General features: G+C 57.4%; 55 protein-coding genes and 3 pseudogenes (1 of these 58 cut by a window edge). 38 read left to right on the forward strand and 20 right to left on the reverse strand.

Going from position 1 to position 56,924, the window contains the following annotated elements; genetic code table 11:
* The 3 genes from QP888_RS04210 to ppk2 form a co-directional block, all read left to right on the forward strand.
* The coding region (locus QP888_RS04210; protein ID WP_284812264.1) for a hypothetical protein at nucleotides 1-345 on the forward strand (345 nt) is incomplete at its 5' end.
* Nucleotides 346-542: 197 nt separating this feature from the next.
* Nucleotides 543-1,373, forward strand: a complete 831-nt coding sequence (locus QP888_RS04215) for a GDSL-type esterase/lipase family protein (RefSeq protein WP_284812265.1) — start codon at nucleotides 543-545, stop codon at nucleotides 1,371-1,373.
* Nucleotides 1,374-1,509: 136 nt separating this feature from the next.
* Nucleotides 1,510-2,409 (forward strand): polyphosphate kinase 2, encoded by a 900-nt coding sequence (gene ppk2, locus QP888_RS04220; protein ID WP_284812266.1) that lies wholly within the window; start codon nucleotides 1,510-1,512, stop codon nucleotides 2,407-2,409.
* Between the two features lie 9 nt (nucleotides 2,410-2,418).
* Here ppk2 and QP888_RS04225 read toward each other — a convergent pair whose 3' ends face one another.
* The 3 genes from QP888_RS04225 to QP888_RS04235 form a co-directional block, all read right to left on the reverse strand.
* Complete coding sequence (locus QP888_RS04225) at nucleotides 2,419-2,745, reverse strand: rhodanese-like domain-containing protein (protein ID WP_284812268.1); 327 nt, start codon at nucleotides 2,743-2,745, stop codon at nucleotides 2,419-2,421.
* Nucleotides 2,746-2,911: 166 nt separating this feature from the next.
* Nucleotides 2,912-3,724 (reverse strand): endonuclease domain-containing protein, encoded by an 813-nt coding sequence (locus QP888_RS04230; protein WP_284812269.1) that lies wholly within the window; start codon nucleotides 3,722-3,724, stop codon nucleotides 2,912-2,914.
* A gap of 180 nt (nucleotides 3,725-3,904) precedes the next feature.
* The gene (locus QP888_RS04235) at nucleotides 3,905-4,381 is read right to left on the reverse strand and encodes an inorganic diphosphatase (RefSeq protein WP_284812270.1); all 477 of its coding nucleotides are present in this window, start codon (nucleotides 4,379-4,381) and stop codon (nucleotides 3,905-3,907) included.
* Nucleotides 4,382-4,621: 240 nt separating this feature from the next.
* On the opposite strand from QP888_RS04235, the gene QP888_RS04240 reads away from it, so the two are divergent.
* The 11 genes from QP888_RS04240 (at nucleotide 4,622) to QP888_RS04290 (ending at nucleotide 15,342) form a co-directional block, all read left to right on the forward strand.
* Nucleotides 4,622-5,962, forward strand: a complete 1,341-nt coding sequence (locus QP888_RS04240) for a D-alanyl-D-alanine carboxypeptidase/D-alanyl-D-alanine-endopeptidase (RefSeq protein WP_284812272.1) — start codon at nucleotides 4,622-4,624, stop codon at nucleotides 5,960-5,962.
* Nucleotides 5,963-7,075 carry a tRNA lysidine(34) synthetase TilS gene (gene tilS / locus QP888_RS04245; RefSeq protein ID WP_284812274.1) on the forward strand — a complete coding sequence of 371 codons (1,113 nt, stop codon included), beginning with the start codon at nucleotides 5,963-5,965 and terminating at the stop codon, nucleotides 7,073-7,075. It begins immediately after the preceding gene.
* Nucleotides 7,076-7,230: 155 nt separating this feature from the next.
* Nucleotides 7,231-7,842, forward strand: a complete 612-nt coding sequence (hpt, locus tag QP888_RS04250; protein WP_284812275.1) for a hypoxanthine phosphoribosyltransferase — start codon at nucleotides 7,231-7,233, stop codon at nucleotides 7,840-7,842.
* 112 nt (nucleotides 7,843-7,954) lie between these two features.
* The gene (gene ftsH / locus QP888_RS04255; protein ID WP_284812277.1) at nucleotides 7,955-10,237 is read left to right on the forward strand and encodes an ATP-dependent zinc metalloprotease FtsH; all 2,283 of its coding nucleotides are present in this window, start codon (nucleotides 7,955-7,957) and stop codon (nucleotides 10,235-10,237) included.
* A complete protein-coding gene (gene folE, locus QP888_RS04260) occupies nucleotides 10,230-10,826 on the forward strand; it encodes a GTP cyclohydrolase I FolE (protein ID WP_018120789.1) in 597 nt (198 codons plus the stop codon). The genes ftsH and folE overlap by 8 nt, the downstream gene beginning before the upstream one ends.
* A gap of 9 nt (nucleotides 10,827-10,835) precedes the next feature.
* Complete coding sequence (gene folP, locus QP888_RS04265; RefSeq protein WP_284812278.1) at nucleotides 10,836-11,750, forward strand: dihydropteroate synthase; 915 nt, start codon at nucleotides 10,836-10,838, stop codon at nucleotides 11,748-11,750.
* A gap of 64 nt (nucleotides 11,751-11,814) precedes the next feature.
* A complete protein-coding gene (folB, locus tag QP888_RS04270; RefSeq protein ID WP_284812279.1) occupies nucleotides 11,815-12,165 on the forward strand; it encodes a dihydroneopterin aldolase in 351 nt (116 codons plus the stop codon).
* A gap of 2 nt (nucleotides 12,166-12,167) precedes the next feature.
* Nucleotides 12,168-12,686 carry a 2-amino-4-hydroxy-6-hydroxymethyldihydropteridine diphosphokinase gene (folK, locus tag QP888_RS04275; protein WP_284812420.1) on the forward strand — a complete coding sequence of 173 codons (519 nt, stop codon included), beginning with the start codon at nucleotides 12,168-12,170 and terminating at the stop codon, nucleotides 12,684-12,686.
* 7 nt (nucleotides 12,687-12,693) lie between these two features.
* Nucleotides 12,694-13,155 carry a DUF3180 domain-containing protein gene (locus QP888_RS04280; RefSeq protein ID WP_284812280.1) on the forward strand — a complete coding sequence of 154 codons (462 nt, stop codon included), beginning with the start codon at nucleotides 12,694-12,696 and terminating at the stop codon, nucleotides 13,153-13,155.
* A gap of 14 nt (nucleotides 13,156-13,169) precedes the next feature.
* On the forward strand, nucleotides 13,170-14,423 hold the full coding sequence (locus QP888_RS04285) for a DUF6779 domain-containing protein (RefSeq protein ID WP_284812281.1): 1,254 nt from the start codon (nucleotides 13,170-13,172) through the stop codon (nucleotides 14,421-14,423).
* Between the two features lie 85 nt (nucleotides 14,424-14,508).
* A complete protein-coding gene (locus tag QP888_RS04290) occupies nucleotides 14,509-15,342 on the forward strand; it encodes a pantoate--beta-alanine ligase (RefSeq protein WP_284812282.1) in 834 nt (277 codons plus the stop codon).
* Nucleotides 15,343-15,346: 4 nt separating this feature from the next.
* Here QP888_RS04290 and QP888_RS04295 read toward each other — a convergent pair whose 3' ends face one another.
* From QP888_RS04295 to QP888_RS04305, 3 genes are read right to left on the reverse strand one after another with little or no spacing between them, the layout of a single operon-like run.
* The gene (locus tag QP888_RS04295; RefSeq protein ID WP_284812284.1) at nucleotides 15,347-16,399 is read right to left on the reverse strand and encodes an ArsA family ATPase; all 1,053 of its coding nucleotides are present in this window, start codon (nucleotides 16,397-16,399) and stop codon (nucleotides 15,347-15,349) included.
* A complete protein-coding gene (locus QP888_RS04300) occupies nucleotides 16,390-16,653 on the reverse strand; it encodes a cory-CC-star protein (RefSeq protein ID WP_284812421.1) in 264 nt (87 codons plus the stop codon). The genes QP888_RS04295 and QP888_RS04300 overlap by 10 nt, the downstream gene beginning before the upstream one ends.
* A 21-nt stretch (nucleotides 16,654-16,674) precedes the next feature.
* Nucleotides 16,675-18,396, reverse strand: a complete 1,722-nt coding sequence (locus tag QP888_RS04305; RefSeq protein ID WP_284812285.1) for a carbon starvation CstA family protein — start codon at nucleotides 18,394-18,396, stop codon at nucleotides 16,675-16,677.
* Nucleotides 18,397-18,610: 214 nt separating this feature from the next.
* On the opposite strand from QP888_RS04305, the gene lysS reads away from it, so the two are divergent.
* The 5 genes from lysS (at nucleotide 18,611) to QP888_RS04330 (ending at nucleotide 29,083) form a co-directional block, all read left to right on the forward strand.
* On the forward strand, nucleotides 18,611-20,233 hold the full coding sequence (lysS, locus tag QP888_RS04310; protein WP_284812286.1) for a lysine--tRNA ligase: 1,623 nt from the start codon (nucleotides 18,611-18,613) through the stop codon (nucleotides 20,231-20,233).
* Nucleotides 20,234-20,277: 44 nt separating this feature from the next.
* Nucleotides 20,278-21,720, forward strand: a complete 1,443-nt coding sequence (locus QP888_RS04315) for an MDR family MFS transporter (RefSeq protein WP_284812287.1) — start codon at nucleotides 20,278-20,280, stop codon at nucleotides 21,718-21,720.
* Between the two features lie 37 nt (nucleotides 21,721-21,757).
* Nucleotides 21,758-23,239, forward strand: a complete 1,482-nt coding sequence (locus QP888_RS04320; protein WP_284812288.1) for an NAD-dependent succinate-semialdehyde dehydrogenase — start codon at nucleotides 21,758-21,760, stop codon at nucleotides 23,237-23,239.
* Between the two features lie 355 nt (nucleotides 23,240-23,594).
* Nucleotides 23,595-25,856: a YhgE/Pip domain-containing protein gene (locus QP888_RS04325; RefSeq protein WP_284812290.1), complete on the forward strand. Its 2,262-nt coding sequence runs from the start codon at nucleotides 23,595-23,597 to the stop codon at nucleotides 25,854-25,856.
* 332 nt (nucleotides 25,857-26,188) lie between these two features.
* Nucleotides 26,189-29,083, forward strand: a complete 2,895-nt coding sequence (locus tag QP888_RS04330) for an ATP-dependent Clp protease ATP-binding subunit (protein WP_284812291.1) — start codon at nucleotides 26,189-26,191, stop codon at nucleotides 29,081-29,083.
* A gap of 202 nt (nucleotides 29,084-29,285) precedes the next feature.
* Here QP888_RS04330 and QP888_RS04335 read toward each other — a convergent pair whose 3' ends face one another.
* Together QP888_RS04335 and QP888_RS04340 are read right to left on the reverse strand one after the other, a co-directional pair.
* Nucleotides 29,286-30,692: a lipase family protein gene (locus QP888_RS04335; RefSeq protein ID WP_284812292.1), complete on the reverse strand. Its 1,407-nt coding sequence runs from the start codon at nucleotides 30,690-30,692 to the stop codon at nucleotides 29,286-29,288.
* Between the two features lie 523 nt (nucleotides 30,693-31,215).
* On the reverse strand, nucleotides 31,216-32,166 hold the full coding sequence (locus QP888_RS04340) for an iron-sulfur binding domain-containing protein (RefSeq protein WP_284812293.1): 951 nt from the start codon (nucleotides 32,164-32,166) through the stop codon (nucleotides 31,216-31,218).
* 35 nt (nucleotides 32,167-32,201) lie between these two features.
* On the opposite strand from QP888_RS04340, the gene QP888_RS04345 reads away from it, so the two are divergent.
* Together QP888_RS04345 and QP888_RS04350 are read left to right on the forward strand one after the other, a co-directional pair.
* On the forward strand, nucleotides 32,202-32,819 hold the full coding sequence (locus QP888_RS04345) for a carbonic anhydrase (RefSeq protein ID WP_284812422.1): 618 nt from the start codon (nucleotides 32,202-32,204) through the stop codon (nucleotides 32,817-32,819).
* A 138-nt stretch (nucleotides 32,820-32,957) separates the two neighbouring features.
* Nucleotides 32,958-33,773: a hypothetical protein gene (locus QP888_RS04350; RefSeq protein WP_284812295.1), complete on the forward strand. Its 816-nt coding sequence runs from the start codon at nucleotides 32,958-32,960 to the stop codon at nucleotides 33,771-33,773.
* A gap of 480 nt (nucleotides 33,774-34,253) precedes the next feature.
* Here the strand turns inward: QP888_RS04350 and QP888_RS04355 are convergent, their stop codons facing one another.
* Both QP888_RS04355 and QP888_RS04360 read right to left on the reverse strand, forming a co-directional pair.
* Nucleotides 34,254-34,685 (reverse strand): hypothetical protein, encoded by a 432-nt coding sequence (locus tag QP888_RS04355; RefSeq protein WP_284812296.1) that lies wholly within the window; start codon nucleotides 34,683-34,685, stop codon nucleotides 34,254-34,256.
* Between the two features lies 1 nt (nucleotide 34,686).
* The gene (locus tag QP888_RS04360) at nucleotides 34,687-35,259 is read right to left on the reverse strand and encodes a hypothetical protein (protein WP_284812297.1); all 573 of its coding nucleotides are present in this window, start codon (nucleotides 35,257-35,259) and stop codon (nucleotides 34,687-34,689) included.
* Between the two features lie 326 nt (nucleotides 35,260-35,585).
* Between QP888_RS04360 and QP888_RS04365 the strand changes: the two genes are divergently transcribed.
* From QP888_RS04365 to QP888_RS04380, 5 genes and pseudogenes are all read left to right on the forward strand, one after another.
* Nucleotides 35,586-35,885 (forward strand): transposase, encoded by a 300-nt coding sequence (locus QP888_RS04365; protein ID WP_284812298.1) that lies wholly within the window; start codon nucleotides 35,586-35,588, stop codon nucleotides 35,883-35,885.
* 371 nt (nucleotides 35,886-36,256) lie between these two features.
* Nucleotides 36,257-36,739 carry an integrase core domain-containing protein gene (locus QP888_RS04370; protein ID WP_284812299.1) on the forward strand — a complete coding sequence of 161 codons (483 nt, stop codon included), beginning with the start codon at nucleotides 36,257-36,259 and terminating at the stop codon, nucleotides 36,737-36,739.
* A 301-nt stretch (nucleotides 36,740-37,040) separates the two neighbouring features.
* On the forward strand, nucleotides 37,041-37,361 hold the full coding sequence (locus QP888_RS04375) for a hypothetical protein (protein ID WP_284812301.1): 321 nt from the start codon (nucleotides 37,041-37,043) through the stop codon (nucleotides 37,359-37,361).
* A gap of 164 nt (nucleotides 37,362-37,525) precedes the next feature.
* Nucleotides 37,526-37,663: pseudogene (locus QP888_RS11250) on the forward strand (IS3 family transposase); the annotation flags it as partial.
* Nucleotides 37,664-37,948: 285 nt separating this feature from the next.
* Nucleotides 37,949-38,188 carry a hypothetical protein gene (locus QP888_RS04380; RefSeq protein WP_284812302.1) on the forward strand — a complete coding sequence of 80 codons (240 nt, stop codon included), beginning with the start codon at nucleotides 37,949-37,951 and terminating at the stop codon, nucleotides 38,186-38,188.
* A 130-nt stretch (nucleotides 38,189-38,318) separates the two neighbouring features.
* Here the strand turns inward: QP888_RS04380 and QP888_RS04385 are convergent, their stop codons facing one another.
* The 3 genes from QP888_RS04385 to QP888_RS04395 are packed head-to-tail and all read right to left on the reverse strand — an operon-like array spanning nucleotide 38,319 to nucleotide 39,287.
* Nucleotides 38,319-38,651, reverse strand: a complete 333-nt coding sequence (locus tag QP888_RS04385) for a DUF2283 domain-containing protein (RefSeq protein ID WP_284812303.1) — start codon at nucleotides 38,649-38,651, stop codon at nucleotides 38,319-38,321.
* Between the two features lie 11 nt (nucleotides 38,652-38,662).
* Nucleotides 38,663-38,890 (reverse strand): DUF4258 domain-containing protein, encoded by a 228-nt coding sequence (locus QP888_RS04390; protein ID WP_284812304.1) that lies wholly within the window; start codon nucleotides 38,888-38,890, stop codon nucleotides 38,663-38,665.
* A complete protein-coding gene (locus tag QP888_RS04395; RefSeq protein WP_284812306.1) occupies nucleotides 38,880-39,287 on the reverse strand; it encodes a DUF6941 family protein in 408 nt (135 codons plus the stop codon). Before QP888_RS04395 ends, QP888_RS04390 begins: the two co-directional genes overlap by 11 nt.
* Nucleotides 39,288-39,609: 322 nt before the next feature.
* Between QP888_RS04395 and QP888_RS04410 the strand changes: the two are divergent.
* Nucleotides 39,610-40,825: pseudogene (locus QP888_RS04410) on the forward strand (IS3 family transposase).
* A gap of 162 nt (nucleotides 40,826-40,987) precedes the next feature.
* Here the strand turns inward: QP888_RS04410 and QP888_RS04415 are convergent.
* The 4 genes from QP888_RS04415 to QP888_RS04430 form a co-directional block, all read right to left on the reverse strand.
* Complete coding sequence (locus tag QP888_RS04415) at nucleotides 40,988-41,299, reverse strand: hypothetical protein (RefSeq protein ID WP_284812311.1); 312 nt, start codon at nucleotides 41,297-41,299, stop codon at nucleotides 40,988-40,990.
* 369 nt (nucleotides 41,300-41,668) lie between these two features.
* Nucleotides 41,669-41,905: a hypothetical protein gene (locus tag QP888_RS04420; RefSeq protein WP_284812313.1), complete on the reverse strand. Its 237-nt coding sequence runs from the start codon at nucleotides 41,903-41,905 to the stop codon at nucleotides 41,669-41,671.
* Complete coding sequence (locus tag QP888_RS04425) at nucleotides 41,889-43,469, reverse strand: DNA repair protein RadA (protein WP_284812314.1); 1,581 nt, start codon at nucleotides 43,467-43,469, stop codon at nucleotides 41,889-41,891. Before QP888_RS04425 ends, QP888_RS04420 begins: the two co-directional genes overlap by 17 nt.
* Nucleotides 43,470-43,672: 203 nt before the next feature.
* Entirely contained in the window at nucleotides 43,673-44,380 is a 708-nt protein-coding gene (locus tag QP888_RS04430; protein WP_284812315.1) for a hypothetical protein, read from the reverse strand.
* Between the two features lie 235 nt (nucleotides 44,381-44,615).
* Here QP888_RS04430 and QP888_RS04435 point away from each other — a divergent pair, with 235 nt between their 5' ends.
* The 7 genes and pseudogenes from QP888_RS04435 (at nucleotide 44,616) to QP888_RS11095 (ending at nucleotide 51,549) form a co-directional block, all read left to right on the forward strand.
* Nucleotides 44,616-45,200 (forward strand): CarD family transcriptional regulator, encoded by a 585-nt coding sequence (locus QP888_RS04435; protein WP_284812316.1) that lies wholly within the window; start codon nucleotides 44,616-44,618, stop codon nucleotides 45,198-45,200.
* A 21-nt stretch (nucleotides 45,201-45,221) separates the two neighbouring features.
* Nucleotides 45,222-46,034 (forward strand): annotated as a pseudogene (locus tag QP888_RS04440) (IspD/TarI family cytidylyltransferase); the annotation flags it as partial.
* A gap of 141 nt (nucleotides 46,035-46,175) precedes the next feature.
* Nucleotides 46,176-46,652, forward strand: coding sequence for a 2-C-methyl-D-erythritol 2,4-cyclodiphosphate synthase (gene ispF, locus QP888_RS04445; RefSeq protein ID WP_284812423.1), 477 nt, complete (start codon nucleotides 46,176-46,178; stop codon nucleotides 46,650-46,652).
* A 30-nt stretch (nucleotides 46,653-46,682) separates the two neighbouring features.
* Nucleotides 46,683-48,245, forward strand: a complete 1,563-nt coding sequence (cysS, locus tag QP888_RS04450) for a cysteine--tRNA ligase (protein ID WP_284812317.1) — start codon at nucleotides 46,683-46,685, stop codon at nucleotides 48,243-48,245.
* 163 nt (nucleotides 48,246-48,408) lie between these two features.
* Nucleotides 48,409-49,350 (forward strand): 23S rRNA (guanosine(2251)-2'-O)-methyltransferase RlmB, encoded by a 942-nt coding sequence (gene rlmB, locus QP888_RS04455; RefSeq protein ID WP_249618249.1) that lies wholly within the window; start codon nucleotides 48,409-48,411, stop codon nucleotides 49,348-49,350.
* Nucleotides 49,351-49,464: 114 nt separating this feature from the next.
* On the forward strand, nucleotides 49,465-50,691 hold the full coding sequence (locus tag QP888_RS04460) for an RtcB family protein (RefSeq protein WP_284812318.1): 1,227 nt from the start codon (nucleotides 49,465-49,467) through the stop codon (nucleotides 50,689-50,691).
* Nucleotides 50,692-50,769: 78 nt separating this feature from the next.
* Nucleotides 50,770-51,549, forward strand: a complete 780-nt coding sequence (locus QP888_RS11095) for a DoxX family protein (protein WP_350338225.1) — start codon at nucleotides 50,770-50,772, stop codon at nucleotides 51,547-51,549.
* Between the two features lie 120 nt (nucleotides 51,550-51,669).
* On the opposite strand, the gene QP888_RS04470 is transcribed toward QP888_RS11095, so the two are convergent.
* Genes QP888_RS04470 through QP888_RS04480 form a run of 3 tightly spaced genes read right to left on the reverse strand, consistent with a single transcriptional unit; the run spans nucleotide 51,670 to nucleotide 54,293 of the window.
* Nucleotides 51,670-52,602, reverse strand: a complete 933-nt coding sequence (locus QP888_RS04470; protein ID WP_284812319.1) for a metal ABC transporter permease — start codon at nucleotides 52,600-52,602, stop codon at nucleotides 51,670-51,672.
* Entirely contained in the window at nucleotides 52,602-53,291 is a 690-nt protein-coding gene (locus QP888_RS04475) for a metal ABC transporter ATP-binding protein (protein ID WP_284812320.1), read from the reverse strand. Before QP888_RS04475 ends, QP888_RS04470 begins: the two co-directional genes overlap by 1 nt.
* Before the next feature lie 6 nt (nucleotides 53,292-53,297).
* Nucleotides 53,298-54,293 carry a metal ABC transporter solute-binding protein, Zn/Mn family gene (locus tag QP888_RS04480; RefSeq protein ID WP_284812321.1) on the reverse strand — a complete coding sequence of 332 codons (996 nt, stop codon included), beginning with the start codon at nucleotides 54,291-54,293 and terminating at the stop codon, nucleotides 53,298-53,300.
* A gap of 97 nt (nucleotides 54,294-54,390) precedes the next feature.
* On the opposite strand from QP888_RS04480, the gene QP888_RS04485 reads away from it, so the two are divergent.
* From QP888_RS04485 to QP888_RS04500, 4 genes are all read left to right on the forward strand, one after another.
* Nucleotides 54,391-55,497: a LacI family DNA-binding transcriptional regulator gene (locus tag QP888_RS04485; RefSeq protein WP_284812322.1), complete on the forward strand. Its 1,107-nt coding sequence runs from the start codon at nucleotides 54,391-54,393 to the stop codon at nucleotides 55,495-55,497.
* An 84-nt stretch (nucleotides 55,498-55,581) separates the two neighbouring features.
* Nucleotides 55,582-55,770, forward strand: coding sequence for a hypothetical protein (locus tag QP888_RS04490; protein ID WP_027018181.1), 189 nt, complete (start codon nucleotides 55,582-55,584; stop codon nucleotides 55,768-55,770).
* Nucleotides 55,763-56,374 (forward strand): hypothetical protein, encoded by a 612-nt coding sequence (locus tag QP888_RS04495; protein WP_284812323.1) that lies wholly within the window; start codon nucleotides 55,763-55,765, stop codon nucleotides 56,372-56,374. The genes QP888_RS04490 and QP888_RS04495 overlap by 8 nt, the downstream gene beginning before the upstream one ends.
* Before the next feature lie 102 nt (nucleotides 56,375-56,476).
* Nucleotides 56,477-56,924, forward strand: partial view of a zinc-binding dehydrogenase gene (locus tag QP888_RS04500; RefSeq protein WP_284812324.1) — the 5' portion only. Its footprint extends 575 nt past the window's final position; the window shows 448 of its 1,023 coding nt (coding positions 1-448); it begins with the start codon at nucleotides 56,477-56,479; its stop codon lies off the right edge, out of view.

Genomic DNA, 56,924 nt, shown 5'->3' on the forward strand with positions numbered 1-56,924 from the left:
ACTGAGGTTGATAAGTCTGGTAAGGATACTCCGAATGCTGAGCAGCCGAATAAGATTGCTGAGCACAAGGATATTAATGACGATAATCAGACTGTGATCTCGAAGAAGGCTGACGATGCACCGAAGCATGACAGCCCAAAGAAGTCTAAGGAGTCGCAACCTAAGCAGCCTTCCGGCCCGAAGGACGCTGGTTCGAAGCCTCAACCAGAACGTGCGACAAGCCCAGGTGTAACGCCGAAGGATGCGGGTAAACCACTCCCATCCAACGCCAAGCGAATTGACATCAAGTCGATTCCGTCAGGTCCAACGACCCTGGCACCTGGTATGCCAACCTTTGTTGGATAACCAATAAGGCCACTGCCTAACACAAGCCCCGCTGAAGCTTGAAACCTTCAGCGGGGCTTTTGCCATGCCCATCCTTAGAATTCGCGTACTTTTGCATGGTTGGTTTTTAAAACTGTGGCGTGATATGTTTAGCGTCGTCTACGTCCCGCTTTAGGTCAACGGGCCTACATCGATCTCGACTCCGTGAAGGTATTTTTATGAGAAAACCCAAAATAAAACTAGTATCCATCGTTGCAGCTTTGGTAGCACTGATATCAGCACCTTCTGTCGCTCACGCGAGCCACGACCGTGGTGGGCAAGAGATGGTTACTTTTGGAGATTCCTTTACGGCCAACGGTGGTGCTACGGGTGATCGGGCTGCTGTTAGTCCATACCTAGCGCCAATCCCGCGCTGTGCCAACGACAAACACAACTGGGCGCACCAAACTGCCCATAGGCTTGGACACAGCCTCGCAGATTATTCCTGCAACGGCACCAGCTACAACCTAGCCCCATTCGTAACTCACGCGGTACTATCCGGAAATATCGGCCCGAACACCAAAGAAGTGGCCTTCATGTATGGGGGTCTGCAACCAGGAGCCGGGATTGATACCTTAGCTGGTATGGCCCTCCCCGATGGTCCACGGGCTTCGACCTACCGTGGACTGCTCGCCGCCCAGTTCGAAAAGATTCGTGCCGTAGCACCGAATGCCCGCATCACCATGGTGAACTACACCCCTATGACGGTCGATGACACCCTGTGTGTTGTCAACGAAGATTTCCTGAAACTCCCAGTCACCATTCCGGGTGTGACTGCTGCGGAAGAAGCATTCAACGCAGAGATTCTTCGGGCAGCTAACGCCTTGGGCGTCAATTCCATTGATCTGCATATGCAGGCAAAAACGCATGACACTTGCCAGCCAAACCCCGCCGAACGTTGGGCTGCGGCTGTCAATACACCGTCCGCACCGGCCGCTTTGCCAATGCATCCCACTGATGCCGGCCACACCGGCATGGCGCAGATTATCACGCGGGGGCTCCAGAGCTAGTCTGAGCTGCTTACAGGCCCCTGTAGCTCTTCGCCTCCGGCGTTGTCCAGCTGCACTACCAAACTGAGGACCACCAACGGTGGCCCTCAGTTTTTCATTTACGCGGCCGCGTATTATTCATGGCTAGACTCGAGGTATGGCATCCGACACTGAGACAGATCTACCAATCATCGACCTTGCAGAAACCGAAGGCTATATCGTCGACGACACCGACGAAGACGACCCAACGCTTATCACCCCCAGCGGAAAAGCCGTCGAAACCTGGCGGGAAAATTATCCCTACGACGAGCGCATGAGCCGCGAAGAATACGAGCACACCAAGCGTGCGCTACAAATTGAGTTACTGAAATTCCAAAACTGGACCAAAGAAACCGGACAACGCCACATCATCCTCTTTGAAGGCCGCGATGCAGCCGGTAAAGGCGGCACAATTAAGCGTTTCAACGAACACCTCAACCCCCGAGGTGCGCGCACAGTCGCACTAGAAAAGCCCTCGCCACGCGAATCCACATCCTGGTATTTCCAGCGCTATATCCAACACTTCCCAGCCGGTGGGGAGATGGTCTTCTTCGACCGCTCCTGGTACAACCGCTCCGGAGTGGAGCGCGTCATGGGCTTTTGTACTGAATCCCAACACGCTGAATTCCTGCGGGAAGTCCCAATGCTAGAAAATATGATCCTGGGCTCCGGAATTTCCCTCACGAAGTTCTGGTTTTCAGTGACGAAGAAAGAACAACGCACCCGGTTCGCCATCCGCCAGATCGACCCCGTGCGCCAGTGGAAACTTTCCCCGATGGACCTGGCGTCGCTGAACAAATGGGATGATTACACCAACGCCAAGGAAGAGCAGTTCCGTTACACGGACACCGAAGAATCACCGTGGATTACCATCAAATCCAACGACAAAAAACGCGGCCGTATCAACGCCATGCGGTATCTGCTCTCCAAATTCGAATACACGAACAAGGACCACGAAGTAGTCGGAGAACCAGACCCACTGATCGTCAAACGCGGCCGCGACCAGATCGGGGACTAGCGCTAAAAGTTAGCGCTCCATCGGAAGTTCGGCTTCTTCCCAGGCGAGCGTACCGCCAGCAACACTATAGGCAGTGGCACCGGTTGCCTGCGTGAGGTATTCGCAGGCCTTGGCAGAACGGCCACCGGCCTTACAAATGATGTAGACATCCTGGTCAGTGTTGATCTGGCTGGCATATTCTGCGAACTCGCTCAAAGGAAAGTTCACCGTGCCGATGGCATGTCCCGCGGCGTACTCGTCGCGTTCACGCACATCGATAAACTGTGCGTCGGCAGGAACCTCGCGCACAGAAACTTCGTTGACAGTTACTTCGTGCTTGGTACCTTCGTTGCTCATGACACCAGCCTAGTGCGAAAGACTTGCTCTCGCGGTGTAACTGTGCGGTTACCGTCGGCCGCATGTAGCGGGCGCAGGTACCGGGTGTGGTTTGGTGGTGCGTGTGGCTGGTGGTGCGCCTGGTTGGCACTGCGGGTGGTCTGGTGGCGTTCGAGCCCGCGTCGGTTCAGTCCCACAACCGATGCCACAACCATGGTGGGCGCGCAAACGGTCGCTTACGCTTGGCAATGGCCCGCACGTGTTCCGCCACGAACTTCGGGTAATGGCTAATCGTCGTCGCAGTGTAATGCAGCGGTGTCCATCCGCGATGGACGGCATCGTTGAGTTTGTGGCGGTCCAACTCAAACTGGCGACGATTTTCCGCATGGTGATAGGCAAAGCCGTCGACTTCGATGGCGATTTTGTAGTCCTTGAGTACCAGATCCCAGCGGTAAGGGCCGATCTTTACATTATTTCGGACTGTGAAATGCTGCTCTAGGGCGCGAGTGAGTTGACGCTCCGGCACGCTATCGGTGCCGATAATTGCGTGCTCGAGAGCGCGTTTTACTTGCTGCGGGAAACGACGGAATTCCTGCTTGTTCACGTGCAATCTCCGCTGCCCGTCTTTGCCGGAGTAAAAGGCCTCCAGGAAGGCGACGGCGTCGTCATGCGGCAATGTTTCCACGGCTTGTAAAGGGTTGCAAACGCGCACTCCGTCCCAGTTCAGGGTCCCTTTCGGGCGGGCGCGTCGAGACGTGAAATACTCGCTTGGTGGTAGGGAAGACTCGCGCAGGACCTCCAACGGAAACTGCAGCGGCTCGTCTAAATGCTTGCACGCTGCGGACTTGCCGTCGAGTGCGCAGTCCGGCCACTGCTCGCTGATGACGCGCGCGAGTTGTTGCGGCGTCGGTTCTTCTGACAGGTAAAAACCGGTCGCGATCCGGACTGCGCCATGCTGTGTTGCTTTCCGTGCGGCGCGCTTCCCCCGATAAACGTGCACTCGTGTTCCCCCGAAAGCTTGTGAATTTGCGTTTGTGGCGCCCTTTTACAAATAGTGGGTCTAAAACCCGGGTTTTTCGGTGCCTATTTGTAAAAGAGCACCCTTTTGCCCGCCCACCGGCTCCGGACCGCCCCCGTCGGCCCGCGCCTACCGGCTCCGGCCAGCGAACCCCCGCCAGCTCTAACCCTTGTAGCGTTCGAGCGCCTCAGCGTGGATCTTTTCCGCCTCAGCCTTGTCGCCCCAACCGGAACCGGCGACTTCTTTGTTCGGCTCCAGGTCCTTGTAGCGGGTGAAGAAGTGCTCGATTTCGTCCTTGGTGTGCTGGTCCACGTCGTCGATGTCCTGGATGTGCGCCCAGCGTGGGTCGTCGACCACAGCCAACAGTTTGTCGTCGCCGCCTGCTTCGTCGGTCATCTTGAATACGCCGACGATGCGCGATTCCACCACCACGCCCGGGAACACTGGCTCCGGCAGGATGACCAGCGCATCCAATGGGTCGCCGTCTTCGCCGAGGGTGTGGTCGATGAAGCCGTAGTCCGCCGGGTAGGCCATTGGGGTGAACAGGTAGCGGTCCAGGTAGACCTTGCCGGACTCGTGGTCGATTTCGTATTTGTTGCGGGAACCGCGTGGGATTTCAATGGTTACTTCAACGCTCATTGCATCCACCTTTCTGTAGTTGAGGTTCGTGTAGTCGGTACTTGTCAGCATCCTCAATCACTCTGGCAGCCGATCTTCTTCAGGCTTTCCGTCCGCCGGGCGCCCACCGAGCGATTGCAGTCGGTTTCCACTTTACCCGCCCAAGCCAATCACCCCGCCGCAGACGTGCCGCATGCTTGCACCCGGGATCGCGCGGTGATTCGCACTGATTCACACTGATCCGCGCTAGAATCAACCGCCATGAAGGTTTTCTGGTGGGTTTCGGTAGTCATCGCCGTCGTTGCTGTTGCTACTACCGCGACGGTCGGGGTGGCCTACCACCAGGCTTATAGTGACGTGGAATCTGAGCCACCGTATGAGTTGGCACCCGCGGAGTTGCCGGTCACTCCCGTTGAGCCTTCGCTTGCCGACGACGGCAGCACCACAAGCCCAGCTGTTGGGTTCCACGCGCCGGTGATTGATGGCCAGCTGGGTGCGGCAGTGGTCGATCTGACTACGCAGGAAAGCGTCTATGAGCACGATGCGCACCGGCAGTTAGTTCCGGCCTCGGCGACGAAGATTTTGACCGCGACTGCCGCTTTGGCCAGCATGGATCTGGATAAGCGCTTGCACACGGTGATTGAACATGATGCCGGGAACGTCGTTATCCGCGCTGCGGGGGACGTGTGGCTCGATGATGCGGCGCTGGATGCGGCGGCCGCTGCGATTGGACACGCGGATTCTGTGGAGATCGATACCAGCCTGTGGTCTGGGCCGACGCAAGCTGAAGGTTGGGATCCGGGGAATGTTGCCGACGGCTATATCGCGCCGATGGAACCGGCGATGCTCTACGGCGGGCGGATCGGCGCTACCAGCGGGGACGTGCCGCGTTCGACCACGCCCGCGCTGGATGTGGCCCAAGCACTGGCAGACCGCGTCGGTGCCAGCCACGTCGCTGTCAATGACCATGCTGCGCCGCTGCCAGCGGTGACTACCCTGGAATCGCCGATTCTGCGCGAGCGCTTGGAGTTGATGATCAAGCATTCCGATAATGTCATGGCAGAAGCCATTGCGCGTGAAACTGCGGTAGCCCGTGGTAGGCAATCGGTCTCGTTTACTGATGCCACCAGCTCGACCCTGGAGATTCTGCGTGAGATCGGCCTGGATACCGCGAATATGCAGATCAGTGATAACTCCGGGTTGTCCTCACAAAACCGATTGACCGCACAAGGGTTGTTGCAGTGCCTGCAGGTTGCAGCGCATGGTGCTGCCGGCGCGAACGTTGGGGGCGCGAAGGCTGCTGGCGTGAACGCTGGGGGCGTGGGTGAACCTGGTGCCAACATCGGGGATTTGCGCAGCTTGCTCGATGTGTTGCCGGTAGCCGGTGGTGACGGCACGTTGGATGATCGCTACGCGGATCTTTCCGCTCGCGGATATGCGCGCGCGAAAACTGGCACACTGACGGATACCTCCGCCTTGGTCGGCATCGTGACCGGACGCAGCGGTCATACCTATGCCTATAGCTTGTTGGTCAACGACGCACCGATCCTTCCAGCGCGGGCGCAGCTCGACGAGTTTGTCTCCGCACTGCGGGAGTACTAAATGGGGGACTACCGCGTGCATAAGAACCTGTCTGCTTCGCGCGGCGGCAGCACACCGTTTTGGCCGCGGCGTTCGCCCAATTTCCTGCAGGTGCGCACCGCTCTGCGAGCTGCCATACAGCGTCAGCGCCAGGATCGTGCGCAATTCATCATCGCTGTCAGCGGCGGCCCGGATTCTTTAGCGTTGGCGGCAGCTGCGGCGGCGGAAAGACTCGACGCGTACGTAGTCAGCATTGACCATGGCCTGCAAGAAGGCTCGCGGGAAGTCAGCGAGCGCGCGATCGCCCAGGTGCGCCAGTGGGGTTTGAATGGCCAGGTGGTGCCGGTGACTGTTGCGCAAGATTCAGCGAACGATTCAGTGAAAGAATCAGCGGAAAATGCAGCGGAACAATCCCTCGAAGCCGCCGCACGTCACGCGCGTTACCAGGCATTAGGCGAAATCGCGGGCGACCGGCCAATCCTGCTGGCACATACCGGCGATGATCAAGCAGAAACCCTGCTGCTTGGCTTACTCCGCGGCAAGGCCAGTGCGATGCGGGAGATTTCTGATTATCAGGGGCGCACGTTGCTGCGCCCGTTGCTGCCGATCCGCCGCGCACACACCGTCGGCGCCTGCACAGAACTCGAAGTCGAGGCGTGGAATGACCCGCACAACGCGGATGTGGCTTTCCGACGCGTGGCCATTCGTCGGCGCGTGCTTCCGTTGTTGGATGAGATTGTCGGTGGAGACGCCAGCGCCCCGCTGATCCGTGCTGCCGAGCTGATCCGCGAAGACGACGACTATCTGCAGTCTCTGGCGAAGATGCCATCCGGATTCGCAGCCGGGCGGGGGCGCGAGGAAACGCCAACGAAGCAAAAAATTTCAACCACCGAGACAACACCTGAACCAACACCCGAGCCGCCGAGCCTGGAAATCACCGCACTGGGCCCTAGACCACTGGCGCGCCGGGCGATCGCGGAGTTCCTGCACCGTCATGGGGCGCAGGTCACGGCACGCACGCTAGCGGCTAGTATTGCGCTTATCGACGACTGGCACGGGCAAGGCGCTGTTTCTGTCGGTAACAGGTTGGAACTAGCACGCCAAGCTGGCAAACTGGTGCTATTACACAGCTAGCTTGTCGACGCCACCCAGGCGTCGGCAAGCAGTACGTGATACAACAACTTCATCGGAGTTGCAGCGCCAGCCGTGCTGTCGCTTCGCAGTTCAACCACTCACAATTGCTCAACTACTCAACCGCTTAACCGCACAGCCTCATCGAAAGGCCGACCATGGCAGATCACATTCACACCACGGTGGACAAATCCGTCGACGATAAATTCTACGACGTCCCGGAAAATCGCTACGGCAGCGATGTTGAATCGGTGCTGATCAGCGAAGAAGAAATCAAACAACGCATCAAGGCGCTCGCGGATAAGGTGTCCAAGGACTACGCGAGCGATGATCTGCTGCTGGTATGCGTGCTGAAAGGCGCGGCGGTGTTTTTGACGGACTTCGCGCGTGAGCTGTCCATCCCGAGCGAGATGGAATTCATGGCTGTGTCCTCCTACGGCAACTCGACGACGTCGTCTGGTGTGGTGCGCATCTTGAAAGACCTGGACCGCGACATCGAAGGTAAAGACGTGCTGATCGTCGAGGACATCATTGATTCCGGCCTGACGTTGTCCTGGCTGATGCGCAACCTGCGTAACCGCAATCCGAAATCGCTGAATGTGATCACCCTGCTGCGTAAACCAGAGGTCGTGACCGCGAAGCTGGATCTGTACGACGTCGGCTTCGACATCCCCAACGAATTCGTCATCGGCTACGGGCTGGATTACGCCGAACGATACCGCGACCTGCCGTATGTGGGCACGCTGCACCCGGACGTGTATTCGTCATAGAACACAGAACGTAGAACATAAAACGCCAACCACACAGCGCGCACTGGGAACACACGCACTGCGGACAACACGTGCACAGCGTATAAATATGTACTGCTCGTAATTAGGATTCATGAAAAACAAACGCATTATTCAAATCGGAGCCGGCGCCGCCGTGCTTTTGATGCTGTTGTTCACCGTCACCCGGTTGAGCGACGACACCCGCCACTTCCTCGACGTAGAAACCTCGCTTGCGCTGGAGCAACTGCAGGAAGAAAACGTCGACAAGGCGCAAATCGATGACCGCGAGCAAACGCTACGCTTGGAGCTGCGTGAGCCGATCACCGTCGACGAGCAAGAAGACGTCGATTCCGTGATTACGCAATACCCAGCGCGCTCGGCCCCGGAAGTTTTTAACGCGGTGCAAGACGGCAACGTCGACGAGTATGACACGAACGTCACCAGCGACAGCTTCTTGATGAGCATGCTGTCGTTCATGTTGCCGATGCTACTGCTGTTTGGTCTGCTGTTTTTCTTCCTCACCCGGATGCAAAAAGGCAGCATGCTGGGTATCGGCGGCAACAAAGCCAAAGAGCTCACCAAGGATATGCCCACCAACACTTTCCAGGATGTGGCGGGCGCCGACGAAGCCGTCGACGAGCTGCACGAGATCAAAGATTTCTTGGAAGATCCCACCCGCTACCACGAATTGGGTGCGAAGATCCCGCGTGGTGTGTTGCTGTACGGCCCACCGGGCACCGGTAAAACCTTGCTGGCGCGCGCTGTTGCCGGTGAGGCAGGGGTGCCGTTTTATACGATCTCGGGTTCGGATTTCGTCGAGATGTTCGTCGGCGTGGGTGCTTCCCGTGTTCGTGATCTGTTTAAAACCGCCAAGGAAAACTCGCCGTGCATCATCTTTATTGATGAGATCGATGCCGTGGGGCGCCAGCGTGGTTCCGGTACCGGCGGCGGACATGATGAGCGTGAGCAAACCCTGAACCAGATGCTGGTGGAAATGGATGGTTTCGGTGACCGCGAAGGCGTGATCTTGATTGCTGCCACCAACCGTCCGGATATCTTGGACCCGGCGCTGCTGCGTCCGGGGCGCTTCGACCGCCAGATCCCGGTGACCCCGCCGGATCTGAAGGGCCGCGAGGCGATCTTGCGCGTGCATTCCGAGGGCAAGCCGCTGGCCAAGCACGTTGATGTGACGCAGCTGGCCAAGCGCACTGCGGGCATGTCCGGTGCGGATCTGGCCAACGTGCTCAACGAAGCCGCGCTGTTGACCGCGCGTATCGCCGGTAACGTGATTACTGCCGACGCATTGGAAGAAGCCACCGACCGCGTCGTGGGTGGCCCGCGTCGTTCGTCCAAGGTGATTTCCGAACAAGAAAAGAAGATCACTGCTTACCACGAAGGCGGTCACACCCTGGCGGCCTGGGCCTTGCGCGATATTGAGCGCGTGTACAAGGTGACCATCCTGGCCCGCGGCCGCACCGGTGGGCACGCGATGACGGCCCAAGAAGACGACAAAGGCATGTACAACCGCGAGGAAATGTTCGCCCAGTTGGTCTTTGCCATGGGTGGGCGCGCTGCAGAAGAACTCGTGTTTGGCACGCCGACGACGGGCGCGTCGAGCGATATTGAACAAGCCACCAAGATCGCGCGCGCGATGGTTACCGAATACGGTTTTTCGCCGGCACTGGGCACCGTGAAATACGGCCAAGAACAAGGCGATCCATTCTCCGGCCGCGGTGGCGGTGGCACCTCGGGCTATTCCGAGCAGATTGCGCACACCATCGACCAGGAGCTGCAGTTCCTGCTGGATAGTGCGCACCGCAAGGCCTATTCGATTTTGGGTGAGCACCGCGATTACCTGGATAAACTCGCACTGAAATTGCTGGAGAAAGAAACCCTGCGGCGGCCAGATTTGGAAGCCATCTTCGACGGGATTGATCCGCAGCGCGTAGATATTTTTGATACCGACGTGCGTTTCCCGCAGCAGATTGGTTTCGAGCCGGTGAAAACCCCAACGGAGTTGGCGAAAGAGCGTGGCGAGGAACCGCCGAAGCGTTTGTCGTTGCTGGAGGCGTCGTTGCTGGCTCGTGAGCGTCGGCAAGCAGCCCTGAAACAGGCGCAGAAGGAGGCTCCGAACGGTGGGCAGAAGGGAGAAACCTCTGGTGAACATGCTGTGGAGGAAGGTGAGATCGGATTGATCTTCGGGGAAAACAACGCCGTGGGCGTGACCGGGCTGCCGAAGCTGGAGGACGCCGAGCAGACCGGAAAGCACCGCAAAGATGCCTCGGGCGAGAAACCGGGCGAGGATCAGGGTGACGAGTCCGGTGAAGACGGCGTGCAGCATAACGACGGCGTGCAGAATAACAGCGAGCAGGGTAGGGAAAACAAAGATGACTAACGCTGAGAGCACAGGCAACGTCGGCAGTTTTGATCAACAACGCGCCGAAGCTGCGGTCCGGGAACTGTTATTCGCCGTCGGCGAGGATCCGGATCGCGAAGGTCTGCGCGATACCCCGGCCCGTGTGGCCCGTGCCTACAAGGAATCGTTCGCTGGCCTGCACGAAGACCCTACTGCGGTGTTGGAACGGACGTTTTCGGAAGACCACCAAGAACTGGTGCTGGTGCGCGATATCCCGATTTACTCCACCTGCGAACACCACTTGGTGCCGTTTTTCGGCAGCGTGCATATTGGTTATATCCCAGGTCGCAACGGCGATGTGACTGGTTTGTCCAAGCTGGCGCGTCTGGCGGATTTATATGCTAAACGCCCGCAGGTCCAGGAACGGCTGACCAGCCAGATTGCCGATGCGCTGATGAACAAGTTGCAGGCGCAATCGGTGATCGTCGTCATCGAATGCGAACACCTGTGCATGGCGATGCGCGGAATCCGGAAACCGGGTGCCGTGACGACGACTTCCGCAGTGCGTGGTGGTTTCCGGGTGAATGCCTCGTCCCGCGCAGAAGTCATGAGCCTTATCAGGAGCTAAGCAGCCAGAATGGATACGTCGGATATCTCGCACGAGTTCTTCCACGACTCACCGCTGCGCCCACCCGCGCTGGTGTTGCCGGATTCTTCCGAGGCGGCACGACGGGCGCGCTGCCAAGTAATCGGCATCGTGAACGTCACCGATGATTCTTTTTCCGATGGTGGACAATTCACCACCGTCGACCGCGCCGTTGCGCACGCTCACCGGCTGATCCACCAGGGTGCGGACATTATCGACGTCGGTGGCGAATCCACCCGCCCGGGGGCTACGCGGGTGGATCCGGAGCAAGAAAAACAACGCATCACCCCGGTGATCCGGGAACTTGCTGCCGCGGGCATCGGGACCTCGATCGATACCATGCGAGCGTCCACCGCAGAAGCCGCCGTGGAAGCTGGCGTCTCCATGATCAATGATGTCTCTGGTGGCATGGCAGACCCGCACATGTACCGCGTGATGGCAGCATCCGGGCTTCCGGTGTGCCTGATGCACTGGCAAACCCTGCAATTTGGCGATGCCAGTGGTGAACACGACGGCGACGTGGTGGCAGATGTACACGCGAGCCTGGACCAGCTTGTCGACAATGCCTTGGCTGCCGGGGTGGCAGAGCACAATATTGCGCTGGATCCGGGGTTGGGTTTTGCGAAATCCGCGCAAGACAACTGGGCTTTGCTGCATGCGTTGCGTAGTTTCACCGAAGGCCGCTTTCCGATCCTGGTGGGGGCTTCGCGCAAGCGTTTCTTAGCGGCAATCCGTGGGGCGCGGGGGCTGGAATCTGGCCCGCAATTGGCCGACCCAGCCACGGCAGCAGTGACCGCGCTTTCTGCACAGGCGGGCGCGTGGGCGGTGCGTGTGCACGAGGTTGCGGTCTCGCGCGATTCCGTCGACGTTGCACACGCCTGGCAGACTGGTGGAAGCCAAGCATAGCTCGCGGTAGGTGGGCGTCGGCAAGCAACAACCAGCAAACTCACGGCAAGGAAGGCAGCACTGGATGGACCGGATCGAACTGAAAGGCGTGGAATGCTACGGCTACCACGGTGTGCTGGAAGAAGAGCGTCGGCACGGCCAAACCTTTTACGTGGACCTCACGTGTTGGTTAGATTTTTCGCAGGCGAAACGGCTGGACGATACCGTTAATTACGCCGAGCTGGCACAGTTAGCGCACGATATTATGACCGGCGAGCCGGAAGATCTGATTGAAGCCGTCGCCAACCGCATCGCAAACCAAGCGCTGGCCACCTATGAACAATTGGCATCCATCGAGGTCACCGTGCACAAACCGTCTGCACCGATCCCGCTGCCGTTCCAGGACGTTGCTGTGGTTGCACGGAGGCGCCGATGAGCATCACCGCAGTTTTATCCATTGGCTCCAATATGGACGATTCCCGTGAACTGCTGGATTCCGTCTACCGCGATTTTGCTGGGGTGGGTCAGTTGCGCGCGGCGTCGTCCATTTACCGCACCCCGGCGTGGGGAGTCAAGGATCAGCCCGATTTTTTGAACGCCATCTTGCTAGTAGAGGTGGAGCACAGCCCGTTGGAACTATTGCACCGCGGCCAGGAACTGGAAAACGCCGCCGGGCGCGTGCGCGTGCACAAGTGGGGGCCGCGCACCCTGGATGTTGATATCGTCGCGGCGTGGGACGCTGATGCTAGCGAAATCACCTCTGCTAGCGAAATCACCTCTGATACCGAAGAACTTCGCCTGCCGCACCCGCACGCCCACCAGCGTGCGTTCGTGTTGCAGCCGTGGCTGGAGATCAACCCGGATGCGGTGCTCGGTGGGCAGCGTGTCGCAGAGCTGTTGGATGAACTTAGCGACGACGAGAAAGCGGGAATCACCCGCGGAGAAAGTTTCCGGTGATCACACGATGAAAGCCACCTCGATTCCCTGGTTGGTCGCCACCGGGTTATTTGCCGCAGCCTGTACCGCGATTATCGCCTGGCAGCTCTACGGCCGCATGCCGACGGTGCCCGTGCTGGTATCGGTGGCGCTATATGCGATGGCGCTCGTGTGCGTCGTGCTGGGGCGTCGCGTGGTCAATTCCCGTGATGATCACAGCATCGGCATGGACCGCAGCCAACTCGACCCATTGACGGCCGCGCGTTACCTGGTGTTTGGCCAGGCTGCAGCGTGGACGGGGGCAATTTTAGGTGGGGGATATGCCGGAATTGCTAGCTATGTGATCCCGAAAGCCAGTGAGTTAGTTGCCGCGCGTGAAGATCTGCCAGCGGTGGCCGCTGCCGCCTTGGGCGGGGTGGCGTTGGCTGCGGCAGGTGTCTATCTAGAACGAGCGTGCCAATACCCAATGCCACCGGAAGCGAGTTTTTAGCTAAAGTGATGCCCATGGAGCAGGAGAAGACTTCGCACACCGACTACCGTGGCCAAGGCGCTAGTGACCGGGACGATAGTGATCGTGACGCTAGTGACCGGGAAGTGAGCGACTGGGATAGTCGTGGCCAGCGGTCCAGCAACCAGGTTGATCGCGGTCAAGTTGGCGTGATCGTGCTGATCGTGCTGGCAGTTGTCGCGACGGTGGTGATGCTGTTGTCGAATTCGGAGGTAGCGTTGCGCCTGGCGCTGTTGGCGTCGTTGTGGTCGGCAGTTATTGGTTTTTTCCTGGTCACCCGTTATCGTCGGCAAGCGCAGAGTGCTGAGCAGCGGGTGGCAGACCACGAGCGCTTCGTCCGCCAGCAGCAGGAATCCGCCCGGGCTCAGTCTGCAGGTACAGGAGTCTCGGCGCCACAATCGCTTGCCGACGCCGGCGGCAATGGCATTGATCCTGAGCGTTTTGAACAAATGTGGGAGTCGATCCGTGCGGAGCTGTCGGTGATCCGCACACACCTGGAGGAATTGCAGGATCGCGAATTCGGTTACGAGCCAGCCGCGCTGCAGGCTGAGGCGCGGCGGATCCGGGAGTTGGAGCAACACGCCGAGCACGCTGATTACGCTGGTCTTTCTGCTGGATTCGGTGCCAGTTCTGGTGCTCCGAGCCGGGATGCGATCGCGGGCAAGTTGGGCAGTCAACCGAGCCAGCCGCAGCCGAACCCATTGTCTGCGTTGATCAGTGAGCGCGAACAAGAACAGCGACAGCGGGAGTCTGAAGAGCCGAGGCAGCCGCAGCAGCCGCAGACTGCGACACAGAAAGCCACGAAACCAGCTGCCGCTAAGCCCACCACCGCGACACCTGATAACAGGAAACCAGCTGCCGAGACATCACAGGCTGCCAACACCGGCGCTGTAAAATCTGGTGCTGCAAAAACCGGCACTGGCGCCACCAAAACCAACGCCGCCAAATCGGATGCTGCCACATCCGACTCCGCTAAATCCGATTCCGCCCAGCAGAATCAAGCACGGAAGTCTGGGGCGGGCCAGGCCGCAGGCCAGGATACTGGCCGTAGCACGGATCCTACTTTTGACACTTCCCGCTTCCATGCAGTGCGCTGGGATTCGGCTCCTGCTAAAACCACGACGCAGCAGCCCCAACCGGCTGCTGGTGCCCACCAGGATGATGCCGAAGCGCGCCCGCATCGTCGTCGTCGTGATGAAAACACCGAAGGCATCTCCGTCGCCGAGCTGCTGAAACGAACCCAGAAATAGGCAGTTTCGATAGCGCGCCAACCACGTACAGCAATCATGTACAGCAACCACGTACACCTCCTATCTCACGACAGGTAGATCATTCATGAGTTTTGCTTTCGGGCAAGCCACGCTTTTTCACCTCGCGGATATCGCGAGGTTTTCGCGTGTCATGCGCACAACCGGTGAATCACTACAGCTGGTGGTACTAGGCTCTGATATTCACGCTGGCCACCGGGTTTTGCTGCGTACGGCGAAACAGCGCGGCGTTGCGGTGGTAGCCGTGGAACTTGTCGACGAATTGCGCCCGGAGATCATGGAGATTCTCCGCGAGGCAGAAGTCGACGCCGTCGTTCCGTATACCCGGACCCCAGGCCATACCGAGAGCCTGTGGCCGCAAGGCCTGCGCACGCAGATCACCCCGCCGGACGGTCTGGAAGATAGCGCGCAACTGGCACAAGCCCTAACCACGCACCTGAGCTTGCTGCATGCGGTGGCCCCAGAGACCATCATCGCTGGGGAAAAGGATTACGAGCTGCTCCTGCGCTTGCAGCAGGCAATCACTGACCTGCATCTGGACGTGAAAGTGCAGGGCGTGCCGACGGTGCGCATGCCGGATGGGCTGGCGATGAGTCTGCGCAATACTGCTATTCCGGAAACCGATCGTGAGAAGGCCCTGGCATTATCAGCCGCGCTGACTGCCGGTGCACATGTGGCCGAGCGGGGCAAAGAAGCCGTGCTCAGCACCGCAGCGGACGTGTTGAGGGCCGCCGGGGTGCAGCCGGATTATTTAGAGTTACGCGCCCGTGATTTTGGTCCGGCGCCGGAAGAAGGCGATGCCCGTTTGTTGATGGCGGCTACTTTCGGTGGGGTGCATCTGGTCGATAACGTGGGCGTGCCCGTCGGGATTGGCTTCCGTAACCTGGACGGGGATAACTAGCTAGCTAGCCGCGTCCCAGGTACGCGGCGATTTCCGCCAATGCTGCCGGTGTGCCGACCTCCGAATCCAGCAGCGGCACTTCCGTCACGTCCACCTGCGGCAAGCGGCGGTGTAGATCTTCCAGCGCGGCATCTTCCAGGCGACGTCGATTTGCCAAAAACTCGCCCTGATCTGCTGGTGAGCGCCGGTTGACCACGGCACCCCCGACGCTAATCCCGGTTTTCCGCAACTCCGCGTGCAACTCCGCGGTTTCTAGCACCGGCACTTTTTCTGCGGTAAGCACTAAATAAAACACTGATTGTTGCTGCAGAGCATCCCGCAGCCGGGCAAACCGCTGCTGACGTTTGTGCAAAATGGAGCGTAACTCCTGGTTGCGGCGGTCCACACCGTCTTTAGCGGTGTGGTTCGGGTCCATCCCGCGGATCAGTTCTGAGAAGCGTTCGGATTTATCCCGCCGATTCATCAACCCTTGGGTCCAAGCATTCATCAATTCCGGTACGGCTAGCAGCCGCGAGGTATGCCCGGATGGTGCAGTATCGACAATGATGAAATCGTGGTGCGAATCTTCCACTACCTGCGCGATTGCTTCCACCATCGCGGCCTCGTGCGTGCCCGGCGAGTTACGCGCCAAGTCCAAGTGCTTGGTTACCTCGCCGTGCAGGCGCTCTGGCATCATCCGCCGCATGGTCTTTTCCACCTGCGAGATATGCGCCTTCGTGGTTGCCGCCGGATCCAATTCCAGTAGCTGCAAGTTGGCACTCGCCTTCACGGCCACACCCTTCGCGCCGACGGTTTGTTCCCACATATGTCCCAGGTTGTGCGCAGGATCGGTGGACACCAGTTGCACGGAATAACCGGCTTCTGCCAGGCCAAGGGCCACAGCCGAGGCAATGGTGGACTTGCCGACGCCGCCTTTGCCGCCGAAAAACACGATGCGGGGCTCGGTGCTGTGAGCCGGGCCAGCACCGCCAGACGAACGAGCACCGCCAGACGAACCAGGCGCACCAGCACCGCCAGCGCCGCCGTCGGCAAGCGCTCTAATCTGATCTAGCAGCATTGGATTTCCTCCAAAGGCGAGCGCAGCATCCCCATGCGCCGGTGCCAGGCATGGAAATCCTCGTAGATGATGGGCAATAATTCCAGCGTATAAAAGCTTGCCGGGTTGGGTATGCCCAGGGCTTCGGACATCACCAACAGCTGGAACAGGTCATCTTCTTCCTGTTGTGCGCGCGCAAACGTGGCCCGGTACGGCGCGCAGTAGTACTCGTTTAAGCCCTGGCCGAAGGCTTTCAGCTTGTCGACGATAGACATCACGCGTGCTTCTGGCCCCGATTATTTCCCGCGTTTGATGGCTTGTGCCTGTGGCAAGGGGGCGTCGGTGTCGTCGTCGCTCCAGACCACCTTTGGTGTGTTGTGCGCGCGTCGGTAAGCAGCGGTGGCTTCGATAACCACCCAGACTGCACAGACCAGGATGACCGCGTCGATGACTACCAGCAGCCAGTTGCCATCGGAGATGAATGTGCCCAGCTGGGAAACCGCGGCCCACAGTGAGGCAACCATGACGAAGGTGCCCGGGATGATCACCATCCAGGATGGGCGGCGTAGGTGCGCCAGGATGATCGCGATGATCGACAGCGATAGGGCTGCCATGATTTGGTTCGTGGTACCGAACAGTGGCCACAGTGTCATGCCGCCGGAGCCGTCGGAACCCGCGGAGAAGGTCAGGACCAGCGCAATTCCTACCGCGATGATGGTCGAGGAGAATGCCCGCAAACGCACACCGGCAACCTCGGCGATTTCCTGTACCACCATGCGTTGCAGACGAACACCGGTGTCCATGGTGGTAGCGGCGAACAGCACAGCCATCGTCGCCAAGATCGTGGTGGAGATACCAGCGGGGATGCCCAGGCCAGCGTTGACGATGTTGCTGCCGCCCTCGACGAAGGCATTAATTCCGCCTTCGTTGAATGCGCTATAGATTTCTTCCCACTCGGCCAGGGTTTGGAAACCAGCAGAGACCGCGATGATGGTGCCGAGTGCTAGCAGGCCCTCGCCGACGGCGCCGAAGTAGCCGACGAAGCGGGAGTCGGTTTCTTTTTCCAGCTGCTTAGATGAGGTACCGGAGGAGACCATGCCGTGGAAACCGGAAATTGCGCCGCAGGCGATGGTGACGAACAAAAGTGGCCACATCGATGGGGTGCTGTCGGGCAGGTTGCTGTTGAGCGTCGGGGCGACGACGGTGGGTGCGGAAAGCAGCATGGAGCCGTAGAGAATACCCAGAGCGATAAACAGCTGTAGCCCGTTGATGTAGTCGCGTGGCTGCAGCAATACCCACACCGGCAACAGTGAGGCGATGGCGGCGTAGATAAACAGCAGGATGATCCACACACCGTTGGCTGGGATGCCCCAGACGGTGTCCGGTAGTGCGATGGGGAAGCGGTCGCCGATCAATACCAGTGTGTACAGGGCGATCACGCCGACGATGGAGACGATCGGCAGATTCCATTGCAAACGGTAGACGGCCTGGCCGATGAGCAGCGCAACGACGATGGCACCCCAGGTTGGGATGACTGCCGACGGATTGGCGATGAGCAGGTTGGAGATAACCACGGCGAATGCGGCCACGACCATCAGCAGCAGCAAGAAGATGACCACCAGGAACAAGTTGCGTCCGCGTTTGCCGATGTATCGGCCGGATAGAGTACCGATGGATTGACCGCGGTGGCGCTGCGAGGCCCACAAAATGCCCATGTCGTGCATGCCGGCGATGAAGATGGTGCCAAGGGTGACCCACAGGAAAGCCGGTAGCCAACCCCAGATGATGGCAACGGCGGGGCCGACGATGGGGGCTGCACCTGCAACGGAGGTGAAGTGGTGGCCCCAGAGTACGAATTTGTTTGTTGGCACGTAGTCCACGCCATCGTTCATGGCATGCGCTGGCGTGGTGTAGCGCTCGGAGAGTTGGAAGATACTTTTACCGAGAAATTTTGAGTAGATGAGGTATCCACCGATGATCATCGCGATCCCGATGACTGCTAAATACAATGAGTTCACCGCTTAAGCCTCCTGCCTGGCGCTAAAGTCCTGCGTGTCTGTTCCGAGTATCACGGTCGGTGAGTTCGGTGTGACGTATCACAAATATTGTTGCACGTGGGGCGAAAAAACCCGCTATCGGGCTGCTAGATGCCTAGCAGTGCCTGAATAAATGCTGCGAATCACGCGCGGGCACGCTTATCGTTTCTCGTGGTTTTCGACTACCCTGGGCCGGGTGAGTCAGCAGAAAAATTCCCCCGATGCCCCTGATAGCCTGCCGGAACAGTTGCGTATCCGGCGGGAAAAGCGCCAGCGTTTGCTTGACCGTGGTGACCAGGCCTACCCGGTTGAAGTCACACGCACGATGAGCCTTGCCGAGCTGCGCAAGGCTTATGTCGTGGTGAAACCAGAAGACACTGCCGATACTGCCGGCGCTGCGCAACCCGAGCCGGAACAATTGGTGACCCGTGAGAATGGCGTGACCTATATCCAGCCAGGCGGAGATTCCGGCGATGAGGTGGCTATCGCGGGGCGGTTGCTGTTTAAACGCGATACCGGAAAGTTGTGTTTCGCGACCCTGCAAGATGGTGATGGCACCCAGGTGCAGGCGATGTTGTCATTGGCGGAAGTCGGAAAGGAAGCGCTGGATCAGTGGAAAGCCGACGTCGACATGGGTGATTTCGTCGCCGTGCAGGGCAAGGTTATTTCTTCCCGGCGTGGCGAGCTGTCCGTGTTCGTGAACTCCTGGCAGATGGCGTCGAAGTCGATCCGCCCGCTGCCGGTGTCGTTTGCGGAGATGGCGGAAGATACTCGCGTGCGGCAGCGCTATAACGATTTGATCGTGCGTAAGGAAGCCCGTGAGAATGCGATGACCCGCATCAAGGTGATCCGTGCGCTGCGCAATTATTTGGAAGGCGAAGATTTCGTCGAGATCGAAACCCCAATGCTGCAGACCATCCATGGTGGTGCTGCCGCGCGCCCGTTCGTCACCCACTCGAATGCGCTGGATCTGGACCTTTACTTGCGTATTGCGCCGGAGCTGTTTTTGAAGCGCGCTGTCGTTGGTGGCATTGATCGAGTTTTTGAAATCAACCGCAACTTCCGCAATGAGGGCATTGACCGCTCGCACTCACCGGAATTCGCGATGTTGGAGACCTACCAGGCCTGGGGCGATTACAACACGGGCGCGCGGATGATCCGTGAGGCCGTGCAGTACATCGCCGAGGAAGTTTTCGGTTCGCAGGTAGTTACGCTTGCCGACGGCACCGAGTATGATTTCTCCGGCGAATGGCCGGAAATCGAGATGTACCCGTCGTTGAATGAGGCTTTGGCCCGCAAATTCCCGGATCAGCCGGAGGTCACGGTTGATTCCACCGTCGACGAGCTGCTGGGTATTGCCGATGCCATCGGATTGAAGGTTCCGAAGGATGGTGGCTGGCAGCACGGCAAGCTGGTGGAAGAAATCTGGGAGTTGTTGTGTGAAGATCAGCTGGATGGGCCGATCTTTGTCAAGGACTTCCCGGTGGAGACCTCACCGCTGACCCGTGATCACCGCTCGAAGCCACGCGTGACGGAAAAATGGGACCTGTATGTGCGCGGGTTCGAGTTGGCAACTGGCTATTCCGAGTTGATCGATCCGGTGATCCAGCGCGAGCGTTTCGAAGACCAAGCGCGTTTGGCCGCTGGCGGTGACGACGAAGCCATGGTGCTGGATGAGGAATTCCTGGCTGCCATGGAACAAGGCATGCCACCAACAGCTGGCACCGGCATGGGCATTGACCGCCTGTTAATGGCCCTGACTGGGCTGGGCATTCGCGAGACCGTGTTGTTCCCGATCGTGAAACCGGAACAAAGCTAAACGAAAAATAATACTGGTTCGGAGGGATCGAGGTCCGCAACGATATGAGTGAAAACCGAGTTAATGCGCAACCGGAAAAGATCCCGTCGGACGTCGTTGCCGTGTTGGCTACGTTGGTGGCGGCTGCGACGGTGATGATTTTGAATGAGACCTCACTGTCGGTTGCGCTGCCTGCGGTCATGCGGGATTTTGGTATTAACGCGGCCAGTGCGCAGTGGTTGATCACGGTTTTCATGCTCACCATGGCCGTGATTATTCCCACCACGGGGTTTTTAATTCAGCGTTTTAGCACCCGGCAAATTTTCTTTTCCTCGGTGGGGCTGTTCATCGTCGGCACCATCATGGGCGCTGTGGCACCGGCGTTTGTGGTGTTGCTGCTGGGCCGCATCGTGCAGGCTGCAGGGACTGCGTTGATCATTCCGCTGCTGATGACGGTGATGTTGCAGATGGTGCCCCTGGAGCGCCGTGGAACCGTGATGGGCTTTATCGGTGTTGTGATCGCGGTCGCCCCAGCGACTGGCCCAACCGTCGGTGGTGTCATCTTGGAGGCGTTTACCTGGCACGCGATTTTTCTGTGCATGCTGCCGTTGTTGGTTGGTGTGTTGTTGTTGGGGGCAAAGCTGCTTTCTAACGTCGGTGAGAACTCGACGCAGCCGATTGATCTGTTGTCTGTTGCATTATCGGTGGTGGCGTTCGGCGGCACAGTTTATTCCCTGTCGTCGTTAGAAGTTGCGCTGGATAGCGGCGATAACGTTGGCATGCTGGTTGGTTTGCTGGTCATTGCGGTTATCGCGTTGGTGGTTTTTGCCTTGCGCCAGGTGCGGCTGGGTAAAAAGGGCCAGGCTTTATTGGATTTGCGACCCTTTAAGATCCGCAATTTCTCCCTGGCGGTGGTGATCGCGCTATTCTCCTTTGCCGTTCTGATCGGCACCGTGACTATGCTGCCACTTTTTGTACAAAACGGACTGGGTGATGGTGCGCGTACCGCCGGTTTGATCGTACTTCCGGGTGGGGTGATCCAAGCGGTGATGTCGCCGATCATCGGACGTGTTTATGATTCGGTGGGCCCGAAACCGATCATGATTCCGGGCGCTTTTTTGATGGCCGCTGGTACGTGGCTGTTTACCACCATCGGTACTGAGACGCAGGTCTGGCACTTGGTTACCTTCCATGTGATTTTCGCCTTCGGGTTTGGTCTGCTGATGACGCCGATGATGACCACCGCTTTAAGCTCATTGACCGGTGAACTCTATAGCCATGGTTCGGCGATCTTGACGACGTTGCAGCAACTGGCAGCTGCCGCTGGTACCGCATTGTTGATGGTGATTTTGACCCGCGGCACGGATTCGGGGCTAGCTGCAGGATTGGCCGAGGCAGCCGCGACCTCGGATGGGGTGCGTGCGGCCTTCGTGGTCGCTGCACTGATGGTCACGGCGATCATTCCCATCACATTTTTTATGCGTCGGCCACAAGCAACTGTTGCGTAACGAAACTCATACCCAGATTCGCGCGTAGAGTGTGAGTATGAGTTTCGATTACGCACCATATACTGAATTGATTAATAACCTTCCCACCAAGATTTGGTTGGGAAACGAGCAGGTCGACGGCGTCGGCGGCGCTAATTTCGACGTGGAAGACCCAGCCACCGGCAAGGTTTTAACGCAGGTCTCTAATGCGGATTCCTCGCAGTGGATGAAGGCTTTGGATCTTGCCGACGGCGTCCAGGACACGTGGGCTAAGGATTTCACTGCCCGTCAGCGCGCGGATGTGTTGATGGATATTTACCACGCCGTGCAGGATCGTGCCGACGATTTCGCCACGGTAATGACCCTGGAGATGGGTAAGACTTTCGCAGAGGCGAAAGGCGAGGTCGGCTACGGCTCGGAATACCTACGGTGGTTCGCGGAAGAAGCGGTGCGCATTGACGGCCACTACGGCGCTTCGCCATCGGGTGCTGGCACCATTCGCGTTACCCACACCCCAGTCGGCCCATGCTTGGCTGTGACCCCGTGGAACTTCCCGTTTGCCATGGCTACCCGCAAGATTGCTCCTGCTCTGGCAGCGGGCTGCACCATGATCGTTAAGCCTGCCAAGGAAACCCCGCTGACCATGTTGCTGCTCGGTGAGGTCATCTCGGAGGTATTCGCGAAGCACAATGTGCCTTCTGGCGTGATCTCTATCGTGCCGACGCAGAAGTCGTCCGCGATGTCTAGCGAACTGATGGCGGATGCCCGCTTGCGTAAGATCACCTTTACTGGTTCCACCGGCGTCGGCAAGATTTTAGTTGAGCAGTCGGCGAAGAATCTGCAGCGTACCTCCATGGAATTGGGAGGCAACGCACCGTTTGTTGTCCATAAGGATGCAGACCTGGATAGCGTGCTGGAGTGCGCGTATGCCGCGAAGATGCGCAATGGTGGACAGGCTTGTGTTTCGGCTAACCGCTTCATTGTGCACGAGGATGTGGCAGAAGAGTTTACCCGTCGTATTACGCAGAAGCTGGCGCAGGTGAGCACCGGTCATGGCCTGAATGAGGGCGTCGGTTTGGGCCCAATGATTACTACGGCGCAGCGCGACGGTATCGCTGAACTGGTTGATGAAGCCCGCAAGGCCGGTGCCACCGTGCACACCGGCGGTGAAATGCCAGGAGGCGAAGGTTATTTCTACCCAGCCACCGTGTTGTCCGATATCCCGGCTGGCGCGGCTATCTTGCACGAGGAAATTTTCGGACCAGTTGTGGCTATCACCACGTACTCTGACTTGGACGATGCTATTGCTGCTGCGAATAACACCTCGGTGGGCTTGGCGGCTTATGGCTATAGCGAAAACGTGCACACCGCTGAGCGTCTGGCACATGAGTTAAATGCTGGCATGGTGGCCATCAACCGTGGCGGTGTTTCTGATGTTGCCGCACCGTTCGGCGGTATCAAGGAATCTGGCTTTGGCCGTGAGGGTGGTGCCGAAGGTATTAACGAGTACCTGGATACCCGCTATATCGCTACACCATAGATGTAGCTCATCGCGCTGAGCTTGCGCATTAGATAACACCCATTCCCGCCGGGATGCACCCGGAGTGGGGTGGGTGTTTTTTCTGCGTTGATTAGCCAAATAGTTAATCATCATATACTGTGGTGTTTCACATCACAAACCCAAAAACTCTGTGTGATGGCTTATAAAATCCAAACGAATTTGCTAGGGAAACTATACTAATAAAGACTCGTGGAATTTCGGTCTTGCGAGCGATTATTTTTTGTTTTCCAAGCAATTTTGAGTCAGCCTCCAAGCACAACACCGGCGTGGAATCTCGCAGTGGTGCTAGCGGGGGTACTGCACTCTCATAGACATTTAGTGGAGGTGTCTTCTCGTGAGCACTGCTGATAACACTGCGGGTAGCGCTGCGAACAACGCTGCGAACAGCACGGCGCATAGCGCAGCCACGTCGGCTGGCACGGGTGCGCAGTCGGGCGTACACGCTGCACAGAACAAAAACCTGTGGCACAAGCTGCTCGATTGGCGCCCGAAATCGACGATCCCACGCATCCTGGTGGTGCTCACACTCGTGCTGCCGTTGGCGGGTGCGGCGACGTTCATGTGGGCGATGTGGGACCCATCGAAATACCTGCGCGATGTTTCATTGGCTGTGGTTAATGAAGACGAAGGCGTCGAGCGCGACGGCGAATACATTAATTACGGTAATCAGGTCGTCGAAGGTTTGTTGGAAACCGAGTATCTGAATTTCTCGGAAGTCGACAAAGAGCAGGGTGATAAGGGGCTAACCCGAGGTGATTATCTATTCGTGGTCACGATTCCGAAAGATTTTTCTGATGACGCGGTCACGATCATCAGCGATAACCCGAGACAGCCGAATATCCACTTCGCGGAAAACGACTTCTACGGCACCAACGGTGCGGTGATCACCAATAGTTTGATCCCGCAGGTGCAAAGCAACGTTGCCAATGCGATTTCCAAGAAATATGCCGACAAGGTTATCGCTGGTCTTGATCGCATGGGTGACGGGCTGAATCAAGCCGCCGAGGGTGCAGGCCGTTTGGATGAAGGTGCTGGTCAGCTAAAGGATGGCGGTACGCGCGCAGTCGATGGAATATCGCGGTTGGATAAGGGGGCTTCTGACCTGCAAGATGGTGCCGGACGCTTGCACCAGGGAACCTCAGACTTGAAAGCTGGTACGACGCGCCTGCGCAACGGCGTCGGCGAACTGAGCAATGGCGCAGCTCGCCTGCAGGATGGATCCACCCAGCTGGCTAACGGTACGGACCAGCTGCTTAATGGTACTGATCAGCTTGCCGACGGTGCTGGCCAGATCGATGCCGGTGTAAACCAATTGACCGGCATGCTGTTGCCGCTGCTGGAGCAGGTGCAGGGCGCGTTGCCGGATATGCAACCGATTATCGACTTGCTGCACACCTTTGGCGCGCACGCCGAAGCTGAAAAACTGGCGGGGATTGTGAACCGACTGGATCCTGCGAATCAACAGAATATGGTCAACCAGCTCAACCGTTTGCGGGAAGGCACCGGCCAGCTGCATTACAACTTGGCTGATCCGAATGCCCCGTACCGGTCTGGCGTGATTCGCCTGCAAGACGGTGCTCATCGGTTGAATGACGGAATCAACCAGCTCAACGGTGGTGTTAGCCGCCTAGCAGATGGTGCGAGCCAGTTGGATAATGGCGCGACCCGCCTGAACGCGGGTACCGGCGAGTTGACTGACGGTGTGGGGCGTCTGAAAGACGGAACCACGCAGCTCAACGACGGTGGTGGCCAGCTGATGGACGGCATGACCCGCCTGAAAGACGGTACGAGTCAGCTGTCGACCAAACTTGCCGAAGGCGCTGCTAAGGCACCGAATATCACCAAACCGGAAGATTCTGCGTCGAATATCGCGGTGCCGATCAACTTCACTGCGTCCAACCAGCACCCAGTCCAGACTGTGGCTGATGAATCTGACCCGACGGTCAAAAACATTACTGCTGGTGCGGCCATCCTGGTGATCGTCGTTTTCGGCTACCTGGCCATGGCGTTGCTGTCGATGCTGCTGCCACATATCGTCGGCAAGCGTGCCAATAGCTACACCGTGTTGGGTCCGGTCCTACGTGCGCTGGGGCTGATTTCTCTGGTGAACTTCGCGGTGATCGGATTTTTCGCGGGATTCTCCGTGGCACTGGGATGGTCGCCGGATAACTGGGCTGTCACCATCGGTGTGCTGGCGCTGACCGCGATCACCGGTTCGGCTGCCTTCCAGTTCCTGCGCATCCTGTTTGGCCGCATGTACGGTGGCGTATTCTCGCTGGGTCTGTTTGCTCTGGGGCTGTTCGTCTTCGGTGGTATCTGGCCGCTGGACACCACGCCGGGGCCACTGCGGATGCTGCACAGCTTCCACCCAATGAGCTACACCCGCGATGCGTTTATGCGCGCAACTGATGGTCTGTACGACGCCACCTTCTGGGGCGGACTCGGTGGCCTGCTGGTCTTCGCACTCTTGTCGACGGGACTGTCGCTGGTTATCTACGCCTCGCGTCGTCGCGGTGCGGCAACGGAGCTGGACGAAGAAGTCGAGTACGTCGCAAAGGCGCGCTTGGGTGAAGAGCCAGTCACCATCGCGCGCTAGGGTCTGCCGTAAAGGCCTGCCGCTAGGGCGTGTTCCTGTTAGCTGTCTGCTAGCGGCCTGTTAGTGCGTGTTAGCCACCAGCTAGGTGCTGCCTGTTAGCAGCCTGTTAGCTGCGTGAAACACAAGCGGCGTTCGGATTGCCTCCACTCCGGACGCCGTTTTTGCTGTAAGAATGCGTTCCAACGGGGCGTTCGCTACAGGCGAACAGGCCATTATGCAGGGAATTTGCCTGATTTGTGGGAATCGATTCGCAAAACGGGAAGGTGCGGTGATAATTGCGCGTTATGGTGGGTGGAACATAACGCAAATCGGTTAGGGAGAACTCAGAGCACATGTTTGAACGGTTTACGGACCGAGCTCGACGCGTCATCGTTTTGGCGCAAGAAGAAGCTCGCATGCTTAACCACAATTACATCGGTACCGAGCACATCTTGCTCGGTCTGATCCACGAAGGTGAAGGGGTTGCTGCTAAGGCCCTGGAATCGATGGAAATCTCCTTAGACGATGTCCGCAAAGAGGTCGAAGAGATCATTGGCCAAGGTTCTCAGCCGCACAGCGGACATATCCCATTTACTCCGCGGGCCAAGAAGGTCCTGGAGCTTTCGCTGCGCGAAGGCCTACAGATGGGGCACAAATACATTGGCACGGAATTCCTGTTGCTGGGTCTGATCCGCGAGGGCGAAGGCGTAGCCGCGCAGGTATTAACCAAGCTGGGTGCTGACCTGCCACGTGTACGTCAACAGGTTATTCAGTTGTTGTCTGGTTACGAAGGCGGCAACCAAGATGGTTCCGGTAGCGGATCATCGTCGGCGCCTGGTGGTGGCGGACTGGCTGGCGCTGGTGCTGGCCCATCGATGGGCGGCGGATCCGGAAGCGGTGGCGGTGGCAAAGGCGACCGCTCCAACTCGCTGGTGCTCGACCAGTTTGGACGTAACCTCACCCAGGCCGCCAAAGAAGGCAAATTAGACCCAGTCGTTGGTCGTGATTCTGAGGTTGAGCGCATCATGCAAGTGCTCTCACGTCGCACGAAGAACAACCCAGTGCTGATCGGTGAGCCTGGTGTTGGTAAGACTGCCGTCGTAGAGGGCCTGGCCCTGGATATTGTGAACGGTAAGGTGCCGGAAACGCTGAAAGATAAGCAGCTGTATTCGCTGGACCTGGGGTCGTTGATTGCTGGTTCTCGTTACCGTGGTGATTTCGAAGAACGCCTGAAGAAGGTGCTGAAGGAGATCAACCAGCGCGGCGATATCATTTTGTTCATCGACGAGATCCACAACTTGGTCGGTGCTGGTGCCGCAGAAGGCGCTATTGATGCTGCGTCGCTGCTGAAGCCGAAGCTGGCTCGCGGTGAACTACAGACCATCGGTGCTACCACGCTGGAGGAATACCGCAAGCACATTGAAAAGGACGCTGCTCTGGAACGTCGCTTCCAGCCGGTCAAGGTCGAAGAACCTTCGCTGGAAGACACCGTGCTGATCCTGAAGGGGCTGCGCGATAAGTACGAGGCACACCACCGTGTTTCCTACACCGACGACGCTTTGGAAGCCGCCGCGAAGCTGGCACACCGTTATATTAATGACCGCTTCTTGCCAGATAAGGCCGTCGATCTGCTCGATGAGGCCGGTGCACGCATGCGCATCAAGCGCCTGATTGCTCCGGATAGCTTGCGTGAGGTGGATGAGCGCATTGCGGAGGTGCGCCGCAACAAGGAAGCTGCCATTGATGGCCAGGACTTCGAAAAGGCTGCACGTTTGCGCGAGAGCGAACGCAAGCTGAATGAAGAGCGTGCAGAGAAGGAAAAGGCGTGGCGTGAAAACGATCTGGAAGATATCGCCGAGGTCGGCGAAGACCAGATCGCAGATGTTCTGTCGCACTGGACTGGTATCCCTGCACTCCGCATGACCGAGGCCGAGTCCAACCGGCTGCTCAACATGGAAGAAGAGCTGCATAAGCGCATTATCGGGCAGGACGAAGCCGTTAAGGCCGTCTCCCGTGCGATCCGCCGTACCCGTGCAGGTTTGAAGGATCCAAACCGTCCATCCGGTTCCTTCATCTTCGCAGGACCATCCGGTGTGGGTAAAACGGAGCTGTCGAAGTCGCTGGCGAACTACCTGTTCGGTAACGACGATGACCTGATCCAAATCGACATGTCGGAGTTCCACGATCGCTTCACGGCATCCCGCCTGTTCGGTGCCCCTCCGGGATACGTCGGACACGAAGAAGGCGGCCAGCTCACCGAAAAGGTTCGCCGCAAGCCGTTCTCCGTGGTGTTGTTCGATGAGATCGAAAAGGCACACAAAGAGATCTACAATACCTTGCTGCAGGTGTTGGAAGAAGGCCGTTTGACCGATGGCCAGGGCCGTGAGGTGGACTTCAAGAACACCGTGCTGATCTTCACCTCGAACTTGGGTACCTCGGATATTTCCAAGGCTGTTGGCTTGGGCTTTTCCTCCGAGTCAGAATTCGACCCGGATTCTCAGTACGACCGGATGAAGAACAAGGTCGACGAAGAGCTGAAGAAGCACTTCCGCCCAGAGTTCTTGAACCGTATTGATGAGACCGTCGTGTTCCACCAGCTGACGCAAGACCAGATCGTGGAAATGGTCGATTTGCTCATTGGCCGCGTTGCCAAACAGCTGCACGACCGCGACATGGATATCGAGCTGTCCGAGAACGCGAAGAAACTGCTGGCTCGTCGTGGTTTCGATCCTGTGCTGGGTGCACGCCCATTGCGTCGTACCATCCAGCGTGAGATCGAAGACCCAATGTCGGAAAAGATCTTGTTCGGTGAGCTCGGTGCCGGAGAAATTATCTCTGTCGATGTCGAAGATTTCGACGACAAAGACAAGAAGAAGGGCACGTTCACCTTCAGCCCACGTCCGAAGCCGTTGCCGGAAGAAGAATTCGGTGAACTGGATGAAGACGACGTTCGCGAAGTAGAAAACCCAACTGCTTCGGACGATGCTGATGAATCTGCTGATTCCGACAACAAGGGCGGCGACGGAGACAACGGCGGTGGCTCTGGCTCCGATGATGATAATCCAGATGACCAGCCGGGTACCGTTGGTGACCCGAATGGTCAGCCAGACACGCTGAGCCCGGATACACCTACCTCCGGTAACTCCGGTGCATTGCTGGAGCGCCCGGAAGATGAGCGCGGCGATGGTGGTTCGGATGACTCTGATGGCCCATCTGGGCCACAGCCGCAGCCACAGCGCGATCAGTAAAACCCTGGCGTGTATCTCTAGACCGGCGCTTATCCATACTGGCGCTGGTTGAGAGAAATAAATACACGACGCCGGCCTGTCTCCTCATGATGAGGGACAGGCCAGTTTTTGTATGAGCTAGTTGGCTAGAGTTGGCTAGCCACCGGAATCTCCACGAAGCCGCGTTGGCACGCTGTGTGTTAGGTAGCCAGTTGTAGGGCTGTTAAAACGTTCCGCAATCGTTTCCTGGGGCCAGACCATTAAAACGATCTGTGAGGTAGTGCAGCCCCTGCGGCATATCCGTAAACAACGGCAGTGTGTGGTTCACGCCTGGTTTGAAGTCTGGAAGTGCCAGCGGCAGGAGGGTGCTTCTCATTTCCACCTGGCCACCTTGTGCGCAATAATCACGTGCCATTTGCTCGGCTTGGGCATACGGAATCAGATCGTCGTTATCTGAGTTGGAAACCAACATTGGCGCAGATAACGGACGGGTACCAAGTTTTTGCTCGTCGATCAATTCGCCGAGTTCAGTTCGGCGGTTAATGATTTCTGCGAATGACTCACCACTGTTGGTGAGCGTGCGTGTATTGGTAAAGCCCCAGTTGATCATGCCATCAGCAATGCAACTGATTTCGGCGTCTTTGAGAAAGCGCTTGCCTTCGTCGTTGAATTCTTCTTCGATTAAAGCCGCTAACTCTGGGTGGCGTTCCAGGTAACCGTTGACGGTGTATCCCAGGGCGGCAACGATGGACGAGCCGTCGACGGATTCCACGACTTGGCGTAGATCTGCCGGTGGAGCACCGGCAAAGGTTCCCACCAGGTTGAGCTCTGGTGCGTAGCTAGCGTGATATTCCGCAGCGGCAGCGACGGCTCCGCCGCCTTGGGAGTACCCAGCGAAACCGACTGGGGAATCTGCCGGGGCGCCAGCAGCGTGCAACCCTGCGCGGGCCCCGTCGAGAACCGCGTGGGCTTCTTCTTCAGTATTGACGTAGGTGTGGTGGCCGGGTGTGCCCATGCCCATGTAGTCGGTGCTGATAATACGCATGCCGGTGGCATTGGCCAGATACTGCAGCGGCAGTTCGTAATTAGCGTTCAGGCTGAGATAGGTCAGCCCGCTGGCATTGGGTTGCACGTTGAGGGCGGAAAGAAGGTCGGGTGCTGCTGATGGTGCGCACTGGTCACCGGAGCCGCGCGTGCCTGGGGCCATAACCACAGTCGGGGTGGGACCGTTGCCGCGCCATGGGTTACTGGGTTCGATTACGTAGCCGGTGACCTCTACGGGCGCACCATTGGAGTCGATAGAAGCGTAGCGGATACGCTGTGCCGCTCCCGGAAGCTGTGGTCCGGCGAGGTTGAGTAAATGTGGGGCAGGGGTGGCGTCTAGCAATGTGCCTGGCGCTGGACCAGCTGGGGACGCCACGGGTGCGGTGGTGGCGGAATCAGGAGTCACTGCTTCATCGGCATATGCTGCGGAAGTGCCAGCTGAAGCTAAAAGTCCTGCGGCCATGAAACTGGCGGCAGCTAAGCTGAAGCCTTTACGGACGCTGCTGCTCATGCCGGTGCGAGTGGGCGTGGTGCGATCGGCACCGGTACTATTCTTTTGTTTAGAAAACGGTGATTTAAAATACATGACGGCAAGTTTAAACGGAAAGATCGAATTAATCACTTTCTTATTATTTTATCGGCACCCCATTTTGTGGGGCGCCTGCATATAGGCACCCTTCGATTAACAGGAGTGATCTGTAGTTTTAGTTGGTTCTAGTTTCGGTTGATTCTAGTTTGAGTCGGTTCTAGGCGAGATCCCAGTGTAAGCACCCGGGGCTCCGTTATTTCCGTTATTGCAGTGCAGCTCTGGGTTCTGCGACAAAAAGTGTGTCCGTGTGGGTGTTGTTGACGCAGCTCAAGAGATAAAAACGCCGCATTTATAAACCCCACAACGAAAACGAAGCCGACCAGACACACTTTTTTGTCGCATATCCCCCCCCCGCTTTTTGCTTCGTTACCCGCGTACCCCATCGCCGGTAATCATGTCTATGGTCCCGTTTTGCAAATAGTGAACGAAAAAGTCGGGTTTCAGGGAGCCTATTTGTAAAACGGGACCATATTCTGTTCGACGCCCCGACCAGACACACTTTTGTCGTATAACCCCAGCTCTAATCCGGAAGCGCGAATTCGCCGCCCTCGGTAACCTCGCGCACCAGACCGTCGGCAAGCAAAGATCGCAGAGCCCGCTCGCGCTGTTCATCTTTCGGCCACACGAGATCAATCTCGGACTTTGGCACCGGGACAGAAGCTTCCCGCAGCACAGCCATGATTTTTCCGCGCACTTGCCGGTCAGTGCCAGCGAATTTCTGCACCCGCTTTTTCTGCGCCGCCATCTCTGAATCACTCGGCGTGGGCGAACCAGCACGCACCCAGGAACACCCGGCGCGAAGCGGGCACACCGAACACCGCGGCGAACGCGCCGTGCACACCAGCGCGCCCAATTCCATTAAAGCCACTGAGGTTTGCGGGCCGGAGCCGTCGGCAAGCAAAGCCCCCACCTGAGCCAATTGCCTTTTCGCAGGTTGCGGCGCCAAGAACTGTCCCGACCACGCACGCGCATACACCCGGCGCACATTGGTATCCACCACAGGAACGTTCACCCCAAACGCGAAACACGCCACCGCCCGTGCGGTGTAATCCCCAATGCCGGGAAGCGCCAACAGCTCATCCACATCGCGCGGAACCACACCATTATGCCTCTCGACAATCGCTTGCGCGCATTCCCACAGCCGCAACGCCCGCCGCGGATAGCCCAACCGGCCCCAGGCCCGCAACACATCTGCCTGGCTGGCGGTAGCAAAAACCTGCGGGGTGGGCCACCGATCCATCCACTCCAGCCACTGTGGTGCGACACGGGCGACGGGCGTTTGCTGGCTCATGACCTCAGAGACCAACACACCCCAGGCCGTGGTTTCTGGTGCGCGCCAGGGCAGGTTGCGGCCATGCTCGTCGAACCAACCGCGCAGCGCTGGCAACAGAGCGGTGGCAGGAGTGTCATCAGAGGTGGCGGAAGCGTCGGCAAGCGGGGTAGCAGGGGTGGGTGCTGAATGATTCGTCATCGCGGATAGTTTAGGACAAAATAGAAACTGTGAGTATGCAGAATGTGGCCAAGACTCCCCAGGCCGTGTGGGAGTCCCTGCGGGAGGGCAATGAGCGGTTTATGGCTAATCGCTCTGAGCGGCCAAATCAGGATCCGGAATACCGTTCGCTGTTGAGTGTCGGGCAGTCGCCACGCGTGGTCATCTTCTCGTGTTCGGATTCCCGGGTTCCCGTCGAAATGGTTTTTGACTTGGGGCTTGGCGACGCCTTTGTGATCCGAACCGCCGGGCAAATCATTGATAGCTCGATCATTGCGTCGGTGGAATATGCCATCGAGAAATTCGACGTCAACCTGCTGGTGGTCATGGGGCATGAATCCTGCGGGGCCGTGCGCGCGACCATGGAATTTGCCGAAGGCGGTTCCGCGCCCAACGGTTTCCAGCGCACCATCGTCGAGCGCGTGTTGATGTCGGTGACCGAGGCGAATAAGCGTGGACTTGTTACGCGTGAGGACGTCGAGCGCCAGCACATCACCGAGACTGTGTACCAGCTGATGGCTCGCGCGCCGGGGTTGGGGCAGGGGCTGATTCGCCAGTCGATGGGCATCGTCGGCCTGCGTTATAACCTGAGTGATGGCAAAGTCGAGCCGGTCGTGCTCAACGGCGTGCACTAACAGGGGGCGTGCACTAACAGGCGCTTGCCGACGTTTGGCTAGCTGCATGTCGCGGCAGCTGCGGTTACCCGCCGGATGACGTAGGACACGCGCGGTAGTTGCCCCAGCCCAGCGGTGTTTCGTTATAAATTAGGAACTGTGACTTCCCCTCAACACCCACAACGACGCCTCCCGGAAGAAATTTACCGACGCCGCCGCATGGCTGGCCTGGCGGTTCTTCTCTTGCTTGTGCTTTTGCTGGTCTGGATCTTTAGCGCCATCTTCGGTGGCAATGGTGAAGAGAATCCGCAGTCGGCCGCAGATACTTCGGCTGCTAACCAGACCGCGACGGCCACTGCAGCGCGGGAGGAAAAAGACGGTGATGCGGGCAAGGACTCGGATAAGGATGCCGATGACGCAGCTAACGACAGTGCTGCGAAAGAAGCCGAGGACATTGAGGGTGCTCATGGCGCCAAGGATTCGGATCGTCCCCGCAAGGGTGACGAGGACAAAGAAAAATCTGCCGACGAGCGCCCGTCGCCGTACCCAGGAGAGGGCGAGGAAGCCCACGCTACCTCCGGTGCCTGTGAGCTGCACGACCTGAGCGTCACCGCGCACAGTGATAAGGCCTATTACGCCGGTGGTGACCAGCCGACGTTTTACATGTCGGTGGAAAACCCCACTGACCATGACTGTGTGGTCAATCTCGACGAGAACCCGCTGCGCTTCGAGGTTTATGATCTGAACACGAACCACCGCATGTGGGCAGATACCGATTGCTACCCAGCGGTGATCACCGGGAACCAGGAATTCAAGGCTGGCCAGACCCGCCACTTCGAGGCCGTATGGTCGAAGACAAATTCCGCGCCGGGCGAGTGCAACCACCGCCCAGCTACTCCCGAAGGCAATTACTTCCTGCACGCCGTCGTTGGCGATAACGCCTCCGACGCACTTACTTTCGCGCTGCGGGCCTAGGGGATAGCGCACGCCTGCGCTGGCGATAGCGACCCTTCGAAAAGCAGGCATGTTGCCTGACAAATAGGGGGCTCACACTATAAGCAATACACGATTCCCCTGCCCCCTTATGGGGCAGTTAATGTTTAGAGATATCTCCTGCTTATAAGAACCTGTTTCTGGTTACCAAGCACCATAGAAGTTTTTGGTCAGGGTGTATTTGATCTTCTCAGAAATAGAGGAGGGCGTAGTTCGTCTATCGCCATCTGGGCAGAATTCTTGAATACTAATGCAGGAGAAGCTCGCGCGGGCTGGTTCTTCCCGCCGACCAGTTGTAAACATGTTTACATGAATGGTTCAGTGATTAGCTTGCACATTGGTTTATGGTGACTGGAAATCTAACTGGCCAAGCCACCGAGGCTCACCAAGCTGTTCGAGATCTCTGGAATGCACGACTAGCGAAAACGTCTTTAGAGGACACTCAACACATCTGAGTATTAGTCAATCAGATGCGTGTAAATCATTCTTAATTAATTGGATGATCAGAATTAAGGGTAGTGATATGAAGATCGCTATCGTAACACAAACAGCGCCTTCCAGTCCGAAAATATTAGTTTTTATTATGAATAAAATGCTTGAAACTACTACGCTTGAGGAAAGTATCCCAAGCAGGATCTGGACGAGGGATAGGAATTTTCTTGAATCCCATTTGGAAAATAAAAGATATGCGGAGTAAAAAGACGCAAAAGATGAGGTAAGCCCACACAGTAAAGCCGCGTATGCGTAAGGAACACCCGCATCTTCAATATCCAGTTGTCTAGGAAGCCAGTAGTTTACCGATGCATATATTATGGCAGTTAACATGAATATCGATAAGCCGCCAATTATGAGCGTTATGGCGGCAAGCCTTCTTATGCTAGAATTTGATACCATTTTATGGCCCAATAATGAAGTTATAGTAGAACTGCGTACGAGGAGCATCGGAAACGACAGTATCCAATGCAGTTATCGATTTAGTCTGCCCTGCTGTTACCATAGCGCTGCTAAGGGTTTTCCCGTCTTTCTTATACGCTATGCTGGCTCGATAAACTCTGCCCGTGCCGCCGCAGTCGCTACCGGTGGCCCATTCCCCTGAAGCATGGACGGTTCCCCTGTATAGGAGATATCCTACTTCCTGATTGCGAGCGTATGAACTGCCACAGTGTACGGTTTTTGAGAGATAGGGACTCCAATGACCACTGCGAGTGGCTTTTTGAACTGAGGAAGATTTAGTTTTGCCTATTTCAAAGCAACCTATTTCGTGAATAAGCCCGTCTTGCCCCTGAACCTCTTTAGATTCACCATATTTACAGTTGAGATTATTAGAGGCTCGCTCAACAATCGGATCACTACTTAAGCTAGCCGATGTTTCTTTAGCATAAGCTGCGGGTTGAGTGACTACCTGGGGAAGTATGATAGATGCAGCAGCTATGGAGATGATGCTACAAAAGAATTTATTTTTTATCATAGTTTCAATTCCTTAGCATTGTTACCTACGTCTAACCAATCTACTCCACTACATTCATCCTGCCAATGGTGTATGTTCGCCTGTACCCCCGAAGGAAGTAGTTTTATCGCGTTTACATCTCGGGGTGGCACGTCGTTGAACATCATCTCGTTCCAATCAAGACCGGATCCTTGGCGGTCAAGATCGGTAACGCTCACAGAAGCACCTCGTTGGTCGAATATGGGCGCTAGGAACATAGTGGTCGTGGTCTGGGCTGGTTTAGTAAAACATTTGGTTTGATGGTGTCTTCCGTGACAGCCCCTTGTTGGGTAGGAAGACTGGTAATCATGAAGAAGTTTTCGAAGCACACTCCTGAGAAGATTGTGGCTAAGTTAGACAAAGCTCGGTCCATGAAGGCCTCGGGTAGTACTGTGGCCGAAGTCTGCCGTGACCTTGGCGTTAGCGAGGAAACCTACCGTCGCTGGGTCAAGAAGTACGGCGATATGTCCCGCAGCGAAGCCCGCCGTTTTAAAAAGCTGCAGGAAGAAAACGCCAAGTTCAAGCGCCTACTCGGAGAAGCTGAGTTGGAAACGGCGCTACTAAAGGAGTTTGCGGAGGGGGATTCTAACCCCGGCACGCAGGTATGAAGCCATCGATTACGCTCTATCTGTGGGGTATTCGGTGCGCTTTGCCTGCCGCGTGGTCGGGGTATCCAGAGCGGCGTACTACACCGCCTGCAAACGCCGCCAACAGCCCAGCGTGGATAAGTACGCAGCTTTGCCCAGCTGACTAGTCACCTTCGCTGGTGAGCACCGACGCTGGGGCTATAGTCGCGCTTGGGTGAAAGCCCGACAGGTCGGCTTTACCTGTGGCCGTGATGTGGTGTACTACCTGTGGCGCCAGGAGGGTTTGCGGGTTTGTCCTCGCAAAGCTCCTAAGCAACGGTGCTTGCCTGTGCCAACGCCTCGCACGCAGCCAGCGGAGTGTCCGGGGCAAGTATGGGCGCTAGACTTCCAGTTTGATAGCGACTACCAGGGCACAGCCTTTTAAGATCTGCAACGTAATAGACGAGTTCACCCGTGAGCACGTTGGTTTCGAGGTTGCTCGGTCAATCACCGCTACTGCCGTGATTGACCTGCTGGAGAGCATAGCCGCTGTGCGTGGCGGCAGGCCTCGGGTGTTGCGTATGGATAACGGCTCTGAGTTCATCAGCCACGAGCTGACTGGGTGGGCAGGCAAGCACGACACTGTCGAGGCGTTCATCCCACCGGGAATGCCCTGGCATAACGGGTTTGTGGAGTCTTTCCACAACCGGCTACGTGACGAGCTGCTAGAAGATGAGATGTTCGACGATCCTGCCCATGCGTCGCGCTGCTTGCGACTGTGGTCGAAGCGCTATAATACCCATCATCCTCATTTGAGTTTAGGGTTTATCCCGCCGACTGAGTACGCCAACCAATGGCACCAAACCCAGGAAGGCACTCAAACCACCCGGTCCTAAAAACTAGCCCGGTCCAGTCGTCGTTTCCCGACGCCCCCTTCGTGTTGATCGTCCTAATAATCATGACTTAAGCCTTTCGTTCATAACTCCGTAGGAGAAATGCATGGCTTCAATGTCTCGCATGCGGATTCTGCCTTGTCGTACTTTGCATTCACATCGCGCTGCTCCTGGCTCAGTTGGTTTGACGCGTTCTTCCAACTCGATTCGCTTGGCCTCGCGGATTTCGTAGACCTGCTCGATAAACGCCAGCTGAAGCGTCCTGGGGTTAGTTCCTACCTTAGCTACGCAAGGATTGGACACTATGCGTAGAAAGTATTCCGTCGAATTCAACAAGAACGCGGTTCATCAGATCATCCAAATGGTCCGCCTGGAGTCTTGCTCATTGCACCGCGCCTATACGCAGGTCGGTGAGCATTGTGGAGTATCTCATTACACGTTGTGGGCTTGGTACCAGGGCAGCGCCGACATACGTGATAACTCTGCTACGTCAGGCGGCGAAACCCTGGAAGAAGAACGTGGGGTGCCTGCGCCGAGCAAACAACGAGCTGAAACCTGCATACGGGATTGTCAAGACTGCTTCAGATTTTTCGCAGCAAACCTCGACTCCCCAATGACCACATGATCTCCTACATCGACGCAGACAAAGATCAGTGTGGAGCCCGGGGCCATCTGCTGTGTCCTGTACCCACGATCTGCCCGAAGGCACCGGATCATCGCCCGGTGCTTGTGCAGCGACACTTCTATGCACGAGCACCAGGCAGGCTTTGGAGCATGCATTAACCACTGCGGGGCGAATCCATGGAAACCAGCTGGTACACCACAGCGCTTGAGACAGTCAACGGTCTTTACAAAACGGAACTCATTCATGCCCAAGATCCGTGGACGTCGGTCGGAGAAGTCGAACCTGCCAACTTACGGTGGGTGCATTAGTAAAACACCAAGCGGCTTCATGAAGCGTAGGCCTACGCCACCCCACAGGAAATAGAAACCGAGTACTATCTCACCCAGCCCATCAACACAGGGTCGCAAATGAAGCAGAACAAATCCCAGGACGCTTCAGAATTACATGAAAAAGACAATGACTTATACATTTACGGCTGCTTTTGCCGCGTTCATTGCGACATCCATTGTGATACCCAATTGGCTCCTAGTCGCCCCCGTAGCACTCGCTATTTCTGAGTTGGCGTTGTCTTACCGTAGGCGCCGTGCGTGAAACCTACCATCATCGACAAAGATACAGGGCGCGAACTGTGGCTTGGTGAAGACTGTGCGTCGTTTATTGGTGCGTCTCCGGCGACGTGGCGAACCTATTCGGCTAACGGGCGCACCCCTGGCCATGTGGCTACGATTCTTGGTAACTCGCGCCTGTGGGATGCGGGTGAGGTGCGGGCGGGACATGGCTTGCGCCCTGGTTCTCCTGTGCGGAATTCCCCGGGGCATGGTGTGTAATGGACAGTCGTGTTCCAGTCGTGAGCTGGCTACAAGGCTTGAACACGACGAATACCCCCCCCCCAATGTGTGTTGAAGGTATATTTTGTCGTCGCGTCAATTATAACGCACAGTGCGTGACATTCCGAGATTAGCAGGCTTCCAGCTCACGGCCATCTATGGCTGCTGCCTTAATCTGAGATTTGGCGGTAAGCGATCCACTGGTCGCTGTCATCCGCATCAAGTGCGTTAGAGCTACACGGAGCAAGTCTTGCTCTGAAGCTTTTACGTGAAAGCGGGAAACGATTTTCTCCATGGGGGGAATATACCGAAGCGAAAGTAGCTCCAGCCCTACCACACAATCAAGCTCATCAAGATCGACGATAATTCCATCGCCCAACTCTTCGGAGTGTGAAACTGCGCGCTCGGCCAGCTCAATGTATCCAGCCTCCATATCGCGAGACCGGGTTACCTGAATTTGCATTTCAGCTACTCCTAATTTCTTCTACTAAATACAGTTACGATTTCAGTTGGGTCAGAATTGTTAACTGTAACTACACAAGTGACTCTACCCAAATCTGCTTCATAAACTCTTCGATCGGACGTGTCTCCAGGTCTTGATATCAGATAGTTATCCAACACGTATCGTATGTCATCTTCTGTAATGTTGCGTTCTTCCATACGCCTTCGCGCATGGGGCCAGATTTTCAGTTCATTCGGCATCTTGTGAGACAACCTCGAATGCCAGCCGTCGCGCCTGCTGCCCGTCAACGCCAATATTGCATTCGTAGAGTCCAGGCTTGGCTATGTAAATAGGTCCGCGAAATACGAAGACTGAAGCAACTTTTCCGTCGTATCGGACGGCATCATCTTCATTTTCGAGTTTGAAATCGAATTCGATTTGAGGGTCACCAGCGTCAGAAGGGCCACCAATTGATATCGATAACTCCGGCGCTTCGGAATCTGCAGTTCGACGCACGCGTCCTGCAACGGCTATATCAACTACACCTGGGAACGAATCCGCCTTGACTTCAGTGAAACTGGCGCCGATAGCAGTGATGGTTCCTCGCTCAGTCTTTGCGTACTCAGCAAGGAAAGCATAATCAAGTTCAGCTGTCATGAAATCAAGTATCGCATATTTGGGGAGCTATGGTTTCTCCGTGTGGTTGGCGGCTGCGAGTAGGGTTAGGGCAAGGGTATCTGGTTCTTCTTTGGTGAGTACCAGATGGAGTACTTGACGGCGGCAGTTATGACCGTAGGCGACGATATCCCCGACCATGCAGCGTATCTCACCTATTGGCCCAAATAAGTACTACACTATCTTATGCGCTTCCGTACTATTGTATGGTTCTGGTAGGTCTGGTGCGAGCAGTCCGGCCCCTTGAAGTTACCCGCGTTTGGTGGACACCCTATTTGTGCGGATCTTGTGTCCGTAGGAGAGGATGTTCATTGTGAGTCAACAGCGCAAGAAGTACACGCCGGAGTACCGGCGTGAAGCTTTGAGCCTGGTAATCGAATCGCAACGCCCAATCGCCCATGTGGCTAAAGAGGTTGGCGTCGGATCAGGCTTTTTAGGCCGGTGGGTAAAAATGAGCGCGAACGCCGAGGGGCCTCCGATGGGATGAGCGAGGCGGATCTTCGTGCTGAGAATGCTCGTCTGCGCCGTGAGCTGGCTGAAGCCAAGATGGATAATGAGTTTTTGTCAAACCCGACAGCCTTCTTCGCTTTAAGGCAACGCGATCAGAAAAGTTCGAATTAATGCAGCAGGAGAAGGCTAACTACAGTATCAAACGTATGGCACGGCTATTAAAAGTGTCTCGGTCTGGATACTACACATGGGCTCATACGCAGCAGAAGCGGCTATCCGGTGAAGATTATCGTACAGCTTTTTACGATGATGTTGACCGCAAGATTCACCAGATTTGGAAAAACTCCGATCAGGTCTATGGTGCCCCGCGGATCACTGCAGAACTTGCCGAGCGCTACCGTATTTCGCTTAACCGTAAGACTGTGGCTAAGCGGATGCGCATGATGGGCATTGAAGGAATTTCACCACGTGCCTTTGTCCCGGTGACAACGCTTCAATCTAAGCGTAAGTCCTCGCTTGATGACCTGGTCAAGCGCATGTTTGATACCGGTGAGCTCAACAGGGTGTGGATGTCAGATATTACCTACCTGCGCACCAACGAGGGCTGGTTGTATTTGTGCGTGGTCCGCGATGGGCATTCCCGCAGGGTACTGGGATGGGCTATGGATAGCGTTCAAGATACTTCCCTGGTCGAAAAAGCCCTGCGGATGGCGTATACGCTGCGTGGTGACGTTGCTGATGGTCTGGTGTTTGACGCTGACCGCGGAACTCAATTCACCAGCGAGAAGTTGTGGGAGGTGTGCCGTAACCTGGGCATTGCTCAGTCCGTGGGGCGTACCGGGGTGTGTTTCGATAATGCGATGGCCGAGTCGTTCTGGTCGACGCTTAAGACCGAGTTCTACGACCGGAAGCGCTGGCCCACCCGTGATGCCGCACGCAAGGCCGTTGCCTACTGGATTGAGGTGGTCTATAACCGTCGGCGTCGGCATTCCTCACTGGGGATGGTCAGTCCCGTCGATTTCGAGAACCATATTGGTTTAACCACCAGCAGAAAAGAAGTAGCTGCCTAACCACTAGGTAGCTCCACTACGTGTCCACGATTTGCGGGCAACCCCAACACGCTTTGATTGTTGTTTTTCCCTAACTCTCAACCAGCAGCGATTACTCCAACCACCGCGACGTGAGCGCAACCGTTGATGAGTTGGTTGGTTTGGTTTGGATCCTTAAAAGCTTTACTCCTCCGGCATGGTGCCCATGCCGGACTCCGCCCCCGATGGCTGGAACGGCTCCGAGACATGCGGAGCAGACGTGTTGCCGTCCATCTTTCCATCCAGGTCTTCGCCCTCATCTTCGGGCAAGGTGGAGCTCTCAGCTGATGAACTCTGAGCAGACGAGCTCTTGTTCTCACTCATCTCCGTGGATGACGTCGGCGCGGTAGAGAAGTTGTCGTCTTTCTCCGCCGCATCATCAGACTGGCAAGCTACCGTGCCCACTCCCACGCACAGGGCAACTGCGGTGCTGGCTGCAATCTTCTTCATGTTCATCGTGCTTTTGGTCTCCTCGTTAGGTCGGGTAGATAACCGTCCTAGTCCGGTTACGCACACAAAATTTTATTACCGTTATCCGGCTCCCGCAAGGCAGAACACAGTCTGCACGTCTAGCTACGATTCATCCCTTTGCCTGCCAGGGACTAAACCAGCGCCTCCCGTAGCCGCTGGTTTAGGCCATCTCAGCAGCTTTTGGCTACCGACTGTTCTGTGGGTCGAAATTCACGATCACGACTTGGTCGCCATCATCGTCACCCTTTAGATGCACGCCTCGTTCTACGCTCTGCTGTTGCCACGTACTAGTTCGTGTGGAGGGTTGATTGCCGAGGCGAGGCCAACTTCACCCTTGTCCCGGTTGGGTGAGGTTTAGCTGGCGTTCTTTTTGTTGGTTGCACTCATCTCCGGATTGCGGCCAGCAAAGGCGGTGATCAACACGGCACCACGCTTTTTCGCAATTGCTGGATTGAGATCGAAGGGTTCCTCACCATCGATTGGTGCAACCTCCTTTTCAGCATCACCGTGTTGACCGCCTAGCTCATCTGCGTGACGAAGTGAGAACCATGACCGGCCCGCCTTCCCGGGGCGGTTAACCGCGCAGTTCACGAACCACGGCTAGTGCCTGGCGCAGGGTGCTGACACTGCGCAGATCCATGCCTTCGGCGGCGAGTTCTTTCGCGAGCGCGCGGTCTTCTGCGTCGTTGCGGCTTGGGGCAACCGCGCAGCGATAACCGATACGCGCGGCTTCTTGTAAACGCCGCCGCAAATTCGGCACCGTGCGCATCTCGCCGGCCAGACCAATTTCTCCAATGAACACGGTCTTGGCCGGCAGTGGTGTTTCATGCAGCGACGACCACGTCGCCAAGGCCACCGCCAGATCCGTGGCGGTTTCGGTGATGCGTACCCCGCCGACCGTCGCCACGTAGGCGTCTTTTTCATTGGTGCGCTCACCGGCGCGTGCTTGCAACACGGCGAGCACCAGTGGGATGCGGTTTTGATCCAATCCGGTGACCACCCGGCGGGGATTCTTGGCGACGGGATCGACCGTCAAAGACTGCACTTCGGCCACGATTGGGCGCACCCCGTCCATGGCGACGGTGACCGCGGAACCGTTGGGTGTTGCGCCGTGGTGGGACAGGAACAGCCCGGATGGGTCGGCGACTTCCCGGATGCCATCAGCAGTTTGCTCAAAACAGCCGACCTCGTCGGTGGCACCAAAACGGTTTTTAATTCCGCGCAGCATTCGCAAGCTGGATTGCCGTTCGCCTTCAAAATTCAGCACCACATCAACCAGGTGCTCCAGCACGCGCGGCCCGGCAACGTTGCCGTCTTTAGTGACGTGGCCGACCAGCAGAATCGGAATACCGGTGGTTTTCGCCAGCGTGGTCAGTGCCGCCGTGACCGCGCGGGATTGCGCCACGCCGCCAGCCACCCCCTCCACGCCGGTGGCCTGCATGGTTTGCACGGAATCGACGATGATCAGCGATGGCCGTAGTGCCTCGACTTGCTGGAACACGACATCCAGGTCTGATTCCGCAGCGAGATAGAGCGTGGGGGACAGCCCGCCGGTACGCTTCGCGCGAGAATAGACCTGTGCTGCGGATTCTTCCGCCGTGACGTATAGGGCCGTGCGGGTAGTGGGTTGCGAATCTTCATTGCCATCTACAGCGTCATCGTCATGCGACGGTTCCAGATTCGACGTTTCCAGATTCGATGTTTCCGGTACTTGGCTCCAGCGCGCGGCTACCTCTAATAGCAGGGTGGACTTGCCGACGCCCGGCTCACCGGCCATCAACACCACGGAACCAGCCACGATGCCGTCGCCCAGCACGCGATCCAACTCCCCGATGCCAGTGTGCATGCTTTGCGCAGACTGCGCGGAAATCTGGGTAATCGGAACCGCGGCACTACTCGGCGCCAGCCCACCGCGACGGCCACTGCTGGAGCCGCGTCCGCGCGAACCAAGCCCAACAGAGCCGGCACCAACGCTTCCGCGCGTCCCGGAAGTCTTGGCCCCGGAACCTAAACCAGCGGCCATGCTGGCTGTAAAGATCGGGGCTGCTTCTTCCAGCGTGCCCCAAGAGCCGCATTCCGGGCAACGCCCCAACCACTTTGGGGAGGAGTAGCCGCATTCGGAACAGGTGTGGATCGCCCGCTGTTTTTTCGCCATGGGAATCATCCTAAGACAGGCATGGCACAGGCGCCCTATCCCGTGCAGCAAAATTCGAAAATAAAAACGACAACACCCCGGTGTTAATACCGAGGTGGTATTCCGGGGTGCTAATTCAGGGGGTGCTTCAGGCTGGGACGTAGTGGCTAAATCTGAACTACCTAGTGCCTTTCGCCGTGGCGCCCACCATGGTGTCGAGTGGCTTAGTGGAGCTCGCCGTGTCCGAGCTCTCTGTGCTCGAGCTCGACGTGTCCGTGCTCGCCGTCGCCGTGGTCGTGGCCGTGATCATGTCCGTGGCCGTGATCGCCACTGACGGAACCTTCACCACGCGGTGCGTAGCCTTGTTCCCAATCGCGGTCGTGTTCGCCGGATTTCAGGTTCGCGGCTGATATTGCCGCATCCACGGTGATGGTGGTGGAATCAAACACGAATTCCACGGGGCGGTGGCCGCCCGGCGCGTAATCGTCGTTGTCCAGAGTGGTTTCGACGTACTGGATGCAAGCATTGTCTGCCTGCGGGGTGTCCTTCAATGCCAGTGCGCTGTCACCGAAGACGGTGCAGCCGGAACCAATTGGGTCCAGGGTGCCCACGGAAACTTCATTGCCGTCGACGGAAATTGATTCCAGGGTGTGCTCTTTCATCGAAGGATCCTGGTTGGTGGCGGTGAACTTCAGCGCAGCGGCGTCGTCTTCCAGGATGATGGTGACGTCGCGGACCGAAAGCTCGCCGTTTTCGCTGTCCGCACTCTGTCCATCGACGGTGGCGACCTGTGAAGAAGTCTGGGTAATGTGGCCTGCCGAGCAGGCAGCCAGGGTTAGGCTGGCCAGGGCAGCAGCGGAAATGGTGCCGCCGCGACGAACTAACGATTTCAGGGACGTCACTGTGGGGTCCTCCAACAACTCATCGAGCACAAAGATTTTCAGCCTTTACCTTAGCTGTTTACCCCCGTCGGTACACAGTTTCCGGTTTCTGCCATCACAGGGGCGGGGCATTCGGGGGCAAACTTTTTATGGGTATTGTTTTTGGGGTCTTTGGTTGCTTGCCGACGTCCATGTGCGTGCGATCCTGATCGTCGGCAAGTATTCACTGCGTGGTAAAGTGGCGGCCTGAAGTCTGCCTGTTAAGCCTGTTGAGCGAGGAGTGGGAATGGAAATCAAGGTCGGCGAGGTTGTTGTCTACCCGCACCACGGCGCGGCGAAGGTCGAAGCCATTGAAACGCGCGAGATGGGCGGGGAGACGCTCGAGTACGTTGTGCTTTCCATCAACCAATCTGACCTGGTGGTTCGCGTTCCGTCTAAGAACGTGGAGCGCGTTGGCGTGCGCGATGTCGTCGGCAAGGAAGGTCTGGAAAAGGTCTTTTCCGTGCTACGTGAGACGGATGTGGAAGAGGCCGGAAACTGGTCCCGTCGCTATAAGGCGAATCAGGAGCGCCTGGCGTCTGGCGATATCAACCAGGTTGCTGAGGTCGTGCGTGATTTGTGGCGCCGTGACCAGGACCGTGGTCTTTCCGCAGGTGAAAAGCGCATGTTGGTGAAAGCGCGCCAGATTCTGGTGGGCGAGCTCGCGTTGGCAGGCCCGGTGGATGAGGCCAAGGCCGATAAGATGCTCGCCGAAGTTGATGCCACCATTGAGCGTCACCGTGCCGCTGGTTTGACTGGCGCTTCGGGCCCAGAGGTGGATACCAAGGTTGATGTGGACCTGGATGATCTCAGCTTCGACGATGAAGATTAGATAGCTGAAGACTAGCAACTTATGAGTACTTCGAGCCCACGCCCTGCCCCAGTGATCGCGATTATTGCCGCTGCCGGGCAGGGCACTCGTTTGCGTGCGGACAAGCCGAAAGCGTTTGTTGAGCTCGCAGGAAAATCCCTGCTGGAACGCAGCATTAGTGCCATGCACGCAGCCGAGCTTGTCGACGAGATCATCGTCGTTGCTGCGCCGGATATGTTGGATGAGGCCGCCGACGTGATTTCCCGGTGCGAGGCCGCTGCCGCCACCCGCGCCGCTGACAACACTCGCGTCGTTGGCGCCGGTGCCAGCGACGGGCGCACGATCCGGCTGGTTCCTGGCCGTGGGCAGCGCGTCGATTCCGTGATGGCTGGGCTGGAAGCGATTTCTGTGGAGCCAGGCGTCGATCCGATCGTGCTGGTTCATGATGCCGCGCGGGCGCTGACCCCCGCGAGCATGATTGACCGGGTGGCGCGTGCAGTCGCAGATGGCGCTTCGGGTGTGGTTCCGGTTTTGCCGGTGGTAGATACCATCAAAACTGTGACGGAAACCGCTGGTCACCACGAAGAGCGCGGCCAGACGCAGATCACCAGAACCGTGGATCGCAGCAATGTGCGTGCCGCGCAGACGCCACAGGGCTTTCGCTACAGCGCGCTGCTTTCTGCCAACGAGATGTATTACGCCAGCGTGCACGCGGATGCTGAAGCCGGGACCCGCAGTTTTGTGCCCACCGATGATGCCTCGCTGCTGGAGTGGCAGGGCGTGCCCGTGATGTGCGTCGATGGCGATGAATTAGCGTTCAAAATCACCACGCGCAAGGATTTGCTGCTGGCTCAAGCGTTTCTTGCCGACGGTGTCGCTAAAGGTGCTGAAAGTGCGAACCCCTCGTCCCAGGCCATCCCAGCGCAGGGTAATTCCGCACAGCGACAACCCGCACAGCCACAATCCACGCAACCACAATCCACGCAACCGGCCGCCATGCCCATCCCGCGCGTCGGTATAGCTAGCGACGCGCACCAAATTGAGTCCGGTAAACCGTGTTGGATCGCCGGGTTGCTTTTCGACGGCGTCGATGGCTGCGAAGGCCACTCGGATGGCGATGTTGTGTCGCACGCCATGGTGGACGCGCTGCTGTCTGCCTCTGGACTGGGTGATCTCGGCTCGTTTGTCGGCGTCGGCAGGCCAGAATATGACAATGTTTCCGGTGCGCAGCTTCTGCGCGAGGTCCGTGAGCTTCTCGACGACAACGACTTCCGCATCGGCAATGTCGCGGTGCAATTGATCGGGCAAACCCCGAAGTTCAGCCCGCGTAGGGAAGAAGCCCAACAAGTTTTAAGTGAGCTGCTGGGGGCCCCGGTGTCGGTCTCGGCGACCACCACTGATCACCTGGGCTTTACTGGCCGCGAGGAAGGCCGGGCGGCAATCGCTAACGCGGTGGTATGGCGCGCGAACTAGTGCGGGCTGGAGTGCGTAAACTAGTACCTTGTGAGCTTACGGATTTTTGATACCGCGACGCGCCAGACCCACGACTTTCAACCCCTGCGCGAAGGCCAGGTTTCTATTTACCTGTGTGGGGCGACCCCGCAGGCGAAACCACACATCGGCCACCTGCGTTCCGGGGTGGCTTTTGATATTGTGCGTCGTTGGTTTCTGGCCAAAGGCTACAATGTCGCATTCGTGCGCAATGTGACGGATATCGACGATAAGATCCTCACCAAAGCCGAGGCGCATTCTCGTCCCTGGTGGGAGTGGGTTTCTACGCACGAGCGCGAATTCACCCGCGCCTATCAAGCACTCGGCGTGATGGCCCCGAGCGTGGAGCCGCGCGCAACCGGGCACGTTACCCAGATGGTGGAGTATATGCAGCGGTTGATGGACCGCGGTTTTGCCTACGCCGTGGACGGCTCGGTGTATTTCGACGTCCTGGCTTGGCAGCAGGCAGAAGGCTCGGATTACGGCCACCTTTCGGGCAATCGTCCGGAGGAGATGGAGCAAGGCGAGACCGACAACGCGGGCAAGAAGAACCCGTTGGATTTTGCTTTGTGGAAGGCCGCGAAACCGGGTGAGCCTGCCTGGCCTACACCGTGGGGGGATGGTCGCCCGGGCTGGCACTTGGAGTGCTCGGCGATGGCCACGTATTACTTGGGCGCGGAGTTTGATGTGCATTGCGGCGGGCTGGATTTGCAGTTCCCACACCACGAGAACGAGATTGCGCAGTCGCACGCAGCCGGTGATGGTTTCGCGCAGTACTGGATGCATAACCACTGGGTAACTATGGCTGGCGAGAAGATGTCTAAATCGCTGGGTAACGTCCTGGATATCGACGCTTTGTTGGAAAAAGTCCGTCCGGTGGAGTTGCGCTACTACCTGGGCAGCGCGCATTACCGCAGCGTGTTGGAGTATTCCGAGGCCGCGGTGCATGAGGCCGCTGCTGGTTTCCGCCGTATTGAGGATTTTGTTAACCGCGCGTCGAAGCTGGCGGGAGCGCCCGTCGACAAGCTGGCGGTGGAACAGGGCATGCTTGCCGACGCCGGCGTGGCTGGTGGTGCTGGTGCTGCCGCGCTTGCCGACGCTGGCGCTCAGGACAATATTGCCCAGGAAGTTTCTGCATACTGGGAGAAGTTTGCTGCCGCGTTGGATGATGACTTTGCGGTGCCGCGTGCGTTGGCAGTTATTCACACTACGGTGAAGGCGGGGAATAACGCGCTGGCTGGCAAGGATGCCGGCGAGAATTCTGGAGCGGATGCTGCCGAGGCCAAAGCGGTTGCTAAAGCCAAAGCTGTGGCGTTGGCGTCGTTGGTGCGTGCGATGACTGCCATTGTGGGCATTGACCCGTTGGATGCGCAGTGGGCAGGAAGTGCGCAGGGCGCCGGTGAGTCCGATGCGCAGCAAGCGCTTGCTAGTTTGGTAGAACACGAACTCGCGCTGCGGGCTGCGGCGCGCAAGGACAAAGATTTCGCTACTGCCGACGGCGTGCGGGATCGTTTGGCTGCGGCGGGCATTGAGGTCATTGATACCCCAGATGGCGCGGAATGGAAACTTCGTTAGGCGGGTATCCGTAGCAAAATCGCTGGGCACAGAGCTAGCAAAGCACAGAGCTAGCAAACTCGCTCGGTGCAGCACCAGAAAATCGCGCGGTGCAGTGCCGACGGAATACAGTAAATGCGAAATACTCGAAATGACATTTTTACAGCAAGGATAGTGAATTTTTATGGCACGTACCCACGGTAGGGGCGGAGCGGGCATCCGCAAGACCAACAAAAAGGGAGCCACGAAGGGTTCCGGTGCCGTGCGTCGTCGCGGCTTGAAAGGCAAAGGGCCGACACCGAAGGCGGAAGATCGGGTTTACCACCAGAAGCACAAGGCGAAAAAGCAGCGTGAGCGTTCCAATTCTGGCCGGCATGAAGCGACGACGGAGCTGGTCGTCGGCAGGAACCCGGTGGTGGAATGCCTGAATGCGAAGGTTCCGGCGAGCATGTTGTTCGTGGTGGCTGGTACGGGTTCGGATGAGCGGCTGACGCAGGCTGTGCAGATGGCGAATAGCCGTGGTATCCCGATTACTGAGTTGCCGCGTCATGAGATGGACGTGAAGACCGGCAACGGCATGCACCAGGGCATTGGTTTGCAGATTCCGCCGTTTAAATATGCGGAAGTCGAGGATTTGCTTGCTGATGTGCAGCAGCGCAATGAGACCGGCATGTTTGTCATTCTGGATAACATCACCGATCCGCGAAATTTGGGTGCGGTGATTCGTTCGGCGGCTGCTTTTGGCGGCCACGGTGTGATTATTCCTGAGCGTCGTTCGGCTTCGGTCACGGCTGTTGCTTGGCGTACTTCTGCTGGTACGGCCGCGCAGTTGCCGGTGGCGCGGGCGACGAACCTGACGCGTACGGTGAAAGAATTTCAGAAGAACGGCTACCAGGTTGTTGGGCTGGAAGCTGGCGGAGAGCACACGTTGGATACTTACGACGGCGGCACAGACCCCGTGGTTATTGTTGTTGGCTCGGAAGGCAAAGGTATTTCGCGTTTGGTACGCGAAAACTGTGATGTGTTGATGTCTATTCCGACCGTGGGGTGGGTGGAATCGCTGAACGCGTCGGTGGCAGCCGGTGCCGTCTTGAGTGAGTTCGCGCGGCAGCGCCGCGTCGGCTAGTTCATCTGTTTTGGCGGGGGCGGCAGGCTTGTTGTCGCCTCGTCTTGTTTGGCCATTTGCCGTAATCGCATTCATGTTCTAATGGTGTGCTGCCTGACTGCTACGCTCGTGAGCATGACACATAAGCCAATAGAACTCGCCCCACGGGTTTTATCGTGGGCCAGCATTATTGATCAGAACACCGCAGACCAAGCCGCTGGATTAGGGCAGCTGGATTTTGTTTCTCCGCATATCGCGTTGATGCCCGACGCGCACAGCGGCAAGGGCACAGCCATCGGCACGGTTATTCCCACTAAGGGGGCTGTGATTCCGGCTGCTGTCGGGGTGGATATTGGTTGTGGAATGGCTGCGGTGCGCACCATTTTTACTGCCGACGACATCGCGCAGATTTCCCTGGAACAGTTGCGGGACCAGATTGAGCGTTCCATTCCGCTTTCACCGGGGAACTACAATAAGAAGATTCATCGCGAGCACACCAAGGCGCGCATTCAAGAACTCGAGGAATTAGCCGAGCGTGACGACGTCGACCTGTCGCATTCTCCGAAGTGGCGCGAGCAGCTGGGAAGTTTGGGCGGCGGGAATCACTTCATCGAGTTGTGCCTGGGTAGCGATAATAATGTCTGGTGTTTCCTGCACTCGGGTTCGCGCGGGGTGGGTAACAAGATCGCGCAAAAGCACATTAAGATCGCAGCGCGAGAAGTCGCAGAAGCGGGTGTCGAGCTTGCAGAAAAAGATCACGCGTACTTGCGTGAGGGGACTGAGTCCTTCGATACTTACCTGCGGGAACTTGCTTGGGCGCAACGGTTTGCACGGCTGAACCGCGATGAGATGATGGATCGCTTCGTTGATCAGCTGGCCCGGATGATGTGCCAGGCGCATGACGACGGGCGTATTTCCATTAAGGTGCCTGCAGATAGTGCAGATACCGAGGTGGAACGGGTGAACTGCCACCATAACTACACCGAAAAGGTGACCATCAATGATGAGTCCGTGTGGCTCACCCGTAAGGGTGCAATTGATGCCGGCGTCGGCAAGTTTGGGTTGATTCCCGGTTCGATGGGAGCGCGATCATATGTGGTGCGCGGTCGTGGTAACGCTGCAGGCCTGAATTCCGCGCCGCACGGGGCGGGGCGGGTGATGTCGCGTCGACAAGCAAAGAAACAGTACACCGAGGAAGATTTGGCGAGTCGCATGGGCGATATCGTGTACCGGCCAGGTGAGCAGTGGGTAGATGAAATTCCGGACGCGTATAAACCGATTGACCAGGTGATGGCTGATGCCGAAGATCTCGTAGAGGTGGTCACGGAACTGCGGCAGGTGCTCAACGTTAAGGGAACATAGGCGATCCCGGTGCATCAACTGCGGCAACATTTCCCAGGCGAATGGGTGACATGGCCACTAACGGGTTAAACTGGTGCTATGACTGTCATCAGAGATATTTTCCTGCTTATCGCCCGCATCATTCTGGGCGGCGTGCTCATCGCGCACGGCTGGCAGAAGTTTAACGAGTGGACCATCGACGGAACCGCAAGCTCCTTCCAGGAAATGGGTGTGCCTTCCCCAGAGATTTCCGCACAAATTGCTACCTGGTTTGAAATTGGTGGTGGCGCAGCCCTCATCCTCGGCCTGCTGGTGCGCCTGGTCGGCCCAGTACTGTTCGTACAGATGGCCGGTGCTGCGTGGTTTGCACACCGCGATTCCGGCATCTTTGTCTCCGACGGCGGCTGGGAGTTGGTTGCCGTAATCGGTGCCGCCGGTCTGGCACTGTCTGCTGCCGGTGCTGGTCGGGTCTCGCTGGACCACTTGTTTACCGCACCGTTCCGTAAGCGCAAGGAAGAAAAAGAAGCTGCTGCTAACCAGCAGGCTGTCGGCGCTGGTGTTGCCGGTTCTGGCGTTGCTGGCTCCGGCATTGCCGGTGCTGAGCAGAACTTCGGTGCTGAGCAGAACTTCGGTGCTGAGCAGAACTTTGGTGCTGAGCAGAACTTTGGCGGCGAGAACTTCTCCGGCCAGAACTCCGCCCAGAATTATGGCCAGAGCTCCGCCCAGAGCCACGGGCAGGAATACTCTGACGACCAAGACTTTTCTACCCCGAACTTCGATAGCGAAGCTGGCAACAACTCCACCGCTGATGGTGTAGACGCCAACGCAGAAACCACCCAGTGGAGCACCGATAACCAGTGGGACAACGGGAAGAACTAAAAACTCGCCCTAAGCCATAACCACTACGCCCTAGGCGATAACTTATCGGCAATGGCAACCGGGGCTTGCAGCCACCACCAGCACTAGCTGGCAGGCTGCAAGCCCCGGTTTTGTGTTGTTTTATTGGTCGCCGCGAGCATCCTGCGCGACGTGGTGGTGCGGATGCACAGTGGCATCGTTTCCAGCATCCAGTGCTTTCATGCGACGTGCATAAGCGACCTCATCGCGGGAAGTCTTGCGGCTACGCAAATTCCCGATAATCCGGCAGAACAGGTAAATCACAAACGAAATCGTCGTCACAAACACAGAGACCGGCAGGCCAGGAGCCAGGGAGGCAACTAAACCGCCGACGGCAGCGACCTCAGCGAAAATCACGGAGAGCACCACAGATTTCACCGGCGAGGAAGTCACCTGTACCGCGGCTGCGCCTGGGGTAATCAGCAGCGCCATCACCAGCAGTGCACCGACGATCTGCACGGACTGTGCGGCGGTCAAACCCACCATCACCGCGAATAACACGGCCAGTCCGCGTACAGGAACTCCGGCGGCTTGTGCCATCAGCGGGTCCACGGAGGCAAAGAGCAGCGGGCGCCACAACACGATGATCAGCACGGTAATCAGTGCCGTCGTCGCCGCCAACATCCACGTCGATGCGCCGGAAACACCAACGATCTGCCCGGTCAGCAACGACATCGCCGTCGTCGTATTGCCAGGGTAGAGGTGGATGAACAGCACGGATAGGCCCAAGCCGAAGCTCATGACCACACCGATCGCGGAATCTTGGTTACCGCGCAGCCCGAGTACCGCCAGGATCACCGCCGCGGTAATCGAACCGATGATCGCGCCGAAGCCGATATTGATGCCGAACAATAACGCGGCCGCAGCACCCATCAGTGCCAGCTCGGAGGTTGCGTGCACGGAAAAAGACATATGCCGCAGTACGATCAAACTGGTGATCACGCCGGATAAAACCCCGAGCAGGGCAGAGGCAATCAGCGCCTGCTGCACAAAGCCCACTGAGAGCAAATAGGCGGTATCGTCCCAATAGCTCATTAGATCACCACCATCTTGCCGTTGACGGTTGCTACTTCCACATGCGTGCCGTACAGCTCGCTGAGCACCTGGGTTTGCATAACTTCGTCAATTGTTCCCAACATGTGCCCGCGGGGTGCTAGGTACAGCACGCGGTCCACAACATCCAGGATGGGGTTGATACCGTGGGTGACAAACAGGACCGCCGCGCGGTGTTTATGCAGCCGGGCGACGGTATCGTGCTCGCGGGCCATGTCTAGCGAGAGCAGGGGCTCGTCGGCAAGCACCACATCCGGGTCGGTACCAAAGGCTTGGGCCTGGCGGATCAGTTGCTGTTGCCCGCCCGAGAGCGTGCCGACGGAACGGTCCGCGATGCCTTCTGCGCCGACGTAGGCTAGTGCCTCGTCGACGGCGTGTTTATCCGGCCGACGCCCCGAAAACACCCCGTGGCCGAGGGACAGCGACACCAAGTCCCGTGCTCGAACCGGTAGGTGCTTATCAAACATCTGCTGCTGCGGGATGTATCCGACCCGTCCGTTGACACGCACGGAACCGGAACTCAGTGCGCGGGTGCCCAGGACTGTATTCAGCAGCGTCGATTTGCCAGAACCGTTTGGCCCCAAAATGGCGATGAATTCACCGGGTTGGACGTCGAGATCCAGCCCGCTCCACAGCGGGTCGACGCCGGCGTTGGAAAATTGAATCGGCATCGTCGTTTACGCGTTTGCCTTTGCGGCGGCTTTTTCCAGGTCATCGACGACAGAGTGGAAGTATTCCAGGAAGTTTTCGCCATCCAACGGGGTTTCACCGACCGGAACCATCGGGATGTTTTTGGCCTCGGCGGCTTCGCGGATGCGCTTGGTCAGATCCGTTTCGGTCTGTGGGTTGTAGATCAGGACGTCGAGCTCGTCGTTGTCGATGAGTTCCAGGAAGGAGGCTAGGTCGGCTGCGGCGGCGTCGCTGTGGTTCAGCGTGGCGTGCCGGTAAGACTCTGGGGTGATCTCATCCATTTTGGTGTGGGTGAGGATGTAGTCGGCGATCGGATGGGTTTGCGCGACGGTGACAGCTGGCAGGGCCTTGATTTGCTCGGCGATGGCATCCAGTTCGGCGTTGAGCTCGTCGATTTTCACGGGCGCGTCCGGGTGGGTTTCCTTGATGCGGTCGGCAACCCCATTGGCCACGGTGGATAGTGCCTTGGTGTCGAACCACACGTGCTCGTTGTTGGCGACGTCGAAGGTGTCGTTGTCTCCGTAGTACTGCGCGTGCGCTTCGGTGCCTTCGGGTTTTTCGCTGCCGGAGTTGTGCTCGTGCGGGGTTAGTGGCAGGGCGTGGATGACGATCTCGTCATCGAGCGGCTCGTAGAGCCAGGCGTCGTAGCCGCCGCCACCTGCGACGACGACGTCGGCGTCGTTGGCGCGTGCCAAATCAGCCGCGGTGGGTTCGAAGTGGTGGGGGTCCGTGTTGGTGTCGGTGATGATGGTGCGGACATTTGCGACGGATTCGTCATCAATGACGGCTTTGGTGAGATCACCCCAGACACTGGTCGACGCCACGATCTCGATGGTGCCTTCGCCGCCCGGTGCCCCGTCGCCGTTGCTTGCCGATGAGGCAGCGTCCCCGGAGCCCCCGGTTTCTCCTGATGAGCAAGCCGCCAGGAACATCATGGTGGCGGTAGCGGTGGCGGTGAAGACTCCTTGACGTTTCGTGATCATGCTTAACACTATGGTCATGCTGAAAACAGTTGTCAATTGAAAATCTAGTGAAAATATGCTGTTCGTTAGGCTGCTCAAGCCGGGTAGGATATTCCGCATGGCACCGCGATCACGGGCTGGGCTCAGCAAAGGAACTTTGGCATCGATTGCCGCCGACCTTGGCGTATCCCGAACGACGGTTTCTAACGCCTATAACCGTCCGGATCAGCTTTCTACCGCCACCCGTGAGCGCATCATGGCGGCGGCCAAAGCCCGTGGCTACCCAGGGCCGGACCCGACGGCGCGTTCGCTGCGCACCAAACATGCTGGTTCCTGGGGTGTGGTGCTGACCGAACATCTTTCCTATGCCTTCGAGGATATGGCCTCGGTGGATTTTTTGGCCGGGATTGCCGAGTCGACGCATGGCACCGATTTTTCACTGACGTTGATTCCCGCAGGCCCGGACACGCTTGTCGACGCCAGCGCTAACGCAGCCACCGCAGCCGTGAACCAGGCCGGGGTGGACGGTTTCATTATCTATTCGGTGGCTGCGAATGATCCCTATTTGCGGGCTGCCCGCGCGCGTGGGTTGCCAGTGGTGGTGTGCGACCAGCCGACGGATTCTGGCGCGCCTTTCGTGGGCATCGATGATGATGCTGCGATCCGTCCGGCTGCCCGTGCCGTGCTGGAGGCCGGGCACCAGCGCATCGGGGTGTTATCGATCCGGTTATTCCAGCAGCGTGTTGATGGGGCAGTGGCTGCCGCCGATATTCCTGGTGCCGATATGCATGTGCAGCGCGGGCGTGTTTCCGGTGTGTTGGATGAGTGCCAGCGCGCCGGGTTGGATCCGGCGCAGATCCCGGTGATTACGCGGCACATTAATGATGCCGCGAATGCTCGGAGCGCTGCCCGTGAGATATTGGATACGCACCCGGAGCTGACCGCGATTATTTGCACCACTGATTCCATGGCGCTGGCGGTATTGGATGAGGCCCATGAGCGCGGGATTTCGGTTCCGGAACAGCTTTCTGTGACCGGTTTCGACGGTATCGCGGAAGCTCGACATGCTGGTTTGACGACGATCATTCAACCGAACAAGGCCAAGGGAGCTGCCGCTGGGCGTGTGCTGCGCGGGCTGATTGATGCTCCGGGTACTACGCCTGTGCGAAAAATATTGAGTACTTCGTTGCACGCCGGTTCCACGGTGGCCCCACCAGCTAGTTAGATAATGTGTTCTATAGAATTTGCGAAGAATCTGTAGTTATGTGAGCGGTAGAAGGCAGAATATCGACATGATGGAAAGGAGGAAATGATGGCCGTTCGCCATATCCATCTGACAGAAGAAGAAGCCGCCCGGCAATTACAGGATTTAGAGGCAAGCGTGGAAGGTGGAATCGAAGAATTTGAAGCACGTGCTTACACGTATAGCCTTTCGCCGAAAGAAGCGGGTGTGTGGGACCGGATTGAAACTTTAAGGTGGTTGCTTGGCATTGAGTAGTGCTGATGAAAAATTGTTAGAGGCTAAAGCTGATGAGCTGGCTTGGACATTGACGGATGCGCTGGAATATTTTGCTGACAATGACTTTGTTCTTGAAACCGTGATTGCGCAATCCGCACGCGGTAATTCCATTGTTATTCAGTTCGCGCAGAAAGAAGACTTACCCAAAGTGGTGAAGTTGAAGTCTCGGGGATGGCCGGTTTTAGGCCTGGGGATGAAGATTAATTGCACTTGGGATTCTCAAGGGAAGCATCTAGCGGTTGAGAAGTCCTCGATTCGTGTGATGCCTTATGGCAGTGATACCGAAGCACCGTTGTTTCGTGTGGAATACGTCAAGGAACAGGATTCTCACCGCCCGAGTTCGCATATTCATGTCCATGCCCATCGTGATGAATTCACGCATCTCATGGGCTTTGCTTCCAAATTTGATGTTGAGCGGACAAAGAAAGTACGTAATTATTTTCGGCGGGGCACACGGCTTGCAGAATTGCATTTCCCTACTGGTGGGCATCGCTTTCGGCCATGCTTGGAAGACGTCTTGGAAATGCTGCGCGTAGCAGATTGCATAAAGTTGCCGTGTCAACTGTATTTTCCTAGCTTGTGATCCCTTATTGAAAATTGCACCCAGCCCCAGTGCGTTCTGCTTCTTAGAATCGGGCTTTTGTAAAAAGCAGAAACCCAATCATGACTAGGAGAGTGCACATACATGCGCGCTGTAACCATCCATGCCGCCGGCGATATTCGTGTTGAAAACGTCGCCGATGCACAACTGGAAAAACCTACCGACGCCGTTATTAAAGTTGCGGCAGCGTGCGTATGCGGTTCGGATCTGTGGCCTTACCGTAGTGACGAAGAGGTAGATCCAGGTGCTCGCATGGGCCACGAATACGTTGGCCAAGTCACCGAAATCGGTGCGGATGTCCAGGATATTCAGGTCGGGGACTGGGTTGTCGGTTCCTTTGTTGCTAGCTGCGGTAAATGCGAAATCTGCCAGGCGGGCTACCCCTCTGGCTGCTTAAACCGCGAATTTATGGGCGGTGTTGGCACGCAGGCTGAGTATGCCCGTATTCCGCTTGCCGACGGCACCCTGGTGAAATTGCCTGCCGAACCAAATGAAGATCAGTTGCGTCACGTTCTGGCTGCCTCGGATGTGT

Source organism: Corynebacterium sp. MSK297, assembly GCF_030232885.1.
In the GTDB taxonomy this organism is placed as follows: Bacteria; Actinomycetota; Actinomycetes; order Mycobacteriales; family Mycobacteriaceae; genus Corynebacterium.

Coding starts and splice junctions, on each gene's coding strand:
- QP888_RS04215 (WP_284812265.1), top strand. CDS start 543: ATGAGAAAACCCAAAATAAAACTAGTATCCATCGTTGCAGCTTTGGTA.
- ppk2 (WP_284812266.1), top strand. CDS start 1,510: ATGGCATCCGACACTGAGACAGATCTACCAATCATCGACCTTGCAGAA.
- QP888_RS04225 (WP_284812268.1), bottom strand. CDS start 2,745: ATGAGCAACGAAGGTACCAAGCACGAAGTAACTGTCAACGAAGTTTCT.
- QP888_RS04235 (WP_284812270.1), bottom strand. CDS start 4,381: ATGAGCGTTGAAGTAACCATTGAAATCCCACGCGGTTCCCGCAACAAA.
- QP888_RS04240 (WP_284812272.1), top strand. CDS start 4,622: ATGAAGGTTTTCTGGTGGGTTTCGGTAGTCATCGCCGTCGTTGCTGTT.
- tilS (WP_284812274.1), top strand. CDS start 5,963: ATGGGGGACTACCGCGTGCATAAGAACCTGTCTGCTTCGCGCGGCGGC.
- hpt (WP_284812275.1), top strand. CDS start 7,231: ATGGCAGATCACATTCACACCACGGTGGACAAATCCGTCGACGATAAA.
- ftsH (WP_284812277.1), top strand. CDS start 7,955: ATGAAAAACAAACGCATTATTCAAATCGGAGCCGGCGCCGCCGTGCTT.
- folE (WP_018120789.1), top strand. CDS start 10,230: ATGACTAACGCTGAGAGCACAGGCAACGTCGGCAGTTTTGATCAACAA.
- folP (WP_284812278.1), top strand. CDS start 10,836: ATGGATACGTCGGATATCTCGCACGAGTTCTTCCACGACTCACCGCTG.
- folB (WP_284812279.1), top strand. CDS start 11,815: ATGGACCGGATCGAACTGAAAGGCGTGGAATGCTACGGCTACCACGGT.
- QP888_RS04280 (WP_284812280.1), top strand. CDS start 12,694: ATGAAAGCCACCTCGATTCCCTGGTTGGTCGCCACCGGGTTATTTGCC.
- QP888_RS04285 (WP_284812281.1), top strand. CDS start 13,170: ATGGAGCAGGAGAAGACTTCGCACACCGACTACCGTGGCCAAGGCGCT.
- QP888_RS04290 (WP_284812282.1), top strand. CDS start 14,509: ATGAGTTTTGCTTTCGGGCAAGCCACGCTTTTTCACCTCGCGGATATC.
- QP888_RS04295 (WP_284812284.1), bottom strand. CDS start 16,399: ATGCTGCTAGATCAGATTAGAGCGCTTGCCGACGGCGGCGCTGGCGGT.
- QP888_RS04300 (WP_284812421.1), bottom strand. CDS start 16,653: ATGTCTATCGTCGACAAGCTGAAAGCCTTCGGCCAGGGCTTAAACGAG.
- QP888_RS04315 (WP_284812287.1), top strand. CDS start 20,278: ATGAGTGAAAACCGAGTTAATGCGCAACCGGAAAAGATCCCGTCGGAC.
- QP888_RS04320 (WP_284812288.1), top strand. CDS start 21,758: ATGAGTTTCGATTACGCACCATATACTGAATTGATTAATAACCTTCCC.
- QP888_RS04330 (WP_284812291.1), top strand. CDS start 26,189: ATGTTTGAACGGTTTACGGACCGAGCTCGACGCGTCATCGTTTTGGCG.
- QP888_RS04335 (WP_284812292.1), bottom strand. CDS start 30,692: ATGTATTTTAAATCACCGTTTTCTAAACAAAAGAATAGTACCGGTGCC.
- QP888_RS04340 (WP_284812293.1), bottom strand. CDS start 32,166: ATGACGAATCATTCAGCACCCACCCCTGCTACCCCGCTTGCCGACGCT.
- QP888_RS04345 (WP_284812422.1), top strand. CDS start 32,202: ATGCAGAATGTGGCCAAGACTCCCCAGGCCGTGTGGGAGTCCCTGCGG.
- QP888_RS04355 (WP_284812296.1), bottom strand. CDS start 34,685: ATGGTATCAAATTCTAGCATAAGAAGGCTTGCCGCCATAACGCTCATA.
- QP888_RS04360 (WP_284812297.1), bottom strand. CDS start 35,259: ATGATAAAAAATAAATTCTTTTGTAGCATCATCTCCATAGCTGCTGCA.
- QP888_RS04365 (WP_284812298.1), top strand. CDS start 35,586: ATGAAGAAGTTTTCGAAGCACACTCCTGAGAAGATTGTGGCTAAGTTA.
- QP888_RS04375 (WP_284812301.1), top strand. CDS start 37,041: ATGCGTAGAAAGTATTCCGTCGAATTCAACAAGAACGCGGTTCATCAG.
- QP888_RS04385 (WP_284812303.1), bottom strand. CDS start 38,651: ATGCAAATTCAGGTAACCCGGTCTCGCGATATGGAGGCTGGATACATT.
- QP888_RS04390 (WP_284812304.1), bottom strand. CDS start 38,890: ATGCCGAATGAACTGAAAATCTGGCCCCATGCGCGAAGGCGTATGGAA.
- QP888_RS04395 (WP_284812306.1), bottom strand. CDS start 39,287: ATGACAGCTGAACTTGATTATGCTTTCCTTGCTGAGTACGCAAAGACT.
- QP888_RS04415 (WP_284812311.1), bottom strand. CDS start 41,299: ATGAACATGAAGAAGATTGCAGCCAGCACCGCAGTTGCCCTGTGCGTG.
- QP888_RS04425 (WP_284812314.1), bottom strand. CDS start 43,469: ATGGCGAAAAAACAGCGGGCGATCCACACCTGTTCCGAATGCGGCTAC.
- QP888_RS04435 (WP_284812316.1), top strand. CDS start 44,616: ATGGAAATCAAGGTCGGCGAGGTTGTTGTCTACCCGCACCACGGCGCG.
- ispF (WP_284812423.1), top strand. CDS start 46,176: ATGCCCATCCCGCGCGTCGGTATAGCTAGCGACGCGCACCAAATTGAG.
- rlmB (WP_249618249.1), top strand. CDS start 48,409: ATGGCACGTACCCACGGTAGGGGCGGAGCGGGCATCCGCAAGACCAAC.
- QP888_RS04460 (WP_284812318.1), top strand. CDS start 49,465: ATGACACATAAGCCAATAGAACTCGCCCCACGGGTTTTATCGTGGGCC.
- QP888_RS11095 (WP_350338225.1), top strand. CDS start 50,770: ATGACTGTCATCAGAGATATTTTCCTGCTTATCGCCCGCATCATTCTG.
- QP888_RS04470 (WP_284812319.1), bottom strand. CDS start 52,602: ATGAGCTATTGGGACGATACCGCCTATTTGCTCTCAGTGGGCTTTGTG.
- QP888_RS04475 (WP_284812320.1), bottom strand. CDS start 53,291: ATGCCGATTCAATTTTCCAACGCCGGCGTCGACCCGCTGTGGAGCGGG.
- QP888_RS04480 (WP_284812321.1), bottom strand. CDS start 54,293: ATGATCACGAAACGTCAAGGAGTCTTCACCGCCACCGCTACCGCCACC.
- QP888_RS04485 (WP_284812322.1), top strand. CDS start 54,391: ATGGCACCGCGATCACGGGCTGGGCTCAGCAAAGGAACTTTGGCATCG.
- QP888_RS04490 (WP_027018181.1), top strand. CDS start 55,582: ATGATGGCCGTTCGCCATATCCATCTGACAGAAGAAGAAGCCGCCCGG.